Annotated in this window: 55 protein-coding genes (2 of these 55 running past the window's edge); 13 read left to right on the forward strand and 42 right to left on the reverse strand. The window is 69.2% G+C overall.

Annotation, left to right across the window (positions count from 1 at the left end):
• The 14 genes from T9R20_RS10435 to coaE all read right to left on the reverse strand — a co-directional run.
• Nucleotides 1-126: the 5' end (the start) of an RNA polymerase-binding protein RbpA gene (locus tag T9R20_RS10435; protein WP_141938228.1), read on the reverse strand. 228 nt of this gene lie to the left of the window's left edge; only the first 126 of its 354 coding nucleotides appear in the window; the start codon lies at nucleotides 124-126; its stop codon lies off the left edge, out of view.
• A gap of 3 nt (nucleotides 127-129) precedes the next feature.
• On the reverse strand, nucleotides 130-378 hold the full coding sequence (secG, locus tag T9R20_RS10440; RefSeq protein WP_322409250.1) for a preprotein translocase subunit SecG: 249 nt from the start codon (nucleotides 376-378) through the stop codon (nucleotides 130-132).
• 73 nt (nucleotides 379-451) lie between these two features.
• Nucleotides 452-1,261, reverse strand: coding sequence for a triose-phosphate isomerase (tpiA, locus tag T9R20_RS10445; protein WP_322409251.1), 810 nt, complete (start codon nucleotides 1,259-1,261; stop codon nucleotides 452-454).
• On the reverse strand, nucleotides 1,258-2,475 hold the full coding sequence (locus tag T9R20_RS10450) for a phosphoglycerate kinase (RefSeq protein ID WP_322409252.1): 1,218 nt from the start codon (nucleotides 2,473-2,475) through the stop codon (nucleotides 1,258-1,260). Before T9R20_RS10450 ends, tpiA begins: the two co-directional genes overlap by 4 nt.
• A gap of 8 nt (nucleotides 2,476-2,483) precedes the next feature.
• Nucleotides 2,484-3,494, reverse strand: coding sequence for a type I glyceraldehyde-3-phosphate dehydrogenase (gene gap / locus T9R20_RS10455; RefSeq protein ID WP_322409253.1), 1,011 nt, complete (start codon nucleotides 3,492-3,494; stop codon nucleotides 2,484-2,486).
• Between the two features lie 111 nt (nucleotides 3,495-3,605).
• Nucleotides 3,606-4,232: a superoxide dismutase gene (locus tag T9R20_RS10460; RefSeq protein ID WP_322409254.1), complete on the reverse strand. Its 627-nt coding sequence runs from the start codon at nucleotides 4,230-4,232 to the stop codon at nucleotides 3,606-3,608.
• Between the two features lie 119 nt (nucleotides 4,233-4,351).
• A complete protein-coding gene (gene whiA, locus T9R20_RS10465) occupies nucleotides 4,352-5,329 on the reverse strand; it encodes a DNA-binding protein WhiA (protein WP_322409255.1) in 978 nt (325 codons plus the stop codon).
• 75 nt (nucleotides 5,330-5,404) lie between these two features.
• On the reverse strand, nucleotides 5,405-6,283 hold the full coding sequence (gene rapZ / locus T9R20_RS10470; protein WP_322409256.1) for an RNase adapter RapZ: 879 nt from the start codon (nucleotides 6,281-6,283) through the stop codon (nucleotides 5,405-5,407).
• Nucleotides 6,284-6,308: 25 nt separating this feature from the next.
• Nucleotides 6,309-8,219, reverse strand: a complete 1,911-nt coding sequence (gene uvrC, locus T9R20_RS10475) for an excinuclease ABC subunit UvrC (protein WP_322409257.1) — start codon at nucleotides 8,217-8,219, stop codon at nucleotides 6,309-6,311.
• Nucleotides 8,220-8,226: 7 nt separating this feature from the next.
• Entirely contained in the window at nucleotides 8,227-11,181 is a 2,955-nt protein-coding gene (gene uvrA / locus T9R20_RS10480) for an excinuclease ABC subunit UvrA (protein WP_416182898.1), read from the reverse strand.
• Between the two features lie 94 nt (nucleotides 11,182-11,275).
• On the reverse strand, nucleotides 11,276-11,713 hold the full coding sequence (locus T9R20_RS10485) for a VOC family protein (protein WP_322409258.1): 438 nt from the start codon (nucleotides 11,711-11,713) through the stop codon (nucleotides 11,276-11,278).
• Nucleotides 11,706-13,784 (reverse strand): excinuclease ABC subunit UvrB, encoded by a 2,079-nt coding sequence (gene uvrB, locus T9R20_RS10490; RefSeq protein ID WP_322409259.1) that lies wholly within the window; start codon nucleotides 13,782-13,784, stop codon nucleotides 11,706-11,708. Before uvrB ends, T9R20_RS10485 begins: the two co-directional genes overlap by 8 nt.
• Nucleotides 13,785-13,821: 37 nt before the next feature.
• On the reverse strand, nucleotides 13,822-14,424 hold the full coding sequence (locus tag T9R20_RS10495) for a hypothetical protein (RefSeq protein ID WP_322409260.1): 603 nt from the start codon (nucleotides 14,422-14,424) through the stop codon (nucleotides 13,822-13,824).
• Nucleotides 14,425-14,479: 55 nt separating this feature from the next.
• The gene (gene coaE / locus T9R20_RS10500) at nucleotides 14,480-15,091 is read right to left on the reverse strand and encodes a dephospho-CoA kinase (protein WP_322409261.1); all 612 of its coding nucleotides are present in this window, start codon (nucleotides 15,089-15,091) and stop codon (nucleotides 14,480-14,482) included.
• Nucleotides 15,092-15,199: 108 nt separating this feature from the next.
• Between coaE and T9R20_RS10505 the strand changes: the two genes are divergently transcribed.
• Nucleotides 15,200-15,571 carry a response regulator transcription factor gene (locus T9R20_RS10505; RefSeq protein WP_322409262.1) on the forward strand — a complete coding sequence of 124 codons (372 nt, stop codon included), beginning with the start codon at nucleotides 15,200-15,202 and terminating at the stop codon, nucleotides 15,569-15,571.
• Nucleotides 15,572-15,574: 3 nt separating this feature from the next.
• On the opposite strand, the gene T9R20_RS10510 is transcribed toward T9R20_RS10505, so the two are convergent.
• The 8 genes from T9R20_RS10510 to T9R20_RS10545 all read right to left on the reverse strand — a co-directional run bounded on the left by T9R20_RS10510 (nucleotide 15,575) and on the right by T9R20_RS10545 (nucleotide 24,640).
• Nucleotides 15,575-16,753, reverse strand: a complete 1,179-nt coding sequence (locus tag T9R20_RS10510; protein WP_322409263.1) for a hypothetical protein — start codon at nucleotides 16,751-16,753, stop codon at nucleotides 15,575-15,577.
• On the reverse strand, nucleotides 16,753-18,435 hold the full coding sequence (locus T9R20_RS10515; protein WP_322409264.1) for a sensor histidine kinase: 1,683 nt from the start codon (nucleotides 18,433-18,435) through the stop codon (nucleotides 16,753-16,755). The genes T9R20_RS10510 and T9R20_RS10515 overlap by 1 nt, the downstream gene beginning before the upstream one ends.
• Entirely contained in the window at nucleotides 18,436-20,040 is a 1,605-nt protein-coding gene (locus T9R20_RS10520) for an MFS transporter (protein WP_322409265.1), read from the reverse strand.
• A gap of 9 nt (nucleotides 20,041-20,049) precedes the next feature.
• Entirely contained in the window at nucleotides 20,050-21,258 is a 1,209-nt protein-coding gene (locus T9R20_RS10525; RefSeq protein ID WP_322409266.1) for an MFS transporter, read from the reverse strand.
• 99 nt (nucleotides 21,259-21,357) lie between these two features.
• Complete coding sequence (rpsA, locus tag T9R20_RS10530) at nucleotides 21,358-22,812, reverse strand: 30S ribosomal protein S1 (protein WP_322409267.1); 1,455 nt, start codon at nucleotides 22,810-22,812, stop codon at nucleotides 21,358-21,360.
• A 205-nt stretch (nucleotides 22,813-23,017) separates the two neighbouring features.
• Nucleotides 23,018-23,407, reverse strand: coding sequence for a hypothetical protein (locus T9R20_RS10535; RefSeq protein WP_322409268.1), 390 nt, complete (start codon nucleotides 23,405-23,407; stop codon nucleotides 23,018-23,020).
• Nucleotides 23,408-23,434: 27 nt separating this feature from the next.
• Entirely contained in the window at nucleotides 23,435-23,932 is a 498-nt protein-coding gene (locus T9R20_RS10540; RefSeq protein ID WP_322409269.1) for a MarR family winged helix-turn-helix transcriptional regulator, read from the reverse strand.
• A 48-nt stretch (nucleotides 23,933-23,980) separates the two neighbouring features.
• On the reverse strand, nucleotides 23,981-24,640 hold the full coding sequence (locus tag T9R20_RS10545; RefSeq protein ID WP_322409270.1) for an SDR family oxidoreductase: 660 nt from the start codon (nucleotides 24,638-24,640) through the stop codon (nucleotides 23,981-23,983).
• 85 nt (nucleotides 24,641-24,725) lie between these two features.
• Here T9R20_RS10545 and T9R20_RS10550 point away from each other — a divergent pair, with 85 nt between their 5' ends.
• From T9R20_RS10550 to T9R20_RS10560, 3 genes are all read left to right on the forward strand, one after another.
• Nucleotides 24,726-25,769, forward strand: a complete 1,044-nt coding sequence (locus tag T9R20_RS10550) for an FUSC family protein (protein ID WP_322409271.1) — start codon at nucleotides 24,726-24,728, stop codon at nucleotides 25,767-25,769.
• A gap of 92 nt (nucleotides 25,770-25,861) precedes the next feature.
• The gene (locus T9R20_RS10555) at nucleotides 25,862-27,448 is read left to right on the forward strand and encodes a sodium-dependent transporter (protein ID WP_322409272.1); all 1,587 of its coding nucleotides are present in this window, start codon (nucleotides 25,862-25,864) and stop codon (nucleotides 27,446-27,448) included.
• The gene (locus T9R20_RS10560) at nucleotides 27,445-27,612 is read left to right on the forward strand and encodes a methionine/alanine import family NSS transporter small subunit (protein ID WP_322409273.1); all 168 of its coding nucleotides are present in this window, start codon (nucleotides 27,445-27,447) and stop codon (nucleotides 27,610-27,612) included. The genes T9R20_RS10555 and T9R20_RS10560 overlap by 4 nt, the downstream gene beginning before the upstream one ends.
• Here the strand turns inward: T9R20_RS10560 and T9R20_RS10565 are convergent.
• The 4 genes from T9R20_RS10565 to T9R20_RS10580 are packed head-to-tail and all read right to left on the reverse strand — an operon-like array spanning nucleotide 27,573 to nucleotide 31,883.
• Complete coding sequence (locus T9R20_RS10565) at nucleotides 27,573-28,886, reverse strand: DUF6716 putative glycosyltransferase (protein WP_322409274.1); 1,314 nt, start codon at nucleotides 28,884-28,886, stop codon at nucleotides 27,573-27,575. The genes T9R20_RS10560 and T9R20_RS10565 overlap by 40 nt on opposite strands.
• Entirely contained in the window at nucleotides 28,883-29,755 is an 873-nt protein-coding gene (locus tag T9R20_RS10570) for an N-acetylneuraminate synthase family protein (protein WP_322409275.1), read from the reverse strand. The genes T9R20_RS10565 and T9R20_RS10570 overlap by 4 nt, the downstream gene beginning before the upstream one ends.
• The gene (locus T9R20_RS10575; RefSeq protein WP_322409276.1) at nucleotides 29,752-30,951 is read right to left on the reverse strand and encodes an acylneuraminate cytidylyltransferase; all 1,200 of its coding nucleotides are present in this window, start codon (nucleotides 30,949-30,951) and stop codon (nucleotides 29,752-29,754) included. Before T9R20_RS10575 ends, T9R20_RS10570 begins: the two co-directional genes overlap by 4 nt.
• Nucleotides 30,948-31,883, reverse strand: a complete 936-nt coding sequence (locus T9R20_RS10580) for a hypothetical protein (protein ID WP_322409277.1) — start codon at nucleotides 31,881-31,883, stop codon at nucleotides 30,948-30,950. The genes T9R20_RS10575 and T9R20_RS10580 overlap by 4 nt, the downstream gene beginning before the upstream one ends.
• Before the next feature lie 153 nt (nucleotides 31,884-32,036).
• Here T9R20_RS10580 and T9R20_RS10585 point away from each other — a divergent pair, with 153 nt between their 5' ends.
• The 3 genes from T9R20_RS10585 to T9R20_RS10595 all read left to right on the forward strand — a co-directional run bounded on the left by T9R20_RS10585 (nucleotide 32,037) and on the right by T9R20_RS10595 (nucleotide 34,313).
• Entirely contained in the window at nucleotides 32,037-32,594 is a 558-nt protein-coding gene (locus T9R20_RS10585; protein ID WP_322409278.1) for a hypothetical protein, read from the forward strand.
• 92 nt (nucleotides 32,595-32,686) lie between these two features.
• Complete coding sequence (locus tag T9R20_RS10590) at nucleotides 32,687-33,352, forward strand: hypothetical protein (RefSeq protein WP_322409279.1); 666 nt, start codon at nucleotides 32,687-32,689, stop codon at nucleotides 33,350-33,352.
• A gap of 31 nt (nucleotides 33,353-33,383) precedes the next feature.
• Nucleotides 33,384-34,313, forward strand: a complete 930-nt coding sequence (locus T9R20_RS10595) for a 5'-3' exonuclease (protein ID WP_322409280.1) — start codon at nucleotides 33,384-33,386, stop codon at nucleotides 34,311-34,313.
• A gap of 9 nt (nucleotides 34,314-34,322) precedes the next feature.
• Here the strand turns inward: T9R20_RS10595 and T9R20_RS10600 are convergent, their stop codons facing one another.
• The 5 genes from T9R20_RS10600 to trpD are packed head-to-tail and all read right to left on the reverse strand — an operon-like array spanning nucleotide 34,323 to nucleotide 38,579.
• The gene (locus T9R20_RS10600; protein WP_322409281.1) at nucleotides 34,323-34,715 is read right to left on the reverse strand and encodes a hypothetical protein; all 393 of its coding nucleotides are present in this window, start codon (nucleotides 34,713-34,715) and stop codon (nucleotides 34,323-34,325) included.
• Nucleotides 34,716-34,760: 45 nt separating this feature from the next.
• Nucleotides 34,761-35,228 carry a hypothetical protein gene (locus T9R20_RS10605; protein WP_322409282.1) on the reverse strand — a complete coding sequence of 156 codons (468 nt, stop codon included), beginning with the start codon at nucleotides 35,226-35,228 and terminating at the stop codon, nucleotides 34,761-34,763.
• Nucleotides 35,225-36,544 (reverse strand): CynX/NimT family MFS transporter, encoded by a 1,320-nt coding sequence (locus T9R20_RS10610; RefSeq protein WP_322409283.1) that lies wholly within the window; start codon nucleotides 36,542-36,544, stop codon nucleotides 35,225-35,227. The genes T9R20_RS10605 and T9R20_RS10610 overlap by 4 nt, the downstream gene beginning before the upstream one ends.
• Entirely contained in the window at nucleotides 36,523-37,518 is a 996-nt protein-coding gene (locus T9R20_RS10615; RefSeq protein ID WP_322409284.1) for a PHP domain-containing protein, read from the reverse strand. The genes T9R20_RS10610 and T9R20_RS10615 overlap by 22 nt, the downstream gene beginning before the upstream one ends.
• The gene (gene trpD, locus T9R20_RS10620) at nucleotides 37,515-38,579 is read right to left on the reverse strand and encodes an anthranilate phosphoribosyltransferase (protein WP_322409285.1); all 1,065 of its coding nucleotides are present in this window, start codon (nucleotides 38,577-38,579) and stop codon (nucleotides 37,515-37,517) included. Before trpD ends, T9R20_RS10615 begins: the two co-directional genes overlap by 4 nt.
• A gap of 146 nt (nucleotides 38,580-38,725) precedes the next feature.
• Between trpD and T9R20_RS10625 the strand changes: the two genes are divergently transcribed.
• The 5 genes from T9R20_RS10625 to T9R20_RS10645 all read left to right on the forward strand — a co-directional run bounded on the left by T9R20_RS10625 (nucleotide 38,726) and on the right by T9R20_RS10645 (nucleotide 43,727).
• Entirely contained in the window at nucleotides 38,726-39,370 is a 645-nt protein-coding gene (locus T9R20_RS10625) for a cytochrome c oxidase subunit 3 (protein WP_289263394.1), read from the forward strand.
• 20 nt (nucleotides 39,371-39,390) lie between these two features.
• Entirely contained in the window at nucleotides 39,391-40,191 is an 801-nt protein-coding gene (locus T9R20_RS10630; RefSeq protein ID WP_322409286.1) for a cytochrome c, read from the forward strand.
• A 29-nt stretch (nucleotides 40,192-40,220) separates the two neighbouring features.
• The gene (locus T9R20_RS10635) at nucleotides 40,221-41,300 is read left to right on the forward strand and encodes a ubiquinol-cytochrome c reductase iron-sulfur subunit (protein ID WP_322409287.1); all 1,080 of its coding nucleotides are present in this window, start codon (nucleotides 40,221-40,223) and stop codon (nucleotides 41,298-41,300) included.
• A 44-nt stretch (nucleotides 41,301-41,344) separates the two neighbouring features.
• Nucleotides 41,345-43,141, forward strand: coding sequence for a ubiquinol-cytochrome c reductase cytochrome b subunit (locus tag T9R20_RS10640; protein ID WP_322412160.1), 1,797 nt, complete (start codon nucleotides 41,345-41,347; stop codon nucleotides 43,139-43,141).
• A gap of 160 nt (nucleotides 43,142-43,301) precedes the next feature.
• A complete protein-coding gene (locus T9R20_RS10645; protein WP_322409288.1) occupies nucleotides 43,302-43,727 on the forward strand; it encodes a rhodanese-like domain-containing protein in 426 nt (141 codons plus the stop codon).
• A 25-nt stretch (nucleotides 43,728-43,752) separates the two neighbouring features.
• On the opposite strand, the gene T9R20_RS10650 is transcribed toward T9R20_RS10645, so the two are convergent.
• From T9R20_RS10650 to T9R20_RS10675, 6 genes are all read right to left on the reverse strand, one after another.
• The gene (locus T9R20_RS10650) at nucleotides 43,753-44,556 is read right to left on the reverse strand and encodes a PP2C family protein-serine/threonine phosphatase (RefSeq protein ID WP_322409289.1); all 804 of its coding nucleotides are present in this window, start codon (nucleotides 44,554-44,556) and stop codon (nucleotides 43,753-43,755) included.
• 2 nt (nucleotides 44,557-44,558) lie between these two features.
• Complete coding sequence (locus tag T9R20_RS10655; protein ID WP_322409290.1) at nucleotides 44,559-44,999, reverse strand: cytochrome c oxidase subunit 4; 441 nt, start codon at nucleotides 44,997-44,999, stop codon at nucleotides 44,559-44,561.
• Entirely contained in the window at nucleotides 45,000-46,763 is a 1,764-nt protein-coding gene (ctaD, locus tag T9R20_RS10660) for a cytochrome c oxidase subunit I (RefSeq protein ID WP_322409291.1), read from the reverse strand.
• A gap of 2 nt (nucleotides 46,764-46,765) precedes the next feature.
• On the reverse strand, nucleotides 46,766-47,695 hold the full coding sequence (coxB, locus tag T9R20_RS10665; RefSeq protein ID WP_322409292.1) for a cytochrome c oxidase subunit II: 930 nt from the start codon (nucleotides 47,693-47,695) through the stop codon (nucleotides 46,766-46,768).
• A 156-nt stretch (nucleotides 47,696-47,851) separates the two neighbouring features.
• Entirely contained in the window at nucleotides 47,852-48,214 is a 363-nt protein-coding gene (erpA, locus tag T9R20_RS10670; RefSeq protein WP_322409293.1) for an iron-sulfur cluster insertion protein ErpA, read from the reverse strand.
• Between the two features lie 91 nt (nucleotides 48,215-48,305).
• Nucleotides 48,306-49,700, reverse strand: coding sequence for a dipeptidase (locus T9R20_RS10675; protein WP_322409294.1), 1,395 nt, complete (start codon nucleotides 49,698-49,700; stop codon nucleotides 48,306-48,308).
• Nucleotides 49,701-49,748: 48 nt separating this feature from the next.
• Between T9R20_RS10675 and T9R20_RS10680 the strand changes: the two genes are divergently transcribed.
• Nucleotides 49,749-50,348 carry a DUF3043 domain-containing protein gene (locus T9R20_RS10680; RefSeq protein ID WP_322409295.1) on the forward strand — a complete coding sequence of 200 codons (600 nt, stop codon included), beginning with the start codon at nucleotides 49,749-49,751 and terminating at the stop codon, nucleotides 50,346-50,348.
• A 1-nt stretch (nucleotide 50,349) separates the two neighbouring features.
• Here T9R20_RS10680 and T9R20_RS10685 read toward each other — a convergent pair whose 3' ends face one another.
• From T9R20_RS10685 to dnaE, 5 genes are all read right to left on the reverse strand, one after another.
• Nucleotides 50,350-51,390, reverse strand: a complete 1,041-nt coding sequence (locus T9R20_RS10685; RefSeq protein WP_322409296.1) for a quinone-dependent dihydroorotate dehydrogenase — start codon at nucleotides 51,388-51,390, stop codon at nucleotides 50,350-50,352.
• 10 nt (nucleotides 51,391-51,400) lie between these two features.
• Nucleotides 51,401-51,895, reverse strand: a complete 495-nt coding sequence (gene nrdR, locus T9R20_RS10690) for a transcriptional regulator NrdR (RefSeq protein WP_322409297.1) — start codon at nucleotides 51,893-51,895, stop codon at nucleotides 51,401-51,403.
• A gap of 12 nt (nucleotides 51,896-51,907) precedes the next feature.
• Nucleotides 51,908-53,206, reverse strand: coding sequence for a histidinol dehydrogenase (gene hisD, locus T9R20_RS10695; protein WP_322409298.1), 1,299 nt, complete (start codon nucleotides 53,204-53,206; stop codon nucleotides 51,908-51,910).
• 16 nt (nucleotides 53,207-53,222) lie between these two features.
• A complete protein-coding gene (locus T9R20_RS10700) occupies nucleotides 53,223-54,446 on the reverse strand; it encodes a hypothetical protein (protein WP_416182899.1) in 1,224 nt (407 codons plus the stop codon).
• A 93-nt stretch (nucleotides 54,447-54,539) separates the two neighbouring features.
• Nucleotides 54,540-56,997: the 3' portion of a DNA polymerase III subunit alpha gene (gene dnaE, locus T9R20_RS10705; protein WP_416182978.1), read on the reverse strand. 1,007 nt of this gene lie beyond the right edge of the window; only the last 2,458 of its 3,465 coding nucleotides appear in the window; its start codon lies beyond the right edge, outside the window; its stop codon occupies nucleotides 54,540-54,542.

The raw sequence follows: 56,997 nt of genomic DNA on the forward strand, positions 1-56,997 counted from the left end.
GGTCTCATTCCCCAGCGCGTCCCAGTACGAGACCGCGATGCGCTCGGCGTGATAGCCGTGATCCTGCTCCCCCATGGGGCCGGCACCGACTCGGGTGCCGCGGATCGCATTTCCTCCGGTTGCCATGTCTTACAGTCCCTGGAATTTCGTGATGAGGCCGAGGGCCACGATGGACGCGAACCACGTGAGAGCGAGAACCACCGTGAAGCGGTTGAGATTGCGCTCCGCCAGGCCCGACGATCCGAGTGCCGAGGTCATCCCTCCGCCGAACATGTCGGACAGTCCCCCACCGCGTCCCTTGTGAAGGAGGATGAGGAGGGTCAGCAGGAGGCTCGTGATGCCGAGGAGCACCTGCAGGACGAACTCGAGGATCTGCACAGTCGTAGAGGCCTTTCAGCGCGATCCGGGCGAACCGCACAGGGGACAAGTATAGGTCGGGTTGCCGCCGAGGTCAGACTCCGACGTGCTTCTGATAGCGGATGATGGCGGCGAACTCGTCGACGACGAGGCTGGCACCACCCACGAGGGCGCCGTCGACATCGGGTTCGCGCATGAACCGGGCGATGTTGCCGGACTTCACGGAGCCGCCGTAGAGCACACGCGTCCGGGCGGCGGCGTCGGCGCCGAGCGCATCGCCGACGACGGCGCGGAGCTTCGCGCACACCTCCTGCGCCTGGTCGGCGGTGGCGGCCTGACCCGAGCCGATCGCCCAGACGGGTTCGTAGGCCACGACGACCTCGCTGCCCGAGGCGAGACCGGCGAGGGCCTTCTCCAGCTGCGCCACCGGCACAGCGCTGGCACCGTGCGTCTCGAGGTCCTCGGCGGTCTCACCGACGCAGATGACCGGCACCAGCCCGTGGCGGAGGGCCGCGGCGACCTTCGAAGCCACGATCTCGTCCGTCTCGCCGTGATACTGCCGGCGCTCGGAGTGGCCGATGATCACGTATCGGCACTCGAGCTTGGCCAGGAATGCACCCGAGATCTCGCCCGTGTACGGCCCGGAGTCATGGGCCGACACGTCCTGCGCGCCGAGGGCGAACGGGATCTTGTCGGCGTCGACCAGTGTCTGCACCGTGCGGAGGTCGGTGAAGGGCGGGAACAGACCGACCTCGACGGTGTCGGTCTCGTGCCCGGCATCCTTCAGCGTCCAGTGCAGCTTCTGCACGAACGCCACCGCCTGCAGGTGGTCGAGGTTCATCTTCCAGTTTCCGGCGATGAACGGGGTGCGCCGGGTCTGCGACGCGGCCGGATCTGTACTCACGCCTGCCATCCGAGGACCTCCAGTCCGGGGAGTTTCTTGCCCTCGAGAAACTCGAGGCTCGCGCCACCTCCGGTGGAGATGTGGCCGAAGCGGTCGTCGGCGAAGCCGAGCTGGCGCACCGCAGCGGCGGAGTCGCCGCCGCCGACGACGCTGAGCCCCGAGACGGTGGTGAGGGCCTCGGCGACCCGGCGGGTACCCGCCGCGAACGCCGGCATCTCGAACACCCCCATCGGGCCGTTCCAGAACACCGTGCGGCTGTCGGCCACGAGGTCGGCGAACAGGGCCGCGGTGTCGGGACCGATGTCGAGGCCCAGTCCGTCAGCCCCGAACGGCGTCTCCTCGAGGCCGGACACCGGCGCGACGACATGGTCGGCGTCCGCGGAGAAGGACGCTGCGACCACCGCGTCGACGGGGAGCACCAGTTCGACGCCGCGGGCGCGCGCGTCCTCCACGTAGCGGCGGACCGTGTCGAGCTGGTCCTCCTCGAGGAGGCTCTTGCCGACAGGGTGGCCCTCGGCGGCGAGGAACGTGAACATCATGCCGCCACCCACCAGGAGCCGGTCGACCCGGGGCAGGAGGTGCTCGATCACGCCGAGCTTGTCGCTGACCTTCGAGCCGCCGAGCACGACCGTGTACGGCCGGTCGGGGTTCTCGGTGAGCCGGTCGAGGACGTCGAGCTCCTTCTCGATGAGGAGCCCGGCTGCAGAGGGCAGGAGATCTGCGATGTCGAAGACGCTCGCCTGCTTGCGGTGGACGACGCCGAACCCGTCGGAGACGAAGGCGTCGGCGAGACTCGCGAGCTCCTCGGCGAAGGCACGCCGCTCAGCGTCATCCTTCGCCGTCTCACCCGGCTGGAACCTCAGGTTCTCCAGAACCGCCACATCGCCGTCGTCGAGTGCGGCGACCGCCTCACGAGCGGACTCGCCCACGGTGTCCCGCGCGAAGGCGACGGGCTTGCCGAGGAGCTCCGACAGGCGCTGCGCCACGGGTGCCAGGCTGTACTTCTCGTCGGGCGCACCCTCGGGCCTGCCGAGATGCGAGCAGACCACGACGCGCGCGCCCTGATCGATGAGCGCGTTCAGCGTCGGGAGCGAGGCGCGCACGCGACCGTCATCCGTGATCCGACCGTCCCGGAGCGGGACGTTAAGATCGCAGCGGACGAGGACGCGCTTACCTGCCAACGGGCCGAGGGACCCGAGGGTACGCAGTGCCATCCGTCGACTCAGAGACGCTCGGCCACGTACTCGGTGAGGTCGACGAGCCGGTTGGAGTAGCCCCACTCGTTGTCGTACCACGCCGAGACCTTGACCAGGTTGCCACTGACGTTCGTCAGTTCCGCGTCGAAGATCGACGAGTGCGGGTTGCCCTGGATGTCGCTGGAGACGATCGGGTCCTCGGTGTACTCGAGGATCCCCGCGAGGCGTCCCTCGGCGGCGGCGGCCTTGTAGGCGGCGTTGATCTGGTCGACCGTGAGGCCCTCGGTCGGGGTGACGATCGTGAGGTCGACGATCGAGCCCGTCGGAACGGGAACGCGGTAGGACGAGCCGCTCAGCTTGCCGTTGAGCTCGGGCAGGACGAGGCCGATGGCCTTGGCCGCGCCGGTGGATGCCGGGACGATGTTGATCGCCGCGCCACGGGCGCGACGCAGGTCGCCGTGGGGGCCGTCCTGCAGGTTCTGGTCTGCGGTGTAGGCGTGAGCGGTCATCATGAAGCCGCGCTCGATGCCGAAGGCGTCGTTGAAGACCTTCGCGAGCGGAGCGAGGCAGTTCGTGGTGCAGGAGGCGTTGGAGATGATGACGTCCGACGCCGGGTCGTACGTCTCCTCGTTCACGCCCATGACGATCGTGGCGTCGTCACCGGTGGCGGGGGCGGAGATGAGCACCTTCTTGGCGCCGCCGGCGATGTGCTTCTTGGCGTCCTCCGCCTTGGTGAAGCGACCGGTGGACTCGATGACGATGTCGACGCCCAGCTCGCCCCAGGGGAGGTTGGCGGGGTCGCGCTCCTCGAAGACCTTGATGGTCTTGTCGCCGACGGTGATGGAATCCTCGGTGTACGACACCTCTGCGTCGAGCACACCGCCGACCGAGTCGTACTTCAGCAGGTGCGCGAGGGTCTTGTTGTCGGTGAGGTCGTTGACCGCGACGATGTCGAGGTCAGCGCCCTGCGCGAGTGCCGCGCGAAGGTAGTTGCGTCCGATGCGGCCGAAGCCGTTGATTCCGATCTTGACAGCCACGAGAGAGGACTCCTGATGTGTCGTGCGCGCGAGCGCGAGGGGTTGCGAAGGTGAGGAAAGGAATGGAACAACGGCGTCCCAGCGGGCGATCCCGCTGGGACGCCGCGCTTGCTATGACAGTACCAGCAGGCCCGCGGTCTTCTCACGGGCGGCGTCGAGGCGCTGCGCGACGTTCTGCCAGTTGGCGATGTTCCACACGGCCTTGACGTAGTCGGCCTTGACGTTGAGGTAGTCGAGGTAGAACGCGTGCTCCCACATGTCCAGCTGGAAGATCGGGACGGTGCCCTGAGCGGTGTTCGCCTGCTGGTCGAACAGCTGCTGGATGATGAGCTGCTCGCTGATCGGGTCCCAGCTGAGCACGGCCCACCCCGACCCCTGGATGCCGGTGGCGGCTGCGGTGAAGTGCGCCTGGAACTTCTCGAACGAGCCGAAGAACTCGGTGATCGCCGCGGCGAGCTCACCCTCGGGCTGACCGCCACCCTCCGGGGAGAGGTTCGTCCAGAAGATGGAGTGGTTGACGTGGCCGCCGAGGTTGAACGCGAGGTCCTTCTCCAGCTTGTTCACATTCGCCAGGTTGCCGCTCTCGCGCGCCTCGGCGAGCTGCTCGAGCGCGGTGTTCGCGCCGGTGACGTACGCCTGGTGGTGCTTGTCGTGATGCAGCTGCATGATCTTGCCGCTGATGTGCGGCTCCAGCGCGGAGTAGTCGTAGGGGAGGTCGGGCAAGGTGTACTTCGCCATGTTCTCTTCTTCCTATCGGCGCGCGCCGAGGCTCCCCGGCGCAGCGAGGGTGACGGATTTCATCCTACTGAGAGCCAACAAAACCCCTCCGGGCTTGTTCCCCGCGGGCAGACGCTGTATCAGTCCTCCACGCCGGCGGGAACGGCCGACTCGGTGCCGGGGATTCCCTCGGTCTCCGCCTTCTTGTCGGCCATCGCGAGCAGCCGGCGGATGCGACCGGCGACGGCGTCCTTGGTCAGCGGCGGGTCGGCGTGGTGGCCGAGCTCGTCGAGGCTGGCGTCGCGATGCGCCAGGCGCAGCTCGCCTGCCTGGCGAAGATGCTCGGGCACCTCTTCGCCCAGAATCTCCAGCGCCCGCTCGACGCGCGCACAGGCGGCCACCGCTGCCTGTGCGGAGCGGCGGAGGTTCGCGTCGTCGAAGTTCACCAGTCGGTTCACGCCCGCGCGGACCTCGCGCCGCTGCCGGAGCTGATCCCACTGCGCGGCCGCCCGGGCGGCACCCATCTCGGCCAAGGCGACACGGATGCCCTCGCCCTCGCGGACGACCACGCGGGGGATGCCGCGGACTTCGCGCGCCTTCGCCGGGATGCCCAGGCGGTGCGCGGCGCCCACGAGTGCCATGGCGGCCTCCGAGGCGGGGCAGCTGATCTCCAGCGCCGCGGATCGCCCGGGCTCGCTGAGTGCGCCGGCGCCGAGGAAGGCGCCGCGCCAGATGGCGGCGAGGTCGGGGCGTGCGCCGGTGGTGAGCCGGTTCGGAAGTCCGCGGACAGGCCGGCGACGCTGATCGAGCAGACCGGTCTGGCGCGCGAGGGTCTCGCCGCCTTCGATCACCCGCACGGCGTAGTGGCTGCCGTTGCGCGCTCCCGAGCCGTGGACGTGGACGAGTTCGGGACGCACGCCGTACAACTCGATGAGATCACGCGCGACGCGACGCGCGAGAGCCTCGGTGTCGACCTCGGCCTCGACCGCGACCCGATTGGCGATGGAGTGCAGACCGCCTGCGAACCTCAGCAGCGACGTCAGTTCAGCCACTCGGGCCGTCGGCCGCGGGTCGCGGACAGCGGTCAATTCGGCTTTCACCTCGGCGGTCAGCGACACGGGACTCCTCAAGCGTCGGTCAGAGGGACGCTCCAGCCTACTCGGGCGCTCCGCCGACCACGACCACGGTCCCCGCTACTCGCGTCCGAGGTCGCGATCCTTCACCCGGACGGCGACGCCCGCCACCTCCGGCAGCCGGGCAGCGAGTTCACGGGCCATCACGACCGAGCGGTGCTTGCCGCCGGTGCAGCCGATCGCCACGACGGAGTGCCGCTTGTTCTCCCGCTGATAACCCTCGAGGACGGGCCGGAGCGCGGTGGCGTAGGCGTCGATGAACGCCACCGCCCCCTCCTGTTCGAGGACGTAGTCGCGCACGCGCTCGTCGACGCCGGTGAGCGACCGGAGCTCCTCGTTCCAGTAGGGGTTGGGGAGGAACCGCATGTCCGCGACGAGGTCGGCGTCCGGGGGGAGGCCGTACTTGAACCCGAAGCTCATGACCGTCACCACGTGGCGCGCCGCGCCCTCCTCGGAGAACAGGTCGACCATGTGGGTCGCCAGCTGGTGAACGTTGAACCGGGAGGTGTCGATGATGAGATCGGCGTTCTCGCGGATGGCGGCCAGGCGCTGGCGTTCGCGCCGGATCCCGTCGAGGATCGTGCCGTCGCCCTGCAGCGGATGGGGACGACGCACCGCTTCGAAACGCCGCACCAGAACCTCGTCGGAGGCATCGAGGAAGATCACCCGGAGCTGACGGCGATCGCGGAGCTCGTGAAGCGCCTGCGGAAGCTCGGCGAAGAGGTTCCGGCCGCGGACATCGACCACCACGGCCACCTTCGGGAGCGCATGGGCGGCGAGCTCGGTCAGATCCAGCAGCGGCTTCAACATCTGCGGGGGCAGGTTGTCGACGACGTACCACTCGAGGTCTTCGAGGGCGTTCGCGGCCGTCGATCGGCCGGCGCCCGACATCCCCGACAGGATGAGCATCTCACCGGGCGTCGCGTGTTCGTCGGCCATGCTCTCCCCCGTCCTCGGATCCAGGTTACCCATCCGCGAGGTGATCGACGATCGCGGCGGCGAGCTTCGGGCCCACGCCGGGAAGCGCGGTGATCTCCTCAGGCGTCGCCTTCTTCAACGCGGTGACGGAACCGAAATGACGCAGCAGCGCGCGGATGCGCGCCTCGCCGAGACCGGGCACGTCCGTCAGGACGGACTGGATGTCGCGGCGGCGACGACCGCGCTGATGTCTGATGGCGAAGCGGTGGGCCTCGTCGCGCAGGCGCTGGAGCAGGTACAGGGCCTCGCTCGTGCGCGGCAGGATGACGGGGAAGTCGTCGCCGGGGAGCCAGACCTCCTCGAGGCGCTTGGCGATGCCCGCCAGCGCGATCTCGGAGTGCCCGGCGTCGGCGAGGGCGCGTGCGGCGGCCGAGACCTGCGGCATCCCGCCGTCGACCAGGAGGAGCTGGGGCGGATAGGCGAAGCGGGGACGTTTGCGCACGACAGCGCCGTCCTCTCCCGCCTCCTCCTGCTCCTCGGGCCGATCGAGGTAGGCCAGGCGCCGCGTCAGCACCTGGTAGAGAGAGTCGGTGTCATCCGAGGTCTGCTCGACCTTGAAGGAACGGTACTGATCCTTGCGAGGCAGTCCGTCTTCGAACACGACCATGGAGGCCACGACGTTCGTCCCGCCGAGGTGGGAGACGTCGTAGCACTCGATCCGCAGCGGCGCCTCCTCCAGTCCGAGCGCTTCCTGCAGATCGGTGAGCGCCTGGGTCCGCGCCACGTAATCGCTCGTGCGTCGCGTCTTGTGGAGCATCAGCGCCTGCTGGGCGTTCAACGTCGCCGTCTTCATCAGCTCCGCTTTCTGCCCCCTCTGCGCGACACCGATCGAGACGCGCTTGCCGCGCCTGTCCTGCAGCCACTGCTCCAGCTCGTCGGCATCGTCGGGCAGCTCGGGAACGAGCACCTGGCGAGGGATGTCGCCGGCCGCAGCGTCGCCGTAGGTGCGCTGGAGGACCTGATCGACGAGGTCTGCGCCGGAGATGTCGATCTCCTTCTCGATCGTCGTCGCCCGGACACCGCGGACACGGCCACCGCGGACCACGAAGTGCTGGACGGCGGCGGCGAGCTCGTCCTCGGCGATGCCGAACAGGTCGGCGTCGGTGTCGGCGGGCAGGACGAGCGCACTGCGCTTGAGCACGGCGTCGATCGCCTGAAGCTTGTCGCGGTAGACCGCGGCGGATTCGTAGTCCATCGCCGCCGAGGCCTCGTTCATCCGCGCGGTCATCTCACGCGTGAACCGTTGGTCTCCCCCCGCCATGAAGGCGACGAAGTCCTCGACGATCGCCCGGTGCTCCTCGATGGTGACTCTCATCGAGCAGGGACCCCCGCAGCGCCCGATCTGACCGGGGAAGCACGGGCGTCCCGACGCCATCGCCTTCTTGTAGGAGGCGTCGCTGCAGGTGCGGATCGGGAAGACCTTGATGAGGAGGTCGATGGTGTCGTGCACCGCCCACACCTTTGGGTACGGACCGAAGTACTTCGCGCCTGAGATCCGATGGTTGCGCGTGACCATCACCCGCGGGGCCTCGTCACCGAGGGTGATGGCCATGAAGGGGTAGGACTTGTCGTCGCGATAGCGGACGTTGAAGGGCGGGTCGAACTCCTTGATCCACTGGTACTCCAGCTGCAGCGAGTCGACGTCGGTGGCCACCACCGTCCACTCCACCGAGGTTGCGGTGGTCACCATCCGTCGGGTGCGCTCGTGAAGGGTGTGCAGCGGGGCGAAATAGTTCGACAGGCGCGCGCGGAGATTCTTCGCCTTGCCGACGTACAGCACCCTGCCCTGTGCATCGCGGAACCGGTACACCCCCGGGTTCGTGGGGATCTCGCCGGCCTTGGGACGGTAGGACAGCTGCGGCCTGCTGCGTCGGGAAGCTCGTTCCGTGGTCGTCATGACCGACTCAGCCGGCCTTGCGGACCGCCGACTCGCCGAGCACCTCGGCGAGGAAGGCACCGGTGTGGCTCTCCTCGACGCGCGCGACCTGCTCGGGCGTGCCGGTGGCGATCACCTGACCCCCGCCCGATCCGCCCTCGGGCCCAAGGTCGATCACCCAGTCGGCGGACTTGATGACGTCGAGGTTGTGCTCGATCACGATGACCGAGTTGCCCTTGTCGACCAGTCCGTTCAGAACCTCGAGCAGCCGCCTCACGTCTTCGAAGTGCAGGCCCGTCGTCGGCTCGTCGAGCACGTAGATGCTGCGACCGTTGCTGCGGCGCTGCAGCTCGGTCGCGAGCTTGACGCGCTGCGCCTCGCCGCCGGAGAGCGTCGTCGCCGACTGCCCCAGCCGGACGTAGCCGAGCCCCACGTCGACGAGGGTCTTCAGGTAGCGGTGGATCGCCTGGATCGGCTCGAAGAACTCCGCAGCCTCGGAGATCGGCATCTCGAGCACCTCGGCGATGTTCTTGCCCTTGTAGTGCACCGAGAGGGTGTCGCGGTTGTAGCGCTTGCCGTGGCAGACCTCGCAGTCGACGTAGACGTCGGGGAGGAAGTTCATCTCGATCTTGATCGTGCCATCACCCGAGCATGCCTCGCACCGGCCGCCCTTGACGTTGAAGCTGAACCGGCCCGGCTGATAGCCCCGGGCCTTCGCCTCGGGGGTGTCGCTGAAGAGGGTCCGGATGCGATCGAACACACCGGTGTAGGTGGCGGGGTTCGAGCGAGGGGTGCGACCGATGGGCGCCTGGTCGACGTGGACGACCTTGTCGAGGTTGTCCAGCCCGGTGACCCGTGTGTGCTTCCCCGGGACGGTGCGCGCACCGTTGAGGCGGGACGCCAGGACCTGGTAGAGGATGTCGTTGACCAGCGACGACTTGCCAGACCCGCTGACCCCGGTCACCGCCGTCAGCACCCCGAGAGGGAAGTCGACGGTGACGTTGCGGAGGTTGTTCGCCCGGGCGCCGACCACGCTGATCTTGCGTGAGCGATCGATGCGGCGCCGCTTCTTCGGAGTCGGGATGGAACGGCGGCCGGACAGGTAGTCGCCGGTGATGGACTGCGCGTCGGCCAGGAGCGCGTCCAGGGGACCGGAGTGCACCACCTCGCCACCGTCGACGCCCGCGCGGGGACCGATGTCGACGATCCAGTCGGCCGCGTGGATCGTCTCTTCGTCGTGTTCGACGACGATGAGGGTGTTGCCGAGGTCGCGGAGCTTGACGAGCGTCTCGATCAGGCGACGGTTGTCGCGCTGGTGAAGGCCGATCGAGGGCTCGTCGAGGACGTACAGCACGCCGGTCAGACCCGAGCCGATCTGGGTGGCGAGGCGGATGCGCTGCGCCTCCCCGCCCGACAGCGAGCCGGCCGAGCGGCTGAGGTTGAGGTAGTTCAGGCCCACCTGGATGAGGAAGTCCAGCCGGAGCCGGATCTCGCGCAGCACCTGTGCGGCGATCTTCGCCTCCCGCGGGGTGAGCTGGAGGTCGGCGAAGAACGCGTGGGCGTCGCCCAGGCTCAGCCGTGAGGCGTCGGCGATGGAATGCCCGTGCACCTGCACCGCGAGGACTTCGGGCTTCAGCCGCGCGCCGTCGCAGACCGGGCAGGGAACCTCGCGCAGGAACTCGGCCCAGCGCTGCCGCTGCGTGTCGGACTCGGCCTGCAGGTACTGCCGCTCGATGTAGGGCACGACGCCCTCGAAGCCGGACGAGTACCGCATCTCCCGTCCGTACCGGTTCTTCCAACGCACGGTGACCTTGTAGTTCTCCCCGCGCAGGACCGCGTCCTTGATATCGGCGGGCAGCTTCCGCCAGGGAGTGTCCAGCGAGAAGTCCAGATCCCGTGCGAGCCCCTCGAGCAGCCGCTCGTAATACTGGAAGAGCCCCTTGCCCTGGGTCGTCCACGGGATCAGCACCCCCTCGCGGATCGAGAGGTCTTCGTCGCCGATCATGAGCTCGACGTCCACCGACATGCGCGTGCCCAGACCCGAGCACGCCGGACAGGCACCGAACGGCGCGTTGAAGGAGAACGTGCGGGGCTCGATCTCGGTCAGCTGCAGCGGATGCCCGTTCGGGCACGCGAGCTTCTCGGAGAAGGACTGCCAGGCATCGTCTCCCTCACGGTCGACGAAATTGACCTGCATGACCCCGCCCGCAAGGCCCAGTGCCGTCTCCACCGAATCGGTGACGCGGGAGAGGATGTCGGGGCTCGCGACCAGCCGGTCGACGACCACCGCGATGTCGTGCTTGTAGCTCTTCTTCAACGCCGGGGCATCGGCGAGCTGCACCATCTCGCCGTCCACGATGGCGCGCGAGTAGCCCTTCGCGCTCAGCTCCTTGAAGAGGTCGACGAATTCCCCCTTCTTCTGCGAGACCACAGGCGCGACGATCTGATATCGGGTGCGCTCGGGGAGTTCCATCAGCTGGTCCGCGATCTGCTGCACGGTCTGCCGCTGAATGACCTCGCCGCACTCGGGGCAATGCGGGATGCCGATGCGGGCCCAGAGCAGGCGCATGTAGTCGTGGATCTCGGTGATCGTCCCCACCGTCGACCGGGGGTTGCGGTTGGTCGACTTCTGATCGATCGAGACGGCGGGGCTCAAGCCCTCGATGAAATCGACGTCGGGTCGATCGACCTGACCCAGGAACTGGCGGGCGTACGCGCTGAGCGATTCGACGTATCGGCGCTGACCTTCGGCGAAGATCGTGTCGAAGGCCAGGCTGGACTTGCCCGACCCGGACAGACCGGTGAAGACGACGAGCGAGTCGCGCGGGATGTCGAGGTCGACGTCCTTCAGATTGTGGACGCGGGCGCCGCGGACGCTCAGCTTGCCGGAGGGCGCGAACGCCGGATTTCCGCCGGATGCGGAGCCGGTCGGAAGGCTTGCAGAAGCGGAGGAACCGGGCAGGGCGACGGGAACGATGGGCACCCGTCAAGTGTAGGTGGGGGCTCCGACACGAGGTTCGGAGTTCGCGCCGAGCGAGACCCGAGACCCGAGACCCGAGACCCGAGACCCGATCCTCTCAGCCGATCGACACCCGCCCCTCGGCGTTCAGCCGCCACCCGGGGTTGTGCGCGACCTCCCACGGGTGCCCGTCCGGATCGACGAAGACCCCCGAATAGCCGCCCCAGGGGGTCGGCCCCGCCGGACGGCTGATCCGGGCCCCCGCTCCTGCGGCCGCGCTGAGGAGGGCATCGACCTCGTCGGGGGATGCCAGGTTGTGAGCGAGAGTCACCCCGCCCCATCCGCCGGCGTCGTCGACGCCGGAATCCTCGGCGAGCTCCGCCCTCCCCCACAGCGCGAAGACGAACCCGTCGAGTGGAAAGAAGGCGACGACACCGTCGATCGACTGCGCGTGCGGCGACCACCCCAGCGCACGGTAGAACCCCAGGGCCCGATCGAGGTCGGCGACGCCGAGGGTGATGAGGCTGATCCGCTGCGCCATCGCGACGTCAGGCATGACCGGCCCGCTCCATCGCGCGGAGTTCTTTCTTGAGGTCCTGCACCTCGTCGCGGAGGCGTGCCGCGAGCTCGAACTTCAGCTCCCCCGCCGCGGCCAGCATCTGGCCGGAGAGGTCGGCGATCGTCGCCTCCAACTGCTCGGCGCCCTCGGCCGCGATCCCCTCACGCCGCAGCTGCGGGGTGGGCGACTTGCCCTTCCCCGACTTCACCCGCGAGTCCTTCCGGTTCAGCATCGCCTTGGTGTCGTCCGCCTCGCGAGCGAGCACCTCGGTGATGTCGGCGATGCGCTTGCGCAGGGGCTGCGGATCGATGCCGTGCTCGAGGTTGTACGCGATCTGCTTGTCACGCCGACGGTTGGTCTCGTCGATGGCGTTGCGCATGGAGTCGGTGATGGTGTCGGCGTACATGTGCACCTCTCCCGAGACGTTTCGCGCCGCACGACCGATGGTCTGGATGAGGGAGGTGCCCGATCGGAGGAAGCCCTCCTTGTCGGCATCCAGGATCGACACGAGCGACACCTCCGGCAGGTCGAGACCCTCGCGGAGGAGGTTGATGCCCACCAGCACGTCGTAGACACCGGCGCGCAGCTCGGTGAGCAGCTCCACCCGCCGCAGGGTGTCGACGTCGGAATGCAGGTAGCGCACGCGCACGCCGTGTTCGCCGAGGAAGTCGGTGAGCTCCTCGGCCATCTTCTTCGTCAGGGTCGTCACCAGCACGCGCTCGTCACGCTCCACCCGCAGCCGGATCTCCTCGAGCAGGTCGTCGATCTGGCCCTTGGACGGTTTGACGACGATCTGCGGGTCGATCAGACCGGTCGGGCGGATGATCTGCTCGACGATGCCGTCGGCGATCCCCATCTCGTAACGGCCAGGTGTCGCCGAGAGGTAGACGGTCTGACCGATCCGCTCCTTGAACTCGTCCCAGCGCAGCGGCCGGTTGTCCAGGGCGCTGGGCAGGCGGAATCCGTGCTCGACCAGCGTGCGCTTGCGTGAGGCGTCGCCCTCGTACATCGCCCCGATCTGGGGGACCGTCACGTGCGACTCGTCGATGACCATCAGGAAGTCATCGGGGAAGAAGTCCAGCAGCGTGTGCGGCGGCTCCCCCGGCATCCGTCCGTCCAGATGGCGGGAGTAGTTCTCGATGCCCGAGCAGAACCCCAGCTGCTGGAGCATCTCGAGATCGAAGGTGGTGCGCATCCGCAGGCGCTGCGCTTCGAGGAGCTTGTTCTGCGACTCCAGTTCCTTCAGTCGCTCGGCGAGCTCGTGCTCGATGGTGCCGATCGCCCGCTGCACCGTCTCGGTGCCCGCCACGTAGTGCGAGGCGGGGAAGATCGGCACGGACTCCATGCGCTGCACGACGTCGCCCGTGAGGGGGTGCAGCATGTACAGCGCTTCGATCTCGTCGCCGAACATCTCGATGCGGATGGCGTACTCCTCGTACACCGGGATAATCTCGATCGTGTCGCCGCGGACGCGGAAGTTGCCGCGGGAGAAGTCGACGTCGTTGCGGTTGTACTGCATGGAGATGAACTTGCGGATGAGGGCATCGCGGTCGTACACCTCCCCCACCTGCAGCGCGACCATCGCCCGCAGGTACTCCTCGGGCGCCCCCAGGCCGTAGATGCACGACACGGTCGAGACCACCACGACGTCGCGACGCGACAGCAGCGAGTTCGTCGTCGAGTGGCGCAGCCGCTCGACCTCGGCGTTGATGGACGAGTCCTTCTCGATGAAGGTGTCCGTCTGCGGCACGTACGCCTCGGGCTGGTAGTAGTCGTAGTACGACACGAAGTACTCGACGGCGTTGTGCGGCATGAGATCGCGGAACTCGTTGGCCAGCTGCGCGGCGAGGGTCTTGTTGTGCGCGAGCACCAGGGTCGGACGCTGCACGGCCTCGATCAGCCAGGCGGTCGTCGCCGACTTGCCCGTTCCGGTCGCGCCGAGCAGCACGACATCGGTCTCGCCGGCGTTGATACGGGCGGCGAGGTCGGCGATCGCCTGCGGCTGGTCGCCGGAGGGCTGGTACTCGCTGACGACCTCGAAGGGTCGGACGCTTCTGGTGGTCTGCACGGTTCCAGGGTAGGCGCGCCCTCCGACATCCGGTCCGTCAGCCGAAACCGCCGCCGAATCCGCCCGCGTCCATGCCGCCGAAACCTCCGCCGTCGAAGCCGCCGGCGCCGACATCGCCGACGTACCCTCCTGCGTCGACGGATGACGCCGCCGCCGGATCGACGGTGTCGACGAGCCATCCCGGCTGATCGGCGAGCATGAGCGAGCCCGCCCCGACGGTGAAGTAGGCGGTGACCGCCTGCGTGAGGAGGAAGTTCTGCGCGACGACCGTCATGACTCCGGCGCTCATCAGGATCGATCGCGGATCGGCCGCCTCCTTCGGGTCGTCGGCCTCGGCGACGACCCGACCGTCCGCCCGCTCCCTCCGATGCTGCTCCGCACGACGGACGAGTCTGGCGATGAGGCCGGGATCCGCCTGGGCGTCGCTCCTCTCGTCGTCGTGGAGGAAGGGACGGAGTTGTTCGAGCATCTCCCGGCGGCGCTCGAGGGGGATATCGCGGAACGCCGAGGCGTGCGCGCTCTCGATGACCGATGCCGGAAGCGTGTTCAGCAGATACACGTATCGCGAGATCTGCTCCTCCTCGGTGACCGCGCGATACGGCGTCTTCCGCCGCCGACGGAATCTCGAGAGCACACCCATGTCGGCTCCTTCTGATCGGTAGCGACAGGGTACGCCGAACTCAGCGGTACGCGGCCTATTTCTGCGCGATCACCCGGGGCAGATCCTGCCAGAGGCGATCGACCTGGGCCAGGGTGTCCGCCAGCGGGGCCGCGGTGTCGACGACGACGTCGGCGAGCGCGAGGCGGGCTTCGTCCGAGACCTGCGCGGCGATGCGGGCCTGCGCGTCCGCCTCGGTGAAGCCACGGAGGTCGATCAGCCGCTGCCGCCGGATCGCGGCAGGAGCGTGGGCGACGATGATCAGGTCCCACGGGTCGTCGGCGCGCGTCTCCGCCAGGAGGGGGACGTCGTAGACGATCACCGCGTCCGGGTCCGAGGCGAGGGCCGCCGCGAACCGACGGGCCGACTCGGCGCGCACCGCGGGGTGCACGATGGCGTTCATGCGCCGAACGGCGGCCGGATCGCCGAACGTGCGGCCGGCGAGGGCCCCTCGGTCGAGGCTGCCGTCCTCGCGGATGATGTCGTCGCCGAATTCCCCGGCCAACGCGTCGAGGACGGCCGACCCCGGCTGCTGGACGTCGCGGACGATCGCGTCCGCATCGACGACGACGGCGCCGTGTTCGGCCAGCCGGCGGGCGATGGTCGACTTTCCCGAGGCGATCCCGCCGGTCAGCGCGAGCAGTGGCATGCATCGAGCATGCCATGTCGAAGACATCCGGCGCCGGGAGCCCGCACGCTCTAGAATGGGCGGATCGGACGCACCCCCGAACGCGGCCGAAGCGAGCGAGGCAGCGCGGTGCCACAGTCAGCCGTCGTGATCGAAGATGAGGCCGACATCCGGTCGCTCATCTCCCTCGTGCTGGAATCGGCGGGTTACTCCGTCCACACCGCCGACAACGGAGTCGACGGCGTGGAGGTGGTGCGCCGTGTCGAGCCCGAGGTGGTGACCCTCGACATCAGCATGCCCGGCATCGACGGGTACGAGACCGCGCGACGCATCCGGACGTTCAGTCGCACCCACATCATCATGATCACGGCGTTCGTGCAGGAGTCCGATGCGCAGCAGGGGCTGGACGCCGGCGCCGACGAGTATCTGCGCAAGCCCTTCCGCCCTCGCGAGCTCCGCGCCCGCATCGAAGCGCTGTCGACGGCGCGTCGACCCGAGTAGGCCTCAGGCGTCTGCGCTGCGGGCGACCACGACGGCGGAGTCGGCACTCGAGAAGCCGCTCACCGCGCTGCGTCGCGCGACGCGCAGGAGCGTGCCGGCGTCGTAGCCCACCACGTCGGTCAGCGCCACCCCGACGCCGACGACGGGAAGACCCACCCCGGAGAGCTGGCCGAGCGCGTCGAAACTCCCGCGATACAGGGTCATGGCCTCTCGCCGCGCGGCGCTGGGCGAGGACGCGGCCGTGACGAGCACGATCCCGCCCTCGCCGTCCTCGCCCATCACCGAGAACAGCGGGGCGTGGGCGCGCACCGCCTCGCGCCACACGGTGATCGCCTCGCGCCGCGCCTCGTCGCCGAAGGCGGTGGCGATGTGGGCGAGATCGTCGAGCCGGACCTCGATGACGGTGAGCGCGACCCCTCGGACGGCGGCGCGGGCGACGACCGAGTCGAGCGTCGCCCCGAACCTGCCCTCCGTGAGGATGCCGGTGACCATGTCGTCCGCGCCCGCGAGCACCCGCTGGTGGCGGAGCTCCGCCCGACCGGCGCGTAGAACCGACGTCACGATGACGGCGACGACGATGAGGATGACGGTGAGTATCCCGACGGCGATGCTTCCGAACCAGGCCTGGAAGAACGGGTCGTCCGGCCCCAGCACCAGGAAGGCCACCAGCCGGGCGAGGAAGAACGCTCCCTCGATCAGGAGCACGCCTCCCAGCACCCATGCCGTCCGCGCCGCGCCGAGCACGCCCCGGAAGCACTCGACTCCTGCCGCCGCGGCCAGGACGACGAGCGAACCGAACGTCCAGGTCGCGCCCGCCCAATCGCCGACGAGGGGAGCCTCGACGACGGTGGCCGCCGCCACGAGGGCGCTGAGACCGAGCACGACGGCCGTCGCCGTGCGATAGGTCCGCCCGTTGTAGAGGCGGCACGCGATCCACATCGCGCCCGTGCCCGCCACGAAGGCCGCATTCCCGGCGACCACCGCCCAGAACGCCTCGGGATCGGCCGCCCAGGCGAGATAGAGCAAGGACGTCAGGATTGCGCCCAGGAATCCGAGCGCCCACACCCGGCCCGCGGCTTCGTCCCGGCGCAGAACGGTTTCGAGCAGGAACACCGTGCCGGCGACGAAGACCACGAGGGCCGTCATCACCGCGGTCGTCACCAGGTCGAGTTCGGCGAGCATCAGACCTCCCCCGCACCGGGCCGGGTGGCGGGGAGCGTGACGGTGAAGGTCGACCCCACCCCGAGGACGCTCGTCACCGTGATGTCGCCGCCGTGGGCGCGGACGATGTCGCGGCTGATCGCGAGGCCGAGTCCGGTACCCGAGACGGTCGAGGACCGGACGGCGACTCCTCGGTAGTACCGCTGGAAGAGCGCATCGGTGTCCTCCTCCGTCATCCCCACCCCCGTGTCCTCCACGACGATCGCCGTCCACCGCCCCGTGGTGGCGGACTGGAGGGAAACCCGTCCGCCCTCGCGGTTGTACTTGACAGCGTTGGACAGCAGATTGTCGACCACCTGCGCGAGCCGCCGCGGGTCGACATAGGCGTGGGCGGGCCGCAGGCGCGCGGTGTCGATGGTGACCCCGCGCTCCCCGGCGCGCAGGACGAGCGACTCGACGGCCGCACGGATGACTTCGGAGACCTCGACGACCTCGGGCTGCATGACCAGTTCGACCCGATCGTCCGCCGCCGCCGACGCGGTGAGCACGTCGGAGACGAGCTCGAGCAGCTGCTCGGCGTTGCGGTCGGCGATCTGGAGGTTGGAGCGGATCCGCGACGGGATATCGGGATCGTCGATGGCGAGCTCGATGTAGCCGAGGATCGAGGTCAGCGGCGTCCGAAGCTCGTGCGACACCGACGAGATCACCTCGTCGCGCGCCCGCGCCGCCATCATCTCGACGGTCACGTCGCGCGAGACCACGACCGCCCCGGCATCCCTCCCCTCCACGTCGAGGAGACGGCGAGCGGTGAAGCTCAGCGCCCGCTGCGGACCGCCCGGCGCACCGAACCACACGCGCTCGTCCTGAAAGACCGCACCTCGTCGCGCCCGCTCGATCGGCAGCTCCTCGCGCGGCAGCGGCGTCGTGCGGTCGGTGCGATAGGCCTCCAGCCGATGCTCGCCCTCGACATCGGCCAGCACCTGCTGCAGACGCGCGTGGGCGTCGTTGGTGACGGTGATCGCGCCGGACTCGTCGATGCGGATGACCCCGAAGTCGACGGCATCGAGCACCTCCGTGACGAGCTGCTCCTGTCGGCGCGCCCGCTCCGCCGTCTGCTGGAGCAGCGCGGCCTGCTTGTCCAGCAGCATCCGCTGCGCCGCGGCGCGCCGTGCTGCGACGTAGGACGTCGCGCCCACGGCGATGAGCACGATCGGAAGGAGGATCGTACTGAGGACCGCGGTCGAGGGCGGCCCCACGGCGACGCTCACCCAGTAGGTGACGATGGCCGTCGTCACCCCCGAGATCAGCCCCACGAGTCCGAAACCGGTGGCGAGCCACATGACGGGGAAGATGAACAGCAGACCGGTCCCGAGCGCCGGTGCGGCACCGCGCATCACGCCCACGGCGATGATGTCGGCGAGCGGGATCGCGATCAGCCACCACGAAGACATCCGCCCCCACGGCACCACGAGGGCGAGCCCGGTGAGGACGAAGACGCCGATGACCCCGGCGAAGAAGACGGGCATGGTCGAGACGAGGTCGGTCACGATCACGGCGATCGCCACCGCGAGCACGAGCGCACCGACGAGGAGCTGCGTCAGCGCCGGCGACCTCCCGCGGGTGCGGTCGGCGAGGACGATGTCGATCCAGCGCGGGGTGTCGGGTGCCGAGCGGGTGGCGGATGCGGCGGGGGTGGCGTCCATCTACGAGGTCCGCCCCGCCGTGGACGCGTCGTCCGCGCGCGTGTAGCCGGCGACGAGCTCCTGCTCGCGGGCGAATCCGGGCAGGAAGATCGCCACGACCGCTGCACCGATGCTGATCGCGACGGCGCCGATGAGGTATGCGAAGAACGCGCCGTCGAGGAGGGACTGCGTCGCGCCCTGCGTGATCTGGGTGGCGTACTGCGGGTACTGCTCCGCGACCCGCAGCGCGGAGGCGTACGAGGCCTGGAGCGCCTGCGTGACCTCGGCGCTGACCGTCTGCGCCTCGGCCGAGGCGGCGATCTGGCGCGCGAACGATGCGGCGAACCCGGCGGCGAGGACCGCGCCGAGAAGGGCCTGCATGATCGAGCCGCCGAGGTCGCGCTGGAGGTCGGAGGTCGCCGAGGCCATCCCCACCCGCCGGATCGGCGTGCTCTCGGTGAGCGCGCGCGATGCAGGGGTCATCGCGAAGGCGGCGCCGCTGCCGATGAAGAGGAAGCCGGCGCCGACGAGCACGTACGGCGTGGACTCCCCCCACAGGAGCGTGGTGAGGAATCCGAGCAGGACGAGCGCGTAGCCCACCAGCATGGTCGCGCGAGACCCGCGGGCGGTGAGCAGGCGGGCCGAGAGCGGCGCGCAGATGAGCAGACCCACCGCGGCCGGGACGACGGCGAGTCCCGCTTCGAGGGTGGTGTACCCGAGGATGTTCTGCAGGAACTGCTGTCCGACGAACATCGCCCCCATGAGCGAGCCGAACACGATCGTGCCCCCGGTGGCCGGCACCCAGAACATGCGACGACCGGCGACCCTCAGTTCGTAGATCGGATGCCGCGCGGCGACCTGTCGCCAGGCGAAGAGAGCCAGGAGCACCACCGTCGCGCCCAGCAGACTCAGTCCGAGCACGGTCTGGCCGGGCGCGAAGACCAGGCTCACGCCGAGGACGAGCGCCGCGATCGCCAGGGTCGCGAGGATCCCGCCGAGGTGATCGACGGGGTCGTCCGACTCCTTGACGTGCGAGGGCACGACGATCGCCACGAGCACCAGAGCCGTCGCCGCGATGGGCGCCGCCAGCAGAAACGCCGAACCCCACCACCAGATGGTCAGCAGCAGGCCCGCCAGCACGGAGCCGATCACGGCCGCCGTGGCGCTCACGCCCGACCAGAGGGCGATGGCCACCGTGCGCTTCGGGCCCTGCGCCCACAGCGCGGTGATGAGCGACAGAGTGGTGGGGAAGGCCATACCCGCCGCGATGCCGGTGAAGATCCGCGCGGCGATGAGCATCTCGATCGACGGAGAGAACGCGGACAGGAAGCTCGCCACCACCGTGAGGGCGAGACCGAGCAGGAGCAGCTGCTTGCGCCCGTAACGGTCGGCGAGCGCTCCGAGGTACAGCACCGACATCGCGAGCCCCAGACCGCAGCCGACGGCCACGAGGTTCAGCGCGGTCTGCGACGCGCCGAAGGCGTCGCCCACATCGGGGAGGGCGACGTTGGCCGCTGCCAGATTGATGTTGCACACGAGGGCCGCGAGGATCAGCGCGGTCAGCACGAGGGGCGCTCTGGGCGGCACCGTACCGAGGCCTGCGCCGCCCTCCCGCGTCTGAGTCACGCGCTCACTTTAGCGATGCCCACGCCCTGCGGTGCGCAGCACCACGGCGGCGGTCACCGCTGCCGTGGTGCACAGGACCGCGAGCGCGCCGACGAAAGCCGTCCATCCCGGCCCGGCGTAGACGAAGCCGAGGCACCAGCCGAAAAGGCTCGATCCTCCGTAGTAGGCGAGGTAGTACAGCGAGGACGCCTGCGCCCGGGTGTCCGCTGAGGCGGCTACAGGCGCCCACCCAGAGGCCACCGCGTGGGCGGCGAAGAACCCCGCGGTGAAGACGAGGAGGCCGAGCAGCACCACCACCGTCGCGGGGGTCAGCAACGCCGCGAGGCCCGCCAGCATCGCCACGATGCCGCCGAGGAGGACGGGCAGTCGGCCGTGACGCACCGCCAGCGCACCCGCCCACGGAGAGGAGACCGTACCGGCGAGGTAGGAGAGGAACAGCAGGGTCGCCAGCCACCCGGGCAGCGAGAACGGCGGCTCGGCGAGATGGAACCCGAGGTAGTTGAACACCGCGACGAAGGCGCCCATGAGAAGGAACCCCTGCGCGTCGATCGCGAGCTGGGCCGGGGTCCGCACGACGGCGGCGAGACGCTCCCCCAGCCGCCTCGCCGGTCGGTGCCGATGCGCGACGAAGCCCCGCGCGCGCGGGACGAGGCACAGGAACACGATCGCCGAGGCGGCGCAGAGGATCGCCACGGCCCACATACCGGTGCGCCACTCGGCGAGGTCGGCGACGGGCCCCGACAGGAGCCGTCCGGAGAGCCCGCCCACGGTGGTGCCGGCGATGTAGCTTCCGGCCGCCGCTGCCGTGTGACGGGCGTCCACCTCCTCACTGAGGTACGCCAGGGCGATGGCGGGGATCGCACCGAGTGCCACGCCCTCGGTCAGTCGCACGGCGAGGAACACGCCGATACCGCCCGAGAGGGGCGCCAGCAGTCCGAGCAGCGTTGCGGCGCAGATTCCGATCGTCATGGCCGGCACCCGACCGAAACGGTCGGCGACGATGGACCACGGGATGACGGCGGCGGCCAGGCCGAGGGTCGTCGCAGACACCGACAGAGACGCGGTCGGCGGCGAGACCTGCAGGTTGGCGGCGATGAGCGGCAGCAGCGCTTGGGGAGAATACAGCTGAGCGAAGGTGGCGATGCCGGCGAAGAACAGGGCGACGAGCAGGCGCCGGTACGCACGACTTCCCGGCAGGTGCCCGGTCGCGTCGCTCATCGCCTGCACGCTACGCGACCCTTCGCGTCTGATCCGCTCACACACGGCAGAGGGCCGGAACCCTTGCGGGTTCCGGCCCTCTGCGCGGGTGGTGCGGGATCAGCGACCCGACAGCTTCTCACGAAGCGCGGCGAGCGCCTCGTCGTCGGCCAGCGTTCCGCCGGCAGAGGTGTCGGACGAGAACGAGGACGAGCCCGTCGACTCGACCGCGGGCGCGTTCGCCTCGGCCTCGAGGGCCTTGACGACGGCGGCCTTGTGGGCCTCCCAGCGCGCCTGTGCGGCGGCGTAGTCCTGCTCCCAGGCCTCGCGCTGCTCGTCGAAGCCTTCCTTCCACTGGTTGGTCTCCGGGTCGAAGCCCTCGGGGTACTTGTACTCCCCGTTCTCGTCGTACTCGGTGACCATGCCGTAGAGGGCCGGGTCGAACTCGGTGCCGTAGGGGTCGACCGACTCGTTGGCCTGCTTCAGCGACAGCGAGATGCGGCGGCGCTCGAGGTCGATGTCGATGATCTTGACGAAGACCTCTTCACCGACCGAGACGACCTGCTCGGCGAGCTCGACGTGCTTGCCCGACAGCTCGGAGATGTGCACGAGGCCCTCGATGCCGTCCGCGACGCGGACGAACGCACCGAACGGCACGAGCTTGGTGACCTTGCCCGGTGCGATCTGGCCGATCGCGTGGGTGCGGGCGAAGACCTGCCACGGGTCCTCCTGCGTCGCCTTCAGCGACAGCGAGACGCGCTCGCGGTCGAGGTCGACCTCGAGGATCTCGACGGTGACCTCCTGGCCCACCTCGACGACCTCGGAGGCGTGCTCGATGTGCTTCCACGACAGCTCGGACACGTGCACGAGGCCGTCCACGCCGCCGAGGTCGACGAAGGCACCGAAGTTGACGATCGACGACACCGTACCCTTGCGGACCTGGCCCTTGTGCAGGTTGTTGAGGAACGTGGTGCGCGACTCGGACTGCGTCTGCTCGAGCAGGGCCCGACGCGAGAGGACGACGTTGTTGCGGTTCTTGTCCAGCTCGAGGATCTTCGCCTCGATCTCCTGACCCAGGTACGGGGTCAGGTCGCGGACGCGGCGCAGTTCGATGAGCGAGGCGGGAAGGAACCCGCGCAGGCCGATGTCGACGATGAGGCCGCCCTTGACGACCTCGATCACCTGACCGGTGACCACGCCGTCGGTCTCCTTGATCTTCTCCACGTCGCCCCAGGCGCGCTCGTACTGCGCACGCTTCTTCGACAGGATGAGGCGGCCTTCCTTGTCCTCCTTCTGGAGGACGAGCGCCTCGACGTGGTCGCCGACGCCCACGACCTCGTTGGGGTCGACGTCGTGCTTGATCGAAAGCTCGCGCGAGGGGATGACGCCCTCGGTCTTGTAGCCGACGTCGAGGAGCACCTCGTCGCGGTCGATCTTCACGACGGTGCCCTCGATGAGGTCTCCGTCGTTGAAGAACTTCAGGGTCTTCTCGACCGCGGCCAGGAAGTCCTCGGCAGATCCGATGTCGTTGATCGCGACCTGCTTGGTGGCCGGGGCGGTCGTTGCGGTAGTCATGTAGTGGGTTGTCCTTGGTGGTGTGGTGTTCGGGCCCTGGCTGCCGGATCCGCACGCGAACGCGGACGAATCCCGACCCCGAGGCGGAGCGGATTGTGGTCGTACGATGTCAGAGCGGCGCACCGGCCCCGCACGCGGACCTGGATCACAAACCCGGGCACAGCGGAACCGTCACACGCGTGACACTTCAGGTTATCAGAGTGCGTCAGCCCGCGGAGACCTCGACGGTGAACTCCAGGGGCTGGATTCCCCCGTCCTGGTTGGTCATGGTGACCGTCGTCGTTCCCTCGGCGACCGCCTGGACCCCGGGGTTGAACGTGGCGTCGCCTTCCTCGCGTCCCTGGACGAATTCGGCCACCGCCGGATCCGCAACCTCCCCCTCGTAGCTGTCGACGGCGAGGTCGCCGGTGTTGATGTTGAGCACCTGGCCGACGACGAGCTCGACCGTCGCGCCCTGCAGGTCGTTCGCCGACTCGGTGACCGGCGCGATCACGGGGGTGTTCTCCGGACTCGCTCCCCCGGGTGCGCAGGCGCTGAGCGCGATCGCCGCGGTGAGGGTACCGAGGACGGTGAGGACGAGCTTCGGGCTGCGCATCCTCTCACCATGGCAGGAACGGTCGCGTCAGACCAGAAGGCGCCCGAGGAGTCGGGTGAGGATGCCCTGCTCCTCCCGGGAGAGACCGGCGAGCTCCTCGGCCTCGCGTCGGACGAGCTCGGTCATCGCGGCGTCGACCCGCTCCGTGCCCTCAGGGCTGAGCCGCACCAGCACGCCCCGACCGTCGCGGGGGTTCGGACGCCGTTCGACGAGGCCGCGCGCGGCGAGCTTCTCGAGGCGATTGGTCATGGCCGCGCTCCCGATCATGGTGGACTCGATCAGCTGAGCGGGGCTCAGTTCGTGCGGTTCATCGGCGCGCCGAAGGGCCGCCAGAACGTCGAACTCCCAGACCGACAGCCCCGCGCTGAAAAAGGCCTCTGCGCGCAGACGCGCGAGCCGGAGCGCCACGCGGCGCAGCCGCGACATGACATCCAGCGGCGTCAGATCGACGTCGGGGAGCCGACGTGACCACGCATCGATCAGCAGATCGACGTCGTCGTCCCTCTCCCGGGCCTCCCCGCTCATACTCCGACCGTAGCGGACGCCACGAGGGGTGAGCCCCGTCGGCGGGTGCTATCGCGCGTCGGGTGCGGCCGCGAATGCCTCCGGGATCGGCTGGTCGCCGCCGCCGAAACGCAGAGTGCGCCCGATCGTCGCGGGCTCGACCAAGGCCGTGGCCACGGCGGCGGCGACGTCCGCGCGGGGCACGGCACCGCGTCCCTGCGGATCGATCTCGATGCGTCCCGTACCCGGATCGTCGAGGAGCGCCCCTGGACCGAGCACCGTCCACGACAGCTCGGTGCCGCGCAGGTGATCGTCGGCGGCGAGCTTGGCATCGGCGTAAGGGAAGAACGGGTCGTCCTGCGGCACTCCGTGGTCGGGCGCGGATCCGAGCCACGACACCATCACGTATCGGGCGACACCGGCCCGGGCGGCCGCGTCCATCGATCGGATCGCCGCGTCGCGGTCCACCGCGTAGGTGCGCGCGGCGTCGCCGCCTCCGGCGCCGGCCGACCAGACGACGACGTCGTGCCCGGACACCAGATCGGCGAGCGCATCGATATCGAGCGTCTCGATATCGGCCACGCGCGGGGTCGCCCCGGTGCTCTCCACGTCGCGGACGTGGTCGGGGTTGCGGATGACCGCCGTCACCTCATCGCCCCTCGAGACCAGCAGCGGCGCCAGAAGCATCGCGACCTTGCCGTGTCCGCCGAAAACCAGCACCCGAGACATCCGCTCTCCTTCTGTTCGTCCGGCTCCCAGCCCATCGGCCGGACCCGACGCTGTCAACCCCGCCCGACGTGGCTAGCGTTGAGGTATGCGACTGACCTCGGCGATCCGCGCCCCACGTCGCGCCCCCCTGCTTCAGGTGGCCAAGTCGGCGATCGCGACGGTGGCGGCGTGGCTCGTCGCAGGCTGGCTCATTCAGGGCCCTCCCCCGGTCTTCGCCGCGATCGCCGCGCTCCTGGTCGTGCAGCCGAGCCTCAACCAGTCGTTCGCCAAGGCGATCGAACGCAGCGTCGGCGTCATCGTGGGCGTCGCCATCGCCTCGGGGCTCGGGATGGTGTTCGGGGACGCCACGTGGGTGGTGCTGGTGGCCATCATCGTCGCCCTGATCGTGGCGTGGGCGGCCCGGGTGACGGCCGGAACGGCCAACCAGGTCGCGATCAGCGCGGTGCTGGTCCTCGCTCTGGGTGCGACGACGCCCGACTACGCCCTCGATCGCATTCTCGAGACGATCATCGGAGCGATCATCGGCATGGTGGTGCACATCGTGATGGTGCCGCCGGTCGCGGTGACTCCCGCGCACGAGGCTGTTGACCGCGTCGGCGAAGAACTCGCGCGATCGCTCGAGCGCCTCGCCGATGCGCTGACCGCGCAGCAGACGCGTCCGCAGATCGAGGAGCTCATGCTGACCGCGCGGCTGCTGCGGCCGATGGTCGTCGACGCCGACGAGGCCATCGCGACGGCTCGCGACTCGCTCTCGCTGAACCCCCGGGCCCGGCGCTACCGCCGCGAGCTGGACACGGTGGAGAAGCTCCTCGCCGTCTTCAGCCCCGTCGTGACTCAGACGATCGGCATGACGCGCGCGGTCTACGACCACTACGACGCGAGCCTCGCCACCGAACCCGCCGTCCAGGCGATCGCCGATCAGCTGCGACGAGCGGCGCACGACATCCGGCTGGATCTGCGGCGCACCCCGCGCGCCGGAGGCGCGGAGCCGACGGTGACGACGACCATTCCGGCGCTGACCGCACCGCTGCAGCTGACCGCCCCCTCGGCGACGAACTGGATCGTCGTGGGGTCGATGATGGAGGACCTTCGCCGGATCCACGATCAGCTCAGCGAGGAGAATCCGTGACGGGCGGACGATGAGGGATGTCCCCCGTCCCCGGGGCTGATAGCGTGCGGGGCACCCGAGGTGACGCACGACAGCCACGACGGAGGACGACAGTGACCCAGAACGCCCCCGCCGCAGCGGCGCGGCCCCGCGAGCAGTGGACCGGTCAGGTCGGCTTCATCCTCTCGGCGATCGGATCGGCCGTCGGCCTCGGCAACATCTGGCGCTTCCCGGGCGTCGCCTACGAGAACGGCGGCGGGGCGTTCCTCATCCCGTATCTCGTGGCGCTCCTGACCGCGGGCATACCGATCCTGTTCCTCGACTACGCTCTCGGGCACCGGTTCCGCGGCGCCGCGCCGACCGCGTTCCGCCGCATCGGTCGCTCGCTCGGCCGGTTCACCGAGTCGCTCGGCTGGTTCCAGGTGGCGATCGCCTTCGTGATCGGGCTCTACTACACCGCGGTGATCGCCTGGGCGCTGAGCTACTTCGTCTTCTCGTTCGACCTGCGGTGGGGCGATGACCCCGCCACCTTCTTCCAGGCCGACTTCCTCCAGGTCGGCGACCCCGGGCTGAGCCTGGAGTTCGTGCCCGGGGTGCTCATCCCCCTCGCTCTGGTCTGGATCGCGGCGATCCTCGTCCTCGCCGCCGGGGTGGCCAAGGGCCTGCAGCGGGCGAATGTCATCTTCCTGCCGGTCCTCATCGTCGCCTTCCTCGTGCTGGTGGTGCGGGCGCTGTTCCTCGACGGCGCCGCCGAGGGACTGAACGCCCTGTTCACCCCGAACTGGGCGGCGCTGGGCGACCCGAACGTGTGGATCGCGGCGTACAGCCAGATCTTCTTCTCGCTGTCGATCGCCTTCGGGATCATGATCACCTACGCCTCGTACCGCCGCCGGCGGTCGAACCTCACCGCCCCCGGCCTGGTGGTCGCGTTCGCGAACTCGTCGTTCGAGATCCTCGCCGGGATCGGAGTCTTCGCGACGCTGGGGTTCTTCGCCTTCCAGCAGGGCATCGAGGTCTCCGAGCTCGAGGGTCTGACCGGCGTGGGGCTGTCGTTCATCACGTTCCCCGCGATCGTGTCGCAGATGCCCGGTGGCCCGCTGTTCGGCTGCCTCTTCTTCGGCTCGCTCACCCTCGCCGGGTTCACGTCGCTGATCTCGGTGCTGCAGGTCGTCTCGGCGGCGTTCCAGGAGAAGTTCCGCCTGACCCCGCGCGCCGCGGCCGCCACGGTCGGCTCGGTGTCGGCGGTGCTGTCGATTCTGCTCTTCTCGACGACCACGGGGCTCCTCGCCCTCGATGTCACGGACCAGTACGCCAACAACGTCGGGATCGTCGCCTCGGCGGTGCTCACCACGATCCTGGTCATCTGGGTGCTGCGGGGCGGCCCCGAACTCCGCTACCACCTCGATGCGGTCTCCACCTTCAAGGTCGGGCGCGTCTGGGCGCTGCTCGTGGGCGTCCTGGCGCCGATCGTCCTGGCATACATGCTGATCCAGCGCGTCGTCGTGCTGATCGTCGAGGGGTACGGCGGACTCCCGCCGTGGTACCTGGCGGTGTTCGGCTGGGGGACGATCGCGTTCCTGGTCGTCGCGGCGATCGTGATGTCGGCGCTGAAGTGGCGGGACTCGCCCGACGACTTCCGGGCGTGGCCGCCGTTCCCCCCCGAGGGTCAGCCTGCGACACGGAAGGAGCGGGTGCGATGACCGGCCTCGCCATCGCTTTCCTGATCCTGTCGATCACGATCGTCTGGGGAGGGCTGGTCGCCAGCATCCTGTTCCTTCGGTCGCGACCGGAACCGGCGGAGTATCCGCCGGGCGGGGTCGACGATCACCGCGAAGACATCGGTCCTGCCGAGCGCGACACCTGAACCCTGCGTCGTGCGCGCTGCACCGTGCGGACGACGGCCCGTGCGGGGACGCCGACGACCACGGCCAGCCGTCCCGCCGGGGTGCGGTCCATGGGTCCGAGCACCGTCTTGCGCTCCCACGCCAACCGCAGTCGGCCGCCGCGCCCGGTGTGAAGGACCGGCTCGGCGAGAAGCCCCTGTCGGCGGAGCCCGACCAGTCGTTCGACGTCCGCGACCCAGTCGTCGTCGGCCCCGTCGTGGAGGTAGTTCTCCCGCGACCACTGCGGGGTCGGCAGCCGGAATCGCCCGGCGAGGAGGTCATCCTCCCCGCCGAGGACCCCGCTCCCCTCGAAGACCACGTTGATCAAGGCGGGCGACACGCCGAAGGTGTCGAGGGCGAGCACCGGGATGCCGCGCGCGATGGCTTCGATCGCCGCCGTCGAGCTGATCGTCACCAGCCCCCGGGCGTGATCGAGGGCCGACTGCATCGGCTCGGTCGACACGACGAGATTCTCCGGCGTCGCGCCCAGCGAACGCAGGAGGTCGGGGAAGGAGTCGCGCTCCACATGGGTCTGGTGCTCCCCCTCGGCGGCGCGCAGCTTGACGACCACACGGCGCGACGAGTCGGCGAGCGCGAGCCGTCGGAGCATCTCGGCCAGCCGCAGGCGGTCTGGCCGCTCTCGCGGCACGACCGCCTGCGTGGCGAAGACGACGTCGGTCGCATCCGCGTCGTGCCGGCGGTCTCTCGCCCGTTCGGCGGCTTTGGCGAACGGGAGGGTGGCCAGAGCGAAGCGGTGCCGGATGCCCGTGCGCACCGACAGGGCAGCGAACTCGGTCCGCTCGCGATGGGAGTGCACCACGAAGAGGTCCGCCCCCCGCCGGTAGATCAGCGCCTTGCGCGTGGCCGGGATCGAGATGCCGGGGAGGCCGGTCACGATCACCGGACGCGCCGGGAGGTCCGCCAGAAGCCGGGCGAGCACCCGCACGAGGGGTCCGCGCGCACCGAGCACCACGACGTCGGGCGGATCGTCGAGGAGGCTCCGTCTGAGGCGATCGAGGCCGACGCGGGCGACGGCACCGCCCGGCAGGCCGCTCGTCGCGAGGGCCGCCCGCTGCTGGTCGGCCGAGACGGCGAGCGGGGTGTCGAGGATCCTCATGGAGCGATTCCAGTGCTCGGGGGCACTTCCGACCAGGGCCGCCGTCCACTTCACGTACGAGTCGGTGTCGGCGATGCCGACGATCCGGATCCGCGGGGCAGGCCCCCTTCTCGTCGTTCCCGTCACCTCGGCTGTCACGTCGCGACGCGGCGGAGCTTGGCCATCGGGCCCTGCTCGCTGTCGTACACGCGCTTGACGCCGTCACCGAGCGCGGCCTCGATGATCCGGATGTCGCGTACGAGGTGCTGAAGACCGGCCGGTTCGAGCGAGGCGGCGTGGTCCGAACCCCACATCGTGCGGTCGAGCGTGATGTGGCGCTCGACAGCGACGGCCCCGAGTGCGACCGCGGCGAGCGAGACCTGCAGTCCGCGCTCGTGGCCCGAATAGCCCACCGGAACACCCGGGAACCGCTCGCGCAGGGCCGGGATCATGCGGAGGTTGGCCTCCTCCGGCTCCATCGGGTACGTCGACGTGGCGTGCATCAGCACGAGGTCGTCGGTGCCGAGGACCTCGACCGCCCCGGTGATCTGCTCCATCGTCGACATCCCCGTGGAGAGGATGACGGGCTTGCCGGTGTCGCGGAGGGCACTCAGCAGCGCGCGATCGGTGAGGCACGCCGAGGCGACCTTGTGCGCGACCACGCCGAGGTCCTCGAGGAATTCGACGCTCGGCACATCCCACGGTGACGCGAACCACTCCAGACCCCGCAGGATCGCGTGGTCGGAGATCTCGATGTACTGGTCGCGGTCGAACTCGACGCGCCGGCGGTAGTCGAGGTAGCTCATCGTGCCCCAGGGCGTCTCGCGCGGGATGTCTCGCATGTGCTCGGGAGTGGAGATCTCGGGGGTGCGCTTCTGGAACTTCACCGCGTCCACGCCGGCGTCCGCTGCGACGTCGATGAGGCGCTTGGCGATCTCGACGTCGCCGTTGTGGTTGAGCCCGATCTCGCCGATGACGTAGGCGGGGTGGCCGCCTCCGATGACGCGGGTGCCGATGGTGACGGTCATGGTGTGGTCCGGTTCTCGTGGAGGAAGGGGACGGACGTCGGTCCGCGACGGGCGCGGAGCACGCGCTCGGCGAGTTCTCTGACGGCGCCGTCGCCGCCGCGACGGTCGAGGACGATCCGCGCAGCGCTGAGGACGAGGGGATCGGCGTCGCCGACGGCGACCGGCCAGCCCACGATGTCCATCGCGGGGATGTCGTTGACGTCATTGCCGAGGTACGCGATGCGCGAGAGCGGGATGCGCGCGGCGTCCGCCCACTCGCGCAGCGCGGCCGCCTTGTCGTCGACGCCCTGGAGCACCTCGACGCGGAGTTTGCGCCCCCGGGCGCCGACGACGGGGTTCTGCTCCGTCGAGAGGATGAGGAAGGGGATGTGCGCGGCCCGCAGGCGGGCGACGCCCATGCCGTCGGCCCGGCTGACGCGCACCGACTCGACCCCGGTCTCGGTGACCGTGACGGTGTCGTCGGTGTGCACACCGTCGAAGTCGGTGACGACGGCGTCGACGTCGAGGGGCTCGGGCACGTCGACGAGGGGAGACAGAGCCCGCGCGAATTCGAGTTCGGCGAAGGAATCGATCTCGATCGCGGTGCGCTCGGGCACCTCGGCGATCCCGATACTGCCGAAGAAGCGATGCTGGACGGTTCGGAAGCCCTTGGCGCGCATCACGTAGAACGCACCGGTCTCGAGGTAGTGCGGTTCGCGGTCCTGCCGGCGCGGACGGCGGTCGGCGCGGTGGTTGATGGCCTCGGCGCAGTCGCCAGTCCCCTTCCGCCACAGGAATCCGTAGGTCTCGATCGCCGAGAACACCGAGTCCCGACGTCGCTGCTGCACGAGCCGGATGGCGCCGGCGAGCGCCTCGCTGTCGATGAAGGGCGAGGTGGCCTGCAAGAACGCCACGACACCGACGTTGATCTCGCGCGCCTCGAGGTCGTCGAGGGCGTGGAGGATCGCCGATTCCGAACTCGCCGTGTCTCCGGACAGGTCGGCGGGACGCCGGATGATCTCGGCTCCCCATTCCTCGGCGACCGCGGCGATCTCGTCGTCGTCGGTCGACACGCACACGCGATCGACGAGGTCGCATCGCCGCGCGGCCTGGATGGCTCGCCCGATCAGGGGGATCCCGCCGACACGTCGCAGATTCTTGCGCGGGATGCCCTTCGACCCGCCCCGGGCGGGGATGATCGCGACCACGTCGCTCATCGCTCGGCTCCCGCTCGGGTGTCCGCTGTCGGGACCGGCTCGCCGTTGATCGTCGAACCGCTCCCGGCGAGGACGAGGCGGAGGGTGGTCGAGGTCGTCGAGGGGAGGGTGTGCAACTCGAGCGGCCGGGTCGCGCCGGCGAGGATCAGCTCCACGGGGACCGATGCCGCGGTCACCGCGACACCGGGGATGCGGCGGACGGCGTCGAGCTGTTCGGCGTTCTCGCGCCGGTGCGGGAGGTAGGTCGCCGGCTCCGCGCCGGCCGGTGCAGCGGCGGCCACCTCGGTGAGCCACGCGAGATAGGCGTCGCGCGACATCCGCCCATCGATGGGTCGGGCGCTTCCCAGGATGACGCGGGTGCCGAGATCGGCGGACGCAGAACCCGTCGCGCGCGTCCAGGCGAATCCGTGGCGCTCGACCGCGAAGCCCCGGTCGCCCATTGCGGTGATGCGGTCGCGGCCGAGGTCGAAGGCCGTGAAGAGGTGCGCGGCCCGGGCACGGGCGCGGCGGGCGATCGTCTCGGCGGCGAACGGGGCGACGCGCGAGGTCAATCCCCGCTCCGCCACGTGGGGGCGGGCGTACGGGCGGCGCTGCAGCAGGGTGTCGGCGAAGGGCAGAGCGATGGCGCCGTCGTCGAGGAAGGTGAGGGTGCGCGGACGCAGGATCGACGCGGCGAGGCGGAACTGGCCGGAGAACCCGTCGCCGACGAGCCAGTGCGGATGCTGCGCGAGCAGCTTCCACGGGATGCCGAGGTAGGGCTCCATCTCGCCGAATCGCGCACCGCGCGACAGCAGGAGGTCGGCGGTCTCGGACATCTGCGGCGTCAGCCGGCCCGCAACGGGGACGGTGGTGCCGTACGCGGCCGCCCATTCGGCGGCGCCGAGGAGTTGCAGGGGTGATTCCACCCACGCCAGCACGGCGTCTCGGTTCATGCCACCTCCCAGAAGGTTCAGCGTCGATCGCGAGGATGAACGGCGAGGAGTCCTCCGAGGGTCGGTGGGCGACCGGCAGGTGAACGTCCGGTGGACGGCGCCGGGTGTGGATAACTCCGAGTCCACCCGCGGGGGCGCATTACGGTGGTGTCCGTGAAACGTCGGGTCGGATGCGTCGCGCATGGCGCGTGGGCAGCGGTCGCGGGTCTCGCGCTCAGCGCGATGCTCGTGACCGGGTGCACTCCCCAGCCGGATCCCGAAGAGTCGCGGGAACCGTTCGGAACAGAGGAAGAGGCTTTCGCCGCCGCGGAGGAGACCTACCGCAACTACGTCGACGCCTTGAACGCCGTCGACCTGAGCGATCCGGCGACGTTCGAGCCCGTCTACGAGTGGACGACCGGCGACCTCAACGCAAGCGACCGCGAGGGACTTAGCCAATACCACGCAACGGGCGCCCGAGTGAGTGGCGCTTCAGTGCCGAGAGTCATCGAGCCGGTCATTGTGGATCGACCGGAAGGCCGCATCGATCTTGCGGTCTGCCTAGACGTGTCGAGCGTCACAGTTAGCAACCCCGACGGTTCGTCACTCGTCGACCCAAATCGCGTTCCTATTCAGAGCCTCACAGCAACGCTGGTAGAGTCGCCAGACTCTGAGACCGGGTTGAAGTTAGCCTCAATCTCTGGCCGAGAAGGCGAACCCGTATGCGGTTGATTCTCTCTGCCGCGCTCGCCGCTTCAGCGCTCTTTGGTGGCCTGCCGGCTTCGAGTCAGTGCAATGACGTCGGGACGTGGACATCCACGTGCGTGGAGAACACGGGAACCGAAGTCAACGTCGGCGCCAGCACGGGCTCCGGCGGAGGCGGATCGCAGAACGGCGGTCCCCCGCGCGGCGGAGCTTCCGAGGCTGTCGACCCCGCCGCGCCTGCCGAGCCCGCGTGCGTCGTCGAGTTGCGACGATGCGACATCAACTACGAAGTCGAGGCGCCTCCCGAGGTGACGATCGAGGATCTCGCGTCGTTCCGTCCCGCCCTGCCGCAGCTCGGCGGCGAACCCGCCGGGTTCGGCGTCGTGGGGATGCCGACGAACGTGTTCGCGTCGGCGAGTGCGCAGGAGATCCCCGGCGAGATCCTCGGCTGGGATGTGATCGTCCGCTTCGAGCCGTCGGCCTACGTGTTCTCCTACGGCGATGGAACGACCGTACGGTCATCCTCGGGCGGGTCGTCGTGGTCGACGCTCGGTCAGCCCCAGTTCACTCCGACTCCCACCAGCCACGTCTACACCGACCGCGGTGTCTACCCGGTGTCGGTCACGGTCGAATACACCGCAGCCGTCACCTTCGGGTCGACGTGGCGCCCCGTCGCCGGAGTCGTCACCGCGTCGGCCGGCGGCTACGACGTCGACGTCCGCGAGGTCCGCACCGCGCTCGTCGACCGCACGTGCGTGGAGGATCCGGGCGGCCCGGGCTGCTGATCCCGGGCGAACGGCGTGACAGGATGTGCGCATGCCGGATCGCCTGATGCTGCTCGACTCCGCGTCCCTGTACTTCCGCGCGTTCTACGGTGTCCCCGACACGGTCAAGGCGCCCGACGGGACACCGGTCAACGCGGTGCGCGGCTTCCTCGACATCATCGCCAAGCTCGTGACGACGTACAAGCCCACGCGCCTCGTCGCCTGCTGGGACGACGACTGGCGTCCGCAGTGGCGGGTCGACCTCATCCCCTCCTATAAGGCGCACCGGGTCGCCGAGATCGTGGCCGGCGGTCACGACGTCGAAGAGGTCCCTGATCCGCTCGAGGCCCAGGTTCCGATGATCCGCGCGACGCTCGACGCCCTGCGGATCCCCATCGTCGGGGCGGCGGACTACGAGGCGGATGATGTCATCGGCACGCTCGCCACAACGGCGACGGTACCGGTGGACATCGTGACCGGCGATCGGGATCTCTTCCAGCTCGTGAACGACGAGCGCGACGTGCGCGTCGTGTACACCGCCCGCGGCATGAGCAACCTCGACGTCATCACCGCCGACGTGGTGACGAAGAAGTACGGGGTGCGGCCCGATCAGTACGCGGACTTCGCGACCCTTCGAGGGGATTCGTCCGACGGGCTGCCCGGCGTCAGCGGCGTCGGCGAGAAGACGGCGGCGAGCCTGCTCTCGCAGCACGACGACCTCGCGGGCATCGTCGCAGCGGCAAAGGCCGGCGAGGGGATGTCCGCGGGCGTGCGATCGAAGATCCTCGCGGCGCTCCCCTACCTCGACGTCGCTCCGCGTGTCGTCGAGGTGGCGCGCGACCTCGATCTCACCGTGAACGGCGACGAACTCGCCGCCCTCGATGCCGCCGCGACGCAGGCCGCTCGCGAACTCGCGGAGCGCTGGGCGCTGGGCGGGTCGATGGACCGGGTCCTCACGGCGATCGGGGCCGAGAGCGTCTGACGCCCACGCTCAGCTCCCCGATTGACGCTTCCGGATGACGCGAAGGATCTCCTCGGTCAGCGCGCCGGTCTCCGACGACGCCGGAATCTCGGCCCGACTTCCTCCTGTGAGCGCGGCCGTGACAACCGCCTTCACCTCGGAGCGGTCGACCCCAGGGGGAACCCGGAACGCGAGGATGTCGAAGTCTCGCGCGTCGTAGTCCGGAACAGTGGCGCGGACGCGACCCACCTCGGGCTGCTCGCTGGTCAGGTGAAGATGCGTCCGCAACTCGGGATCGAATCCGGTGACGCCGATGTACACGATCTCGTTCGTTTCGAGATCCATCCAGACGTAGATCCACGAGCCGGACGGCTGCACCCGACCCGCGAGGACACGGATCTCACGGTGGACGTCGGCGCTCATCCGTCCACGGTAGCCAGGCGCAGCGGCGCCGCTGACATCCCCCGCTTACGACCCCGGAACGCAACCGCCGCCTTCGCGGGGGCCTCCGACCTCGACCTGGACCGTCTGCGCCGAGATCTCCCCGTAGAAGCATCCCCCTTCGACGCCCATCGCGCCGAACGTCAGACTCCGCGCATCGCTGATCGTCTGCACGTCGGCCAGCCCGATCTCCGAAAGCCTCGCGGCGACCGCGTCCGGCGTGACCTCGCCGTCGCCTCGCAGCGCATCCAACGCGACGCTCACCTCGGGGACGAGCTCGCGGTTCGCGGCGACCGCGTCGTCCGAGAGCGGCATCCGCTCGCGACGAGCGTCGCCGTCAGCCGTCGCCTGGCCGGCATCCCGCGTCGGAGCGACCGACGCCGACTCCCCTGACCCGCCCGCGTCGCCACCCGTGCATCCCGACACCGCGGCTCCTGCGATCGCAAGAACGACCGCCAGGCCGGTCGCGCCGCCCAGACGTCGCCCGCGTGTCATCCTCGCCCGCCCTTCGCCCCGCCTCGCGATCCTCCGCGCATGGAGGCGACGCTAGCCCCGATCAGCACCGCCGAGTAGACCCCCACCAGCGCGAGCACGAGGAGGAGCGCCGGGGTCCAGCTGCCGGTGAGGTCGTGCAGCAGACCGAATACCGGGCCGCCGGTGGCCGCGACGACGTACCCGCCACCCTGTACGAGAGCCGACAGGCCTGCAGCCTCGCTGTCGCTGCGCGCCACGGCCACAAGCACCGAGAAGATGACGACGAAGCCGCCCGCATGCCCGATCGCGCCGATCGCGAGCCACAGGCCCAGCAGCTCCGGCGCCGCGAGCAGCCCCGCACCGAGCACGACCCACGCCACGCAGATCACCATCGGCGGCACCAGTCGTGGCGTCCACCGGGCGAGGAACGGCACCACGAACGCCCCGGCGATGCCGGCGCCCTGGTAGATGGACGCGAGTGCACCGGCGGCGTCGGGCCCGACGCCGAGTTCGTCGGACGCGATGGCCGGCAGCCACGTCGACAGACCGTAGTAGAGGAAGCTCTGCATCCCGAACGACGCCACGAGGAGCCACGTGACGGGCCGCCGCATCATCGAGCGCTCTGCGCGGCGCGAGGCGATCACAGGCAGCGGACCCGTGATCGTGGCGGGATCGATATCGAGACCGGATGCCGCGTCGTGGCCTTCGCGCCGGGGCGCAAACTCTCCGGAGTAGCGCTCCGCGCCCGGCCCCTTACGACGAGATCGCGTCAGGTGAGCACCCCACAGGACGATGCCCGCGACGGTGATGAAGGACCACGTCAGAAGCGCCAGCGGCCAGCCGATGAGGGAGGCCAGCGGCGCGGTCAGCGACGAGGTGAGCAGCGACCCCACATTCATGGTCGCCGCGTAGGCGGCGGTGACGAGCCCAACCCGCTCAGGCGCCACGTCGCGCCGGATGATCACCGGAATCACCACGTTGCCGATGGTGATGGATGCTCCGATGACCATCATTCCGGCGAGCATGAAGCCGAAGTCCGGCACGGTGCGGATGACGGTCCCGAGGAGCACGCCAGACAGAGAGACGAGCAGGGCCATCTCCGCACCCGTGCGTCGGACGAAGACCGCCGCGAGCGGGGTCAGCAGCGCGAACATGAGCACCGGCGCGGTGGTGAGGAGTCCCGCACTCGCGCCGGTGATGCCGAGGTCGGCCTCGATGTCACGAAGCACCGGCGTGGGCGAGACGATCGGCCCGCGCAGGCTCAGCGCGGCGGTGAGCACGCCGGCGATGACGAACCACGGGAAGGAGGAGCGACTCACCGCCGTGCGCCCGTCCACTTCCGGAGCCTGTCGAGCGGCCAGGTCGTGACGATCCGTTCCGCGGGAACGCCGGCTCGCTCGGCGCGCTCGGCGCCGTAGTCCAGCAGCGACAGCTGTCCCGGCGCGTGGGCGTCGGAGTCGATGGAGAACAGGCAGCCGGTGTCGAGGGCGATCGCGATGAGGTCGTCGGGCGGGTCCTGTCGTTCGGGGCGGGAGTTGATCTCGACAGCGACCCCGTGCTCGGCGCACGCGTCGAACACCGCGCGCGCGTCGAACTCGGAAGGCGGACGCGTCCCGCGCGATCCCTCGACCAACCGCCCGGTGACGTGTCCGAGCACGTCCACGCGGCCGCTGGAGACCGCGGCGACCATGCGCCGCGTCATCGGCCCGCGCTCCATGCGCAGATGGGAATGCACGGATGCGACGACCACGTCGAGCTCGCGGAGGAGGTCGGCCTCCTGATCCAGTCCCCCGTCGTCGAGGATGTCGACCTCGATGCCGGTGAGGACGGTCGTGGTCCCGGACGGGAGCGAGCGGACGACTCCCAGCTGTTCGCGCAGCCGCTCGGCCGAGAGCCCGTTCGCCACGCGCAGGCGCGGGGAGTGGTCGGTCAGGGCGAAGTACTCGTGTCCGAGATCGTTCGCGGCGGCGACCATGAGGTCGATGGAGGTGAGGCCGTCCGACCATTCGCTGTGGGCGTGCAGGTCTCCTCGCAGAAGGGGGCGCAGGGTCGAGGTCCGCTCCTCGCCGGCCAGCGCCCGCAGATCCGTCAGATACTGCGGCACCTTTCCCGCGAGGGCTTCCTGGATGACCGCGAAGGTCGAGTCGCCGATGCCTTTCCGCCGCTTCAGAGAGGCGGTGTCGCGCAGCTGAGCGTCGTCGAGGGCGGCGATCGCATCCGCGGCGGTGCGGAAGGCCTTGGACTTGTACCGCGACGACCGCTCCCGCTCGAGAAGTCGCGCGATCTCGGTCAGCGCTTCGTGCGGGTTCATGCCCCCGCGAGCGCCTGGGAGGTCGTGACCCATTCGTCGAGCTTGCGGGCGGCCGAGCCGTCGTCGACGGCTGCCGCGGCGACATCCCGGGCTTCTGAAAGCCGCTCGAGGATCGGACGGCCCGCCTGCCCGGGGTCGCGGAAGAGTCGGTAGGCGACGATGCCGGCAGCGGCATTGAGCAGCACGATGTCTCGGACCGGACCGCTCTCACCCCCGAGCACGCGGCGCACCACGGCGGCGTTCTCGTCGGGCTGACCGCCCAGCAGGTCGTCGATGTCGGCGAGGGGGATGCCGAGATCCCGGGGATCGAGGTCGTGCTCGTGCACGTCGCCGAGGCTGATCTCCCACAGGCGGCTGTGGCCGGTCGTGGTGAGCTCGTCCAATCCGTCGTCACCGCGGAAGACCAGCGCGGTGGCCCCCCGGGTGCGGAAGACGCCCGTGATGAGCGGCACCCGATCGAGGCTCGCCACACCCACGGCGTTCGCCTCTGCGCGTGCCGGGTTGCACAGCGGGCCGAGGAAGTTGAACACCGTCGGGACGCCCAGCTCCCGCCGCACGGGGCCGGCGTGCCGGAATCCCGGGTGGAAGGCCGTTGCGAAGGCGAAGGTGATCCCCGCGCGGGAAAGACTCTCGGCCACCGCGGCCGGGTCGAGGGTCAGATCGATGCCGAGGGCCGCGAGCACGTCCGACGACCCCGACGAGGAGCTCGCGGCCTTGTTTCCGTGCTTGACGACGGGAATTCCGGATGCGGCGGCGACGACGGCGGCCATCGTCGAGACGTTCACCGTGCCGAACCTGTCACCGCCGGTCCCGACGATGTCGAGGACGTCGGCGGGCACGTCGAGCGGCACGGCGGCCTCGAGGATCGCGTCGCGGAAACCGACGATCTCGTCGACGGTCTCGCCCTTGGCCCGCAGGGCGGTGAGGAAGCCGCCGATCTGCGCGGGCGTCGCCTCGCCGTTCATGATCTGACGCATCGCCCATGTCGATTCGGACACGCTGAGGTCGCGCCGATCCAACAGGCTCGTCAGCACACCCGGCCATGAAGAGAGCTCCGCCATGGGCATCAGCCTACTGTCGAGCACCGTCGAGACATTTCGTGGGCTTTTGCGAGCGGAAGCCCAGGGATCATCCAGCCGGGGGATTGGTTCGACGGTGAGAGATCGACCCTATGCGATGGGCGATCGACGGCCTGATCTCAGACATAATGGGGAGCGTGACGACCACCCCTGCCACCTACTCCCAGGCCATGCGGTCCGTCAAGCGACCCGATCCGGTCGCCGTCGGAACGATCGTATGGCTCGGTTCGGAGGTGATGTTCTTCGCGGGTCTCTTCGCGATCTACTTCACCCTCCGCAGCACCTCTCCCGAGCTCTGGGCCGAGCGCACCGAGCTCCTGAACGTGCCGTACGCGACCGTCAACACGATCATCCTGGTGCTGTCGTCGGTGACCTGCCAGATGGGTGTGTTCGCCGCCGAGCGCGCTCAGCCCTACACGGTGAAGTCGAACCGGTTCTGGAACCGCTGGGGAATGGTCGAGTGGTTCTGGCTGACGTTCGCGCTCGGCGCGATCTTCGTCTCGGGTCAGGTGTGGGAGTACGCCCAGCTCGTGTACGAAGGTATGTCGATCGACGCAGACTCGTACGCCTCGGCCTTCTACCTCACGACCGGGTTCCACGCCCTCCACGTGACTGGCGGCCTCATCGCCTTCCTGCTCGTCATCGGACGCGCCTACGCCGTCCGCAACTTCGGGCGGAAGGAAGAGACCTCGGCGATCGTGGTGTCCTACTACTGGCACTTCGTCGACGTCGTGTGGATCGCCCTCTTCCTCGTCATCTACTTCCTCAAGTGAGAGCGGAGCTGAATCCGGATATGCCACGCAAGAAACCGCACCGCTCGACCGGCCGCCGCAGCCCCTGGGCCGCCGCAGCGCTCATCGGTATCGGCCTCCTCATCACGGGGGGCGTCTACGCCGGAGCCTCCGCAGCGGTCGCCGCCACCGACGACGGTGGCTCGACACAGGAGCTGACCGTCGAGGACGGCGAACTGCTGTTCCAGGCCAACTGCGCCACGTGCCACGGTCTGGACCTCCAGGGTTCCGAGGCCGGCCCGTCGCTCTACGGCGTCGGTGAGCTGTCGGTCCACTTCCAGGTCAGCACCGGGCGCATGCCGCTGCAGGCGCAGGGTCCGCAGGCTCCGCAGAAGCCCGTGCAGTTCACCGACGCACAGACGCAGGCCCTCGCCGAGTACGTGCAGTCGGTGGCCCCAGGTCCGGAGTTCCCGGCCGACGAGGTTCTGGACGGTGAAGGAGACGCCTCGCACGGTGGCGAGCTGTTCCGCATCAACTGCGCGATGTGCCACAACGTCGCCGGTGCCGGTGGCGCCCTGACCGAGGGCAAGTACGCCCCGGCTCTGGACGGCACGTCGCCGCTGAACATCTACGCCGCGATGGTGACCGGCCCGCAGAACATGCCGGTGTTCAACAACATGAACCTCTCCCTCGAGGAGAAGCGGGACATCATCACCTACCTGCTCTACATACAGGAAAACCGGTCCCCCGGTGGGTTCGAGCTCGGTTCGCTGGGCCCGGTCTCCGAGGGTCTGTTCATCTGGATCTTCGGCATCGGTTCGCTGATCGCCATCACCGTGTGGGTCACGGCGAAATCCAACTGACCCGACACGACACAGCAACGAGGAGCACCATGGCACACGAGGACGACGCGCTCGCCCACGAGAGGGATTCCTGGAAGCCCTCGAGCGGTCTTGCCGTGGCCGTCAAGGAGCCGGTCCAGACGCCGGCTCTGCCGCCCCACCGTGAGCGGATGACGGACAAGGACCCCGCCGCGATGAAGCGGGCGGTCCGCACGGTCTACACCCTGTTCTACCTGTCGGTCGCCGGCAGCATCGCCGCGATGGTGGCGTACTTCGCGTTCCCGATCGAGAGCGGTCGGCTCACCGACATCCGGTACAACAACCTCTTCATCGGTCTGGGCATCGCCCTGGCCCTGCTGGCCATCGGCATCGCCGCGATCCACTGGTCGAAGGCGATCATGGCCGACAAGGAGCACATCGAGCCCCGGCACGCCACGCGCGGCAAGGACACGACCCGCGCCGCGGTCGTGGAGTCGTTCCGCACGGCCAACGAGGAGTCCGGTTTCGGTCGCCGCGCACTGATCCGCAACGGACTGTTCGCCGCGCTGGCCGCCTCGATCCTGCCCGGCATCACGCTGTTCCGCGGTCTCGCTCCTTTCGACTCGACGGAGAACCCGATCGCGGGCAACCCGGTCGCGCTCCTGGAGCACACGATGTGGGGCGAGGGCATGCGCCTCGCGCTCGACCCCACGGGCGAGCCCATCCGCGCCGCGGACGTCACCCTCGGATCGGCGTTCCACGTCATCCCCGAACCCCTCGCCGAGCTCTCCCACGAGGAGGGCTACCTCGAGGAGAAGGCCAAGGCGATCGTCCTCCTCATGCGTCTGCGTCCGGAGGATCTGCCCGCCGAGACCAACCGCCTGGACTGGACCTACGACGGGATCGTGGCCTACTCCAAGGTCTGCACGCACGTCGGCTGCCCCGTGGCTCTCTACGAGCAGCTGACCCACCACCTGCTGTGCCCCTGCCACCAGTCGCAGTTCGACGTGGCCAACGGCGCACGGGTGATCTTCGGCCCGGCCGCCCGGCCGCTGCCGCAGTTGCCGATCACCGTCGACGACGAGGGCTACCTCGTCGCCCAGAGTGACTTCACCGAACCCGTTGGGCCGAGCTTCTGGGAGCGTCGATGAGCACCGGGACCCACCCCACAGACAACATCAGCCGCGAGCCGGCCATGACGGATGGCACCGGCGTGGCGACGGACGGCAAGCCGCTCGGAGGCCGCTTCGTCGGCTGGGCGGCCAACTACGTCGACGAGCGCACCAGCGTCTCCGGCCTGGTCAAGGAACTCGGTCGCAAGATCTTCCCCGACCACTGGTCGTTCATGCTCGGCGAGATCGCGCTCTGGAGCTTCGTCGTCGTCCTCATCTCGGGGACGTTCCTGACGTTCTTCTTCGACGCGTCCATGGTCGAGACCCACTACACCGGGTCGTGGCTTCCGATGCGGGGAATCGAGATGTCCGCGGCGATGGCCTCGACCCTCGAGATCTCGTTCGACATCCGCGGCGGCCTTCTCGTCCGACAGATCCACCACTGGGCGGCGCTGGTCTTCATCGCCGGCATCGGCGTGCACATGCTCCGCGTGTTCTTCACCGGCGCGTTCCGCAAGCCCCGCGAGCTCAACTGGGTGATCGGTTTCGTCCTGTTCGTCCTGGCCATGGGTGAGGGCTTCACCGGCTACTCGCTCCCCGACGACGTCCTCTCGGGCAACGGCCTGCGCATCATCGACGGAATGATCAAGGGCATCCCCCTGATCGGCACGTGGACCTCGTTCCTGCTCTTCGGCGGCGAGTTCCCCGGCACCGCGATCGTCGGCCGCCTGTACGCCCTGCACATCCTGCTGCTGCCCGCGATCCTCGTGGCGCTGCTCGTGGCGCACCTGATGCTGATGATCATCAACAAGCACACGCAGTTCGCCGGCCCGGGCCGCACGAACGACAACGTCGTGGGCTACCCGATGATGCCGGTGTACATGTCCAAGATGGGCGGCTTCTTCTTCATCACCTTTGGCGTGATCGTGCTCGTCGCGTCGCTGTTCACGATCAACCCGATCTGGAACTACGGCCCCTACGACCCGTCGCCGGTCTCGGCTGGTACGCAGCCGGACTGGTACATCGGCTTCGCCGACGGGATGCTGCGTCTGATCCCGCCACACCTGGAGACGGTCTTCCTCGACCGCACGTGGTCGTGGAACATCATCATCCCGATCACGGTCCTCGGTCTCTTCCTCGTCGTCGTGGCTCTCTACCCCTTCATCGAGGCGTGGATCACGGGCGACAAGCGCGAGCACCACATCGCCCAGCGTCCCCGCAACGCCGCGACCCGCACCGCCATCGGCGCGGCCGGTGTCACGTTCTACGCGGTGATGTGGGCGGCGGCGTCGTCCGACCTGATCGCGACGCACTTCTGGCTCACGATGGAGGGCGTCATCCACACCCTCCAGGTGGCGCTCATCCTCGGTCCGATCATCGCCTACTTCGTCACCAAGCGCATCTGCATCGCGCTGCAGAAGAAGGATCGCGAGATCCTGCTGCACGGCTACGAGTCGGGCCGCATCGTCCGCCTCCCGGGCGGCGAGTACATCGAGGTCCACCAGCCGGTCGACGAGTACGAGCGCTGGAAGCTCATCGAGACCGACGTCTACGAGCCCCTCGTCGTGCGCCCGAATGCGAAGGGCCGCATCCCGTGGCACCAGAACGTGCGTGCGTCGATCTCACGGTGGTTCTTCGAAGACCGACTGACCCCTCTCACGCAGACGGAGCTCGACGCGGCATTGGAGCACCAGCACCACACGCTCGACCACGTCGCCAGCGAGAAGCAAGCCGAGCTCCAGGGTGCGCACGAGCGCGCCGGGGTCCCGGATGCTCCGCACGTTCCGATCGACGACGGCAGCCGCTCCGAGACGGCCGTCCGCCCCTCGAACGTGATCGTCGCCGAAGAGACACGTCCGTCCTCGCGCGATAAGGACTGATCCGCTCCGATCTACGGGCCCTGCTCTCCCCCGGGAGGGCAGGGCCCGTCGTCGTACGACGTGCGGACGAATCCGGCGCGGGAATGAACGGCAGGAAAGCGCCGGTCGCCGACCGTCACCCGCATCGAGAAGCCGCACGAGCATCCTCTACGGTGAACCCATGATCGACGCCGCCTCCTTCTTCGCCGCAAAGCTCGCCTACGAGACCGACGCCTCCGACGTCTACGCCGCTCAGCGTGCGGGTCAGGATCTGGTCCTCCTCGACGTCCGCAGTCACGAAGCCTGGCGGCAGGGCCGCATCACCGGCGCGCGACACCTCCCCTACCGGGAGATCCCCTCGCGGGCGCCCGAAGAGCTCGCGGGCGTGACGGAGGTCGTCGTCTACTGCTGGAGCCCCGGCTGCAACGCCGGCACGAAGGCGGCGGCCATCCTCGCCGGTCTCGGCATCGGTGTGCGGGAGATGATCGGGGGGTACGAGTACTGGGTGAGGGAGGGCCAGCCCACCGAGAACGACGAGGGCCCGCTCCCCCGCACGTTCGACCCTCAGGTGATGGTCGTGACGTCGGACACCTCCCCGGTCTCCTGACCAGCGCTGACCGCGCAAGAGCCCGTCAGACGGCGGTGAGGTGACGGAACGGGTCGTCGTCGGTGAAGCGTCGCGCCGCCGCGCCGACGAAGACGGGAGTCCCCCGCGCCGGCACATCGTCGGAGGCGCGTACATCGGTCACGACGACGGTGACGTTGTCGGCTGCACCGGCCTCGAGCGCAAGGTCGATGAGCGCAGACGCCGCCTCTTCGCGGTCATCCCGTCCCAAGGCCTCGCTCACCGCGACGTCGCCGACGTAGTCGGTGAGGCCGTCGCTGCACAGCAGCCAGCGATCGTCCACGCGCGGATCGACCCACGTCACGAGCGGGAGGTCGTCAGGGCCTCCCGACAGGGAGGCGGTGATGAGGTTCCGGTGGGGGTGGGTCGAGGCGTCCTCGGCGCGCACGTGGCCGCCGTCGACGAGAGCCTGGACGAAGGAGTCGTCCCTCGTCATCCGCGTCATCGTTCCCGACCGCAGCGAGTAGGCGCGGGAATCACCGATGTGCGCGAGGAGCAACCGGCCCCGGTGCCCGACGAAGAGACCGGTGAAGGTCGTCGCCATGCCCGCCAGCCGGGGATCTCGGTGCGCGTGGGCGGCGAGGTCCCAGTTCGCCAGAACCGTCCGCTCGGTCAGCATCTCGGCGTCGGGCGCCTGGTGCCATCCCGCGACGAGACGATGGACGAACGCTGCGGACGCGAGATCTCCCGCGGGACCGCCGCCGACGCCGTCAGCGACACCTGCTCCCCAGGGCGCGGCGAACGCCGAATCCTGGTTGCTTGGTCGCGGGCCGGAGGCGGATGCCGCGGCCGACTCCAGCCGGAGCGTCACCGTCAGCGGGCGAAGTATCCGCGGTAGTACTCGTAGACCCAGCCGACGATCGCGACGGCGAAGACTCCGAGGCCGATGGGGACCATCCACGCCCCGACCGCGAGCCCGACGAAGGCCAGACCCGCGGAGGAGGCCAGCACGATGGGCCACCACGACCACGGGCTGAACTCGCCCATCTCGGGGTCGCCGTCATCGATGTCGGCGGTCAGCACGTCCTCCGGGAGCTCTCCACCCTGAGCGACATGCACCCGCTGGATGTAGAACGCGATGAGTGCGGCCATGAAGGCCGTGAACAGCAGGGCAACCGATCCGACCCACTCGACGGCCGAGAACCACGGGACCTCGGACGTCGTGTAGGCGATGATGTTCCACACCGTGTAGAACGCGAAGACCAGCAGGAAGAAGCCGCTGAGCAGCCACCACAGTCCGACGTTGGTACGCACTTACTTGACCTCTCCCTGTGCCAGGTCGACCACGGGGGTGTCGGGCGCGTCCTTCGCGGGACCCACGCCGACGGGCAGGCCCGCCTCGGGGTGGTTGAGGTCGAACGCCGGGCGCTCGCTGCGGATGCGCGGAATCGAGGTGAAGTTGTGCCGCGGCGGCGGGCAGGATGTCGCCCACTCGAGCGAGGCGCCGTAGCCCCAGGGGTCGTTCACGGTGACCTTGGGGGCCTTCCGCGCGGTGATCCAGACGTTGAACAGGAACGGGATCATCGATGCGCCGAGGATCATCGCACCGATCGTCGAGACCTGGTTCTGCCAGGTCCACCCGTCGGCGGCGGCATAGTCCGCATACCGTCTGACCATGCCGTCCACGCCCAGCCAGTGCTGGATGAGGAAGGTCATGTGGAAGCCGATGAACAGCAGCCAGAAGTGGATGATGCCGAGGCGCTCGTTCAGCATCCGCCCCGTCCACTTCGGCCACCAGAAGTAGAAGCCGGCGAACATCGCGAAGACCACGGTGCCGAAGACGACGTAGTGGAAGTGCGCCACGACGAAGTACGAGTCGGACAGGTGGAAGTCCAGCGGCGGGGACGACAGGATGACGCCGGTCAGGCCACCGAAGACGAACGAGACGAGGAAGCCCAGCGCGAACACCATCGGTGTCTCGAAGGTCACCGATCCGCGCCACATCGTGCCGATCCAGTTGAAGATCTTCACGCCGGTCGGAACCGCGATGAGCATCGTCATGAGCGCGAAGAACGGCAGCAGAACGCCGCCGGTGACGTACATGTGGTGCGCCCACACCGCCACCGAGAGCGCGGCGATCGCGATGGTCGCGTAGACGAGCGTCTTGTACCCGAAGATCGGCTTGCGGCTGAACACCGGGAAGACCTCCGACACGATGCCGAAGAAGGGCAGCGCGATGATGTAGACCTCGGGGTGGCCGAAGAACCAGAACAGGTGCTGCCAGAGCAGGACGCCGCCGTTCTCGGGGTCGTAGATGTGCGACCCGAAGATGCGGTCGGATCCCGCCGCCAGGATGGCCGCGGCGAGGACCGGGAAGGCCATCAGGACCAGGATGCTGGTGACCAGCGTGTTCCAGGTGAAGATCGGCATGCGCCACATCGTCATGCCCGGCGCACGCATCGTGATGATCGTGGTGATGAAGTTCACCGCGCCGAGGATGGTGCCGAAACCGCTCATGCCGAGGCCGAGCATCCAGAGATTGCCGCCGACGCCTGGGGAGAAGGTCGCACTCGCGAGCGGTTGATACGCGAACCAGCCGAACGACGCCGCCCCGGCAGGAGTGAGGAAGCCCGAGACGGCGATCATCGAGCCGAAGAGGAACAGCCAGAAGGCGAAGGCGTTCAGGCGCGGGAAGGCCACGTCCGGAGCGCCGATCTGCAATGGCAGGATCGCGTTGGCGAAGCCCGCGAACAGGGGCGTCGCGAACATCAGGAGCATCACGGTGCCGTGCATCGTGAACAGCTGGTTGTACTGCTCCTTGGTCGGTACGACCTGCATACCGGGTTCGAAGAGCTCGGCCCGGATGATGAGGGCCATCACGCCGGCGAACATGAAGAAGATCACCGACGCGATCAGGTACATGTACCCGATCGTCTTGTGGTCCGTGGAGGTGATCCACTTGACGACGATGTTGCCCTTCTGCTCGACGCGCGACGAGCTGAGCAGGGCTGCCTGACGCGGCGGCAGCGTCGTGGAGCGTCCGGGGGTGGATTCTTGCAGTGGCAGTGTCGTCGCCATGATCAGCCCTGATCCTCTGTGCTCGTTTCCCCGCTGGAGCTGGTCTCCGTCTCGGAGGCGCCCCCGGTGCCGGGAAGGTTCTGCAGCCGGTCGTACGCATCGGTGATGTCACCGGTCTGGCCGCGGTCGCGGAGCGAGTCGAGGTACTGCTCGTACTCCGCCTCGCTGACCACCTCGACGTTGAAGAGCATCGCCGAGTGGTACTCGCCGCAGAGCTCGGCGCACTTGCCGGCGTACGTGCCCTCGCGGGTCGGCGTGAAGGACCATTCGTTGTCCTTGCCGATGTACATGTCCTTCTTGTAGAGGAAGTCGATGATCCAGAAGCTGTGGATGACGTCGCGAGCCTCGAGATCGATCTTCACCGTCTGGTCGACGGGGAGGTACAGCGTCGGCAGCGCAGCCTGGTCGTAGTCCCCCTGCGCATCCGGCTGTGCCTGCACGCCCATGCTCCACACGGCGTCGGCGTTGTCCTCGTCCTCGCCGTTGTACTGGAAGTCCCACGCCCACTGCTTGCCGATGGCCGTGATGGAGACATCGGGGTCTTCGTACTGCGTCTCGATGATGGCCTGGTCGCGCGCGGTGAAGGCGAAGAACCCCACCACGAGGATCAGGGGCACGATCGTGTAGAAGATCTCGATCGGCATGTTGTAGCGCAGCTGCACGGGAAGGCCGGTCTGGCCCTTGCGCCGCCGGTAGGCGATCGCCGCCCAGCCCATGAGCCCCCACGTCACCACGCCGACGGCGAGGAGGACGATCCAGGAGTTGACCCACAGACCCGAGACGAGTTCGGTCCGGTTGGTCGCCGGCGTACCCTCCTCGACGAAGCCGGGCAGGTACCCGTTCAGCTCGGTCGGCGTGCATCCCGCGAGCACAAGGGCCGCGGCGATCCCGACCGGGACGAACGCCCAGCGGAGACGGCGTTTCGAGGGCACGTGCGCACCTTTCCGTTCAGTGTGTTTCCGTGGCCAGTCTAGGGCAACCTCTGGGCGCGTTCTGGCCTGACGCCCAGGTTGTCCGACCCTTCGAGACACGCCCATCGTCGCCCTCGGCGACGCGTCGCCGAGGATCGAGTGGCGGTCACGACCGGGTCAGTGGAAGCTGTCGCCGCAGGCGCAGCTACCGGCGGCGTTCGGGTTGTCGATCGTGAAGCCCTGCTCGGAGATGGTGTCCTTGAAGTCGATCGTGGCACCGTCGAGATAGGGGACGCTCATGTCGTCGACGATGACCTCGACGCCTTCGAAGTCCACGGTCTTGTCACCCTCGAGAAGACGCTCGTCGAAGTAGAGCTGGTAGATCAGTCCGCTGCACCCGCCGGGCTGCACGGCCACGCGCAGACGCAGGTCGTCGCGACCCTCCTGGTCGAGCAGATTCTTCACCTTCAGCGCGGCGGCGTCGGTGAGAAGCACGCCGTGTGCGCGCGCGGTGTCGGTGGACAGAGCGGTGTCGGTCATGAAGATCCTCCGGGTGCAGTGCGCGAGACAGGGGCTCGGTGGAACCGATTCTACGCCCCGACCCCTCGGTCGGGACGGGATAGCACGCCCATCAAGACACTCTGCGGTCCAGCTCCTCGAGGAGCAGCGCCTCCGAGACGACGGCGTTGCGGAACGTGTCCAGATGCAGCGATTCGTTCGGGGCGTGGGCGCGCGCGTGCGGATCCTCGACGCCGGTCACCAGGATCTGCGCGCTCGGGAACTCGCGGACGAGGTCGGCGATGAACGGGATCGACCCTCCGACGCCGAGGTCCACCGGGTCGACGCCGTAGCCCTCGGCGAAGGCCGCGCGGACCGATTCCACCGCCCAGCCGCTGGTGTCCACGAGGAAGCCGTCGCCGAGGTCGACGTCGTCGAAGGTGAGTCGGGCACCGAACGGCGCGTGGCGCTCGAGGTGGGTCCGGACGGCCTCGTACGCCTCCGCGGCGGGCTGCCCCGGGGCGATGCGCGCGCTGATGACGACCGACACGGTGGGACTCAGTGTGTTGGAGGCGTTCTTCACGCTCGGCGCGTCGATCCCCGTCACCGTCACCGACGGCTGGTTCCAGATCCGGCCGAGGATCGACCCCGTTCCGATCGGGCTGACCCCGTCGAGGAGCCCCGCCTCGTCGCGCAGCGTCTCTTCGCTGTACTCCGGTGTGGCGGCCTCCCGGCGTGCGAGGCCGTCGACCGCGACGGCGCCGTCGGCGTCCCAGAGGGTGGACAGCAGGCGGATGGTGGCGAGCATCGCGTCGGGCACGGCTCCGCCGAACATGCCCGAGTGCGAGGCGTGATCAAGGGTGCGCACCGTGAGGGTGAAGCGCACATTCCCCCGCAACGACACGGTCAGCGCCGGCGTCCGGGCATCCCAGTTGCCCGAGTCGGCCACCACGATGACGTCTGCCCGCAGGGTCTGGGCGTTGTCGGAGAGGAACTGCGCGAACGATCGCGAGCCCGCCTCCTCCTCGCCCTCGATGAAGAGGGCGATACCGAGTCCGAGGTCATCGCCGACGGCGTCGCGGAGGGCGCGGACTGCGGCGATGTGCGCCATCACGCCGGCCTTGTCGTCGGCCGCACCCCGACCATAGAGCCGTCCGTCGCGCACGGTGGGTTCGAAGGGCGGTGAATCCCACAGCGCCTCGTCGCCGACGGGCTGGACGTCGTGGTGCGCGTAGAGCAGGATGGTCGGCCTGCCCGGCGCCGCGGCCCGCGAGGCGAGCACGGCCGGCATCCCCCGCTCCTCGGTGCCGGGGACGGCGGCGTCGACGATCCGGACGTCGTCGAAGACGCCGGTCTCGCGGGCGAGCGTCGCGACAGCCTCGGCGGACCGCCGCACCTCGGAGTGGTCGAAGCCGGGGAAGGCAACCGACGGGATGCGCACAAGGGCGCCGAGATCGGCCAGAGCGGTGGGGATGCCGGAGAGCGCAGCGTCGCGGACGGCATCGCGCCGGGTGGGGGTGGAGGTCATGCGGGTAATCTTAAGCGGACACCCGTTCTCCGCTTCCAAGGATCTCCCGTGGCCAACACTCCCGGCGCACCCACTCCCGCAGCACCCGCCCCCAAGGACGCACCCGAGGGCGCCGCGTCCGTGACGGGGAAGGGCCGCGCGACGCCGACCCGTGCCGAGCGCGAGGCCGCGCGCAAACGCCCCCTGGTGCCCGACACCAAGGAGGCCAAGGCACGCGCCCGCGCCGACCTCGCCGCGCAGCGCGAGAAGGCCCGCGCCGGCATGGCGGCGGGAGACGAGCGCTACCTCCCGGTGCGCGACAAGGGCCCGCAGCGTCGCTGGGTGCGCGATTTCGTCGACTCGGGCTTCCACCTCGGCGAGGCGGTCATGCCGGCGATGGTCCTGGTGATCGTGGCGACCTTCGTGCCCGTGCTCGCCGTCCAGTACTGGTCGTTCGTGGTGCTGTGGATCTTCATCCTCTTCGTCATCGGCGACATGATCATCACCTCCATCCGCGTCAAGCGGGGCGCGCGGGAGAAGTTCGGCGCCGACAAGATGGAGAAGGGCCTCGGATGGTACGCCGCGATGCGCAGCATCCAGATGCGGTTCCTCCGCCTGCCCAAGCCGCAGGTCAAGCGCCGCGGGTTCCGCGGCGGCCGCACCGCCTGACTCAGGCCGTCGGACGCCGTGCCGAACGGGTGAGCGACCGGTTGATCTGACGAGCCCAGAGCGGCCCGCGGTAGAGGAACGCGGTGTAGCCCTGCACGAGCGTGGCGCCGGCATCCAAGCGCTCGCGGACGTCCTCGCCCGTCTCCACTCCGCCGACCGAGATCACGGCGAAGAATGCGGGGACGTTGCGCCGCAGCAGTCGCAGCACCTCGAGGGACCTCTCGCGCAGTGGCGCCCCCGACAGCCCCCCCGCTCCGGCGGCCGCGACGATCGCCGGCGAGGTCTTCAGGCCGTCCCGGCCGATGGTGGTGTTCGTCGCGATGATGCCCGCAAGGCCCCCGTCGACGGCGAGACGGGCGACGGCGACGATGTCGTCGTCCGCGAGGTCGGGGGCGATCTTCACCAGCAACGGCGTGTCGCCGGCAGCATCCTTCACCGCCGTCAGCAGCGGCCCGAGGCTCGCCACGGCCTGCAGGTCGCGGAGGCCCGGAGTGTTGGGTGAGGACACGTTGACCACGAGGTAGTCCGCGAGCGGGGCGAGCAGGCGGGTGCTGCGGACGTAGTCGTCGGTGGCCTCGTCGACCTCGACGACGCGGCTCTTGCCGATGTTGACGCCGATGAGCGGTCGCCGCCGACGCCGACGGAGGGCGGCCAGCCGCGCGGCCGCGGCCTCGGCGCCGGCGTTGTTGAAACCCATGCGGTTGATCACGGCGCGATCCGGGATGAGGCGGAACAGCCGCGGGCGGGGGTTGCCCGGCTGCGGGTGTGCGGTGATCGTTCCCACCTCGATGTGGCCGAATCCCAGCGCGAAGAGCCCCCGCGCGGCTCGGACGTCCTTGTCGAACCCCGCCGCCACGCCGAACGGGGTCGGGAAGGTCAGCCCGAGCGCCGAGGTCTCCAGCGCAGGAGCCGGCCGGGTGAGGCGCGCCGCCAGTGCCGACAGCGGCGGCACCCCCAGCGCACGGATCACCACCAGGGCGGCGTGGTGAGCGGACTCAGGGTCCATGCGCGCGAGAACCGTGCGGAAGAGAAGGGGGTACATCCCCTCCAGGCTAGCGAGTCGGCTCGGCCTCACCCGCACGCAGCCGGTCGGGCTGGTCGGCGTGATCGGCACGGAGACCGGCGATCGCCGACTCGAAGTCCTCGAGGGAATCGAAGGCCTGGTAGACGCTGGCGAAACGCAGGAAGGCCACTTCGTCGAGCGCGCGGAGCGGGCCGAGGATCGCCAGGCCGATCTCGTTCGTGTCGATCTGCGACGCGCCGGTCTGACGCACCGCCTCCTCGACCGTCTGCGCCAGGACGGCGAGGTCCCCCTCGGTGACGGGTCGGCCCTGACACGCTTTGCGCACCCCCGACATCACCTTCTCGCGGCTGAACGGCTCGATCACGCCGGATCGCTTGATCACGTTCAGGCTCGCCGTCTCGATGGTCGAGAACCGGCCACCGCATTCGGGGCACTGCCGGCGGCGTCGGATGCTCAATCCGTCGTCGCTCGTGCGTGAGTCGATGACACGGGAGTCGGAATGCCGACAGAAGGGACAATGCATGGCGAGAACAGGTTACGCCGTGAAGCGCGCAGTGACGGCCTCACCGTGTGCAGGCAGATCCTCGGCCTCGGCGAGCGTCACGATCGCGTCGCGCACCTCGGTCAGCGCCCGCTCGTCGTAGGTCACCACCTGCTGCGGCCGCAGGAACGTCGACGCCGAGAGGCCTGCGGCGTAGCGGGCCTGTCCCCCGGTGGGGAGGACGTGGTTGCTCCCCGCGAGGTAGTCACCGAGGCTCACCGGCGTATGGCGACCGACGAAGACCGCACCGGCGTGGACGAAGTCCTCGGGGCGGGGGTCGGCGAGGTGGAGCTCGAGGTGCTCGGGGGCGTAGGCGTTGCTGAACGCGGTGGCGGCGGCCTGGTCGTCGAGCAGGACGATGGCCGACTGGTCGCCCGCCAGGGCGGTCTGCACCCGCGCCGCGTGCCGGGTGCCCGCCGCCCGTTCGGCGACTTTCGCGGCGACGGCGTCGGCGAGTGCCGGCGAGGTCGTCACCAGGACCGCCGAGGCCTGCTCGTCGTGCTCGGCCTGACTGATGAGATCGGCCGCGACGATGTCGGCGTCGGCGGAGTCGTCCGCGACGATGAGGATCTCGGTCGCCCCGGCCTCGGAGTCGGTGCCGACGAGGCCCGCGACAGCACGCTTGGCGGCGGCGACGAAGTTGTTGCCCGGCCCGGTCACGACGTCCACCCGGGCGAGCCCGATCGCGGGCACACCGTGGGCGAATGCGCCGATCGCGCCGGCACCGCCCATCGCGTAGACCTCGTCGACCCCGAGCAACCGCGCGGCGGCGAGGATGACCGGGTGCACCCGGCCCCCGTGCTCGCGCTGCGGGGGCGAGGCGAGGGCGACCTCGGCGACCCCGGCGATCTGGGCGGGGACGACGTTCATCACGACGCTCGACGGGTAGACCGCCTTGCCGCCGGGAACGTAGAGACCGACGCGTCTCACCGGCTGCCAGCGCTGCAGGATGCGCGCTCCGGGACGGATCTCCGTCACGATCTCGGCCGGCACCTGCGCCGCCGAGCCGAGACGCACGCGATCGATCGCCTCCTCGAGCGCGGCGCGGATGTCGGGGGCGAGAGCGGCCAGCGCCTCATCGAGGTGCGCTGCCGGCACGCGGATGTCGTGCCCTGCGACCCCGTCGAACCGCTCGGCCTGAGCGCGCAACGACGCCTCGCCGCGCGCGGCGACATCGGCGACGATGTCGGTGGCCGCGGAGAACGCCGCCTCGCGGGTTCCTGCCGCGCGCGGGACGGCCGCCAGCATGTCAGCGGGCGTGAGGGCGTGGCCACGCAGATCGATGGTGCGCATCTCGAAAGCGGCCGTCTCAGCCCCGCGTCACGCCGGAGACGTCGTGCAGGTAGCCGGTGCGACCGTCCTCGTGACGGACGACGAAGTGGGTCTGACGATCCTCGATCACGAGTGCCCACGCCGTCGGGCCGATGCGGAACAGCGTGCCGCCGTTCTCGTCGACGATGTCGCGCTCCTCGGGCACGAGGGCCCAGAACGCCTGGTACCGGGTCACGGGCTCGATCACCGTCGTCGCGGTGTGGTCGTCGCCGCCGGCAGCGGTGGCGTCCGCCGCCGTGTCGTGAGCCACCGTGTCCGCCGCCACAGTGTCGTCATCCGAAGTGTCGTCATCCGCGGGTGCGAAGTCGGCGACGGCCGTGTTCGGCTGCGCGCCAGAAGGCTCCGGACGCTCGGTGCGCGTGGGCCCGAACATCGCCTCGAGGTCGCCCGTCTCGTCGGTGCGGCTGCGATCGACGTCCGTTCCGCCCATGGCGTCGGGGCCGACGGGAACGCCGGCCGACGCGTGGGCGCCGGCGGAAGCGGGAGCGTAGGGGTTCACGCCGAGTGCATCGGTCCCGTAGGAGCCGGTGTCCGACGCGCGGGCGTCCGGTGCGGCCGCCGACGCGGGCGCCGCTGCCGGCTTCTCCGGACGCGGGGTGCGCGGGCGCGGGGTGACCGGGCGGGCTGGGCGGGCGAAGCGGTGTGCCACGATCTCGCGGCGATCCTCGAAGTCCTCGGCCAGGGCGGGGACCAGCGGCGCGAACACCGTGAGCACGACGCCGGCGAGCATGAGGAAGAACTCCACCCAGATCACCCACCCGCGCAGCCACGGGCCGCCGGCGACCACGATGGCGACGGTCTCCCAGATCAGGTGCAGCCAGATGACCGCCGAGACGGTGAAGGCCACCGAGGCGAACTGGTCGATCCCGAGCGAGCCGACACGTCGGATCCCCTCGGGCGAGAGGCGGCGCAACGCCAGCAGGAAGACGGCGGCGGTGGGCGCACCGATGGTGAGGATCCACCACAGACCCGTCGTCCACACCGAGCTGAACTGCACGGTGCTGAACGAGAAGAAGGACACGACGAAGGCCACGAGCCAGACGCCGCCGAGGATCACCTCACGCAGCGAGAACGGGCCCACTCCGTACTGCACGCCGGCATCGGCACGGTCGTCGGTCCGGGGACCACTCTCCTCTGCGGCGGTCGTCGCGGGGGTGTCCACGGTCGGTTCGTCGTTGCTGATTCCGTCGGTCACAGTCATCCTTCCCGGGAGCCGCGCGGTCCGCACGGCGACTCCCGATCTTACCCGCGCCGCCTCTGCCCATCGTGGCCTTCGCGTGTCGAGATCGATCGCTCAGCCGAGGCACTGCGGGCCGAGAAGGCCCTTCAACTCGCCGTAGAGATCGGCTGTCACCGTCACCGGCAGCGGCACCTCGAAGACCTTCGCCACGCCGCTCTTGTGCAGGCGCAGGGTGACTTCGGTGTCGCCCCGGTGACGGGTCAGCACCTGCGCGAGCTCGGTCACGACGGTCTCGGTCGCTCGGTGCTCGGGGACGAGCAGCACGAGTGGGCCCGAGGCGTCCACCGACCCGAGATCCGGCACGAAGGCCGACACCGCATGCAGGTTCATGCCGTCGTCCCGTCGGGACACGCGCCCGCGGACGACCAGGATCGAGTCCGCCTGCAGCAGGGTCTGGAACTCGGTGTAGGTCTTCCCCATGAACATCACGGTGACCTCGCCATCGAAGTCCTCGACGGTGATCATGCCGTAGGGGTTCCCGCTGGATTTGGCGACCCGGTGCTGCACGCTGGTGACGAGCCCCGCGACGGTCACCTGCTCGCCGTCGGCGATGTCTTCCGACGCCAGCAGGTCGTGGATCGACAGCGAGGCGTGCTTGGCCAGCGGGATCTCCAGCCCCGCGAGCGGGTGGTCCGAGACGTACAGTCCGAGCATCTCGCGTTCGAACGCGAGCTTGTCCTTCTTCGTCCACTCGGGCCGGTCGGGCACCTTCTGGACCTGCTGCGGCTCGTCCCACAGCGAATCGAAGTCGAACCCCACCTCGCCGTTGGCCTCACGGCGCTTGTCGAGGACGGCCTGCTCGGTGGCATCCTCGTGGATCTCCATCAGCGCGCGACGGGTCGATCCCAGCGAGTCGAAGGCGCCGGCCTTGACGAGCGACTCCACCGTCCGCTTGTTGGCCACGTGCACCGGGACCTTGCCGAGGAAGTCGTGGAAGGAGGTAAAGGGGGCGTCCTGGCGGGCCGCGACGATCGCGTCGACGACGTTCGCGCCGACGTTGCGCACCGCGCCGAGACCGAAGCGGATGTCTTCGCCGACGGCGGCGAAGTAGCGGATGGATTCGCCGACGTCCGGCGGCAGCACCTTGATGCCCATGCGACGGCACTCGTTGAGATAGACCGCCATCTTGTCCTTCGAGTCGCCGACGCTGGTCAGGAGCGCCGCCATGTACTCGGCCGGATAGTGGGCCTTCAGGTACGCCGTCCAGTAGGAGACCAATCCGTACGCCGCCGAGTGCGCTTTGTTGAACGCGTAGTCCGAGAAGGGCAGCAGGATGTCCCATAGCGCCTTGATCGCCGCCTCGCCGTAGCCGCGCTCCTTCATCCCGCCCGAGAAGCCCTCGTACTGCTTGTCGAGCTCGGACTTCTTCTTCTTGCCCATCGCACGGCGGAGGATGTCGGCCTGCCCGAGCGAGAAGCCCGCCACCTTCTGTGCGATCGCCATGACCTGCTCCTGATAGATGATCAGGCCGTAGCTGATGTCGAGGATGTCCTTGAGCGGCTCTTCGAGCTCGGGGTGGATCGGCGTGACCTCCTGCTGACCGTTCTTGCGGAGGGCGTAGTTGATGTGCGAGTTCGCGCCCATGGGGCCGGGACGGTAGAGCGCGATGACGGCCGACACGTCCTCGAAGTTGTCGGGCTTGAGAAGTCGCAGCAGCGAGCGCATCGGTCCGCCGTCGAGCTGGAACACACCGAGGGTGTCGCCGCGCGTGAGCAACTCGTAGGCCGCTGTGTCGTCGAGCGCGAGGTGTTCGAGGTCGAGCTCCTCGCCCCGGTTCATCCGGATGTTGTCGAGCGCGTCCGAGATGATCGTGAGGTTGCGCAGCCCGAGGAAGTCCATCTTGATCAGACCCAGGGCTTCACACGACGGATAGTCGAACTGCGTGACGATCTGCCCGTCCTGCTCGCGGCGCATGATCGGGATGATGTCCAGCAGCGGTTCCGAGGACATGATGACGCCTGCGGCGTGGACGCCCCACTGACGCTTCAGCCCCTCGAGTCCGAGAGCCCGGTCGAAGACGGTCTTCGCGTCGGGATCGGTGTCGATGAGGGTGCGGAACTCGCTGGCCTCTTTGAAGCGCGGATGCTGGGCGTCGTACATCCCGCTCAGCGGCATGTCTTTCCCCATGACCGCGGGCGGCATGGCCTTGGTCAGCCGCTCCCCCATGCTGAACGGGAAGCCCAGTACCCGGCCCGCGTCCTTCAGAGCCTGCTTGGACTTGATGGTGCCGTACGTCACGATCTGCGCGACCCGCTCGGAGCCGTACTTCTCGGTGACGTAGTCGATCACCTCACCGCGGCGCCGGTCGTCGAAGTCGACATCGAAGTCGGGCATCGAGACACGGTCGGGGTTGAGGAAGCGCTCGAAGATCAGGCCGTGCTCGAGCGGGTCGAGGTCGGTGATGCGCATGGCGTAGGCGACCATCGACCCCGCACCGGAACCGCGGCCGGGACCCACGCGGATGCCGTTGTCCTTGGCCCAGTTGATGAAGTCCGCCACGACGAGGAAGTAG

Origin of the sequence: Microbacterium invictum (assembly GCF_034421375.1) — a bacterium.
Lineage (GTDB): Bacteria > Actinomycetota > Actinomycetes > Actinomycetales > Microbacteriaceae > Microbacterium > Microbacterium invictum_A.

Bases quoted from the DNA above. Each gene is read 5' to 3' on its own strand.
- T9R20_RS10450 (WP_322409252.1), bottom strand. From the start codon at position 2,475: ATGGCACTGCGTACCCTCGGGTCCCTCGGCCCGTTGGCAGGTAAGCGC.
- T9R20_RS10460 (WP_322409254.1), bottom strand. From the start codon at position 4,232: ATGGCGAAGTACACCTTGCCCGACCTCCCCTACGACTACTCCGCGCTG.
- rapZ (WP_322409256.1), bottom strand. From the start codon at position 6,283: ATGGCCGACGAACACGCGACGCCCGGTGAGATGCTCATCCTGTCGGGG.
- uvrC (WP_322409257.1), bottom strand. From the start codon at position 8,219: ATGACGACCACGGAACGAGCTTCCCGACGCAGCAGGCCGCAGCTGTCC.
- T9R20_RS10485 (WP_322409258.1), bottom strand. From the start codon at position 11,713: ATGCCTGACGTCGCGATGGCGCAGCGGATCAGCCTCATCACCCTCGGC.
- T9R20_RS10495 (WP_322409260.1), bottom strand. From the start codon at position 14,424: ATGGGTGTGCTCTCGAGATTCCGTCGGCGGCGGAAGACGCCGTATCGC.
- coaE (WP_322409261.1), bottom strand. From the start codon at position 15,091: ATGCCACTGCTCGCGCTGACCGGCGGGATCGCCTCGGGAAAGTCGACC.
- T9R20_RS10510 (WP_322409263.1), bottom strand. From the start codon at position 16,753: ATGCTCGCCGAACTCGACCTGGTGACGACCGCGGTGATGACGGCCCTC.
- T9R20_RS10515 (WP_322409264.1), bottom strand. From the start codon at position 18,435: ATGGACGCCACCCCCGCCGCATCCGCCACCCGCTCGGCACCCGACACC.
- T9R20_RS10525 (WP_322409266.1), bottom strand. From the start codon at position 21,258: ATGAGCGACGCGACCGGGCACCTGCCGGGAAGTCGTGCGTACCGGCGC.
- rpsA (WP_322409267.1), bottom strand. From the start codon at position 22,812: ATGACTACCGCAACGACCGCCCCGGCCACCAAGCAGGTCGCGATCAAC.
- T9R20_RS10535 (WP_322409268.1), bottom strand. From the start codon at position 23,407: ATGCGCAGCCCGAAGCTCGTCCTCACCGTCCTCGGTACCCTCACCGCG.
- T9R20_RS10540 (WP_322409269.1), bottom strand. From the start codon at position 23,932: ATGAGCGGGGAGGCCCGGGAGAGGGACGACGACGTCGATCTGCTGATC.
- T9R20_RS10545 (WP_322409270.1), bottom strand. From the start codon at position 24,640: ATGTCTCGGGTGCTGGTTTTCGGCGGACACGGCAAGGTCGCGATGCTT.
- T9R20_RS10550 (WP_322409271.1), top strand. From the start codon at position 24,726: ATGCGACTGACCTCGGCGATCCGCGCCCCACGTCGCGCCCCCCTGCTT.
- T9R20_RS10560 (WP_322409273.1), top strand. From the start codon at position 27,445: ATGACCGGCCTCGCCATCGCTTTCCTGATCCTGTCGATCACGATCGTC.
- T9R20_RS10570 (WP_322409275.1), bottom strand. From the start codon at position 29,755: ATGACCGTCACCATCGGCACCCGCGTCATCGGAGGCGGCCACCCCGCC.
- T9R20_RS10575 (WP_322409276.1), bottom strand. From the start codon at position 30,951: ATGAGCGACGTGGTCGCGATCATCCCCGCCCGGGGCGGGTCGAAGGGC.
- T9R20_RS10580 (WP_322409277.1), bottom strand. From the start codon at position 31,883: ATGAACCGAGACGCCGTGCTGGCGTGGGTGGAATCACCCCTGCAACTC.
- T9R20_RS10595 (WP_322409280.1), top strand. From the start codon at position 33,384: ATGCCGGATCGCCTGATGCTGCTCGACTCCGCGTCCCTGTACTTCCGC.
- T9R20_RS10600 (WP_322409281.1), bottom strand. From the start codon at position 34,715: ATGAGCGCCGACGTCCACCGTGAGATCCGTGTCCTCGCGGGTCGGGTG.
- T9R20_RS10605 (WP_322409282.1), bottom strand. From the start codon at position 35,228: ATGACACGCGGGCGACGTCTGGGCGGCGCGACCGGCCTGGCGGTCGTT.
- T9R20_RS10615 (WP_322409284.1), bottom strand. From the start codon at position 37,518: ATGAACCCGCACGAAGCGCTGACCGAGATCGCGCGACTTCTCGAGCGG.
- trpD (WP_322409285.1), bottom strand. From the start codon at position 38,579: ATGGCGGAGCTCTCTTCATGGCCGGGTGTGCTGACGAGCCTGTTGGAT.
- T9R20_RS10625 (WP_289263394.1), top strand. From the start codon at position 38,726: ATGGGGAGCGTGACGACCACCCCTGCCACCTACTCCCAGGCCATGCGG.
- T9R20_RS10630 (WP_322409286.1), top strand. From the start codon at position 39,391: ATGCCACGCAAGAAACCGCACCGCTCGACCGGCCGCCGCAGCCCCTGG.
- T9R20_RS10635 (WP_322409287.1), top strand. From the start codon at position 40,221: ATGGCACACGAGGACGACGCGCTCGCCCACGAGAGGGATTCCTGGAAG.
- T9R20_RS10640 (WP_322412160.1), top strand. From the start codon at position 41,345: ATGACGGATGGCACCGGCGTGGCGACGGACGGCAAGCCGCTCGGAGGC.
- T9R20_RS10645 (WP_322409288.1), top strand. From the start codon at position 43,302: ATGATCGACGCCGCCTCCTTCTTCGCCGCAAAGCTCGCCTACGAGACC.
- ctaD (WP_322409291.1), bottom strand. From the start codon at position 46,763: ATGGCGACGACACTGCCACTGCAAGAATCCACCCCCGGACGCTCCACG.
- erpA (WP_322409293.1), bottom strand. From the start codon at position 48,214: ATGACCGACACCGCTCTGTCCACCGACACCGCGCGCGCACACGGCGTG.
- T9R20_RS10675 (WP_322409294.1), bottom strand. From the start codon at position 49,700: ATGACCTCCACCCCCACCCGGCGCGATGCCGTCCGCGACGCTGCGCTC.
- T9R20_RS10685 (WP_322409296.1), bottom strand. From the start codon at position 51,390: ATGTACCCCCTTCTCTTCCGCACGGTTCTCGCGCGCATGGACCCTGAG.
- nrdR (WP_322409297.1), bottom strand. From the start codon at position 51,895: ATGCATTGTCCCTTCTGTCGGCATTCCGACTCCCGTGTCATCGACTCA.
- hisD (WP_322409298.1), bottom strand. From the start codon at position 53,206: ATGCGCACCATCGATCTGCGTGGCCACGCCCTCACGCCCGCTGACATG.
- T9R20_RS10700 (WP_416182899.1), bottom strand. From the start codon at position 54,446: ATGACTGTGACCGACGGAATCAGCAACGACGAACCGACCGTGGACACC.